This is a genomic window from Vitiosangium sp. GDMCC 1.1324 (assembly GCF_003044305.1).
Classification (GTDB): Bacteria; Myxococcota; Myxococcia; order Myxococcales; family Myxococcaceae; genus Archangium.
On sequence record NZ_PZOX01000022.1, the window covers coordinates 114,786 to 172,456 of the forward strand.

Annotated in this window: 38 protein-coding genes and 1 pseudogene (2 of these 39 cut by a window edge); 16 read left to right on the plus strand and 23 right to left on the minus strand. The window is 68.5% G+C overall.

Features of this window, described 5'->3' with window-relative positions; all coding sequences use genetic code 11:
• Positions 1–1,325, minus strand: the 5' portion of a protein-coding gene (uvrB, locus tag DAT35_RS44375) for an excinuclease ABC subunit UvrB (RefSeq protein WP_108075383.1). It extends 841 nt beyond the left edge of the window; only the first 1,325 of its 2,166 coding nucleotides appear in the window; its start codon is at positions 1,323–1,325; its stop codon lies off the left edge, out of view.
• Between the two features lie 80 nt (positions 1,326–1,405).
• Entirely contained in the window at positions 1,406–3,082 is a 1,677-nt protein-coding gene (locus DAT35_RS44380) for a M20/M25/M40 family metallo-hydrolase (protein ID WP_108075384.1), read from the minus strand.
• A 157-nt stretch (positions 3,083–3,239) separates the two neighbouring features.
• Here DAT35_RS44380 and DAT35_RS44385 point away from each other — a divergent pair, with 157 nt between their 5' ends.
• The 3 genes from DAT35_RS44385 to DAT35_RS44395 are packed head-to-tail and all read left to right on the plus strand — an operon-like array spanning position 3,240 to position 8,577.
• The gene (locus DAT35_RS44385; protein WP_108075385.1) at positions 3,240–4,415 is read left to right on the plus strand and encodes a TolC family protein; all 1,176 of its coding nucleotides are present in this window, start codon (positions 3,240–3,242) and stop codon (positions 4,413–4,415) included.
• Positions 4,412–5,524, plus strand: coding sequence for an efflux RND transporter periplasmic adaptor subunit (locus DAT35_RS44390; RefSeq protein ID WP_158502139.1), 1,113 nt, complete (start codon positions 4,412–4,414; stop codon positions 5,522–5,524). Before DAT35_RS44385 ends, DAT35_RS44390 begins: the two co-directional genes overlap by 4 nt.
• Positions 5,521–8,577 (plus strand): efflux RND transporter permease subunit, encoded by a 3,057-nt coding sequence (locus DAT35_RS44395; RefSeq protein ID WP_108075387.1) that lies wholly within the window; start codon positions 5,521–5,523, stop codon positions 8,575–8,577. Before DAT35_RS44390 ends, DAT35_RS44395 begins: the two co-directional genes overlap by 4 nt.
• A gap of 64 nt (positions 8,578–8,641) precedes the next feature.
• On the opposite strand, the gene cysS is transcribed toward DAT35_RS44395, so the two are convergent.
• A complete protein-coding gene (gene cysS / locus DAT35_RS44400) occupies positions 8,642–10,129 on the minus strand; it encodes a cysteine--tRNA ligase (protein WP_108075388.1) in 1,488 nt (495 codons plus the stop codon).
• Between the two features lie 203 nt (positions 10,130–10,332).
• Between cysS and DAT35_RS44405 the strand changes: the two genes are divergently transcribed.
• A complete protein-coding gene (locus tag DAT35_RS44405) occupies positions 10,333–11,691 on the plus strand; it encodes an FHA domain-containing protein (RefSeq protein ID WP_108075389.1) in 1,359 nt (452 codons plus the stop codon).
• Between the two features lie 13 nt (positions 11,692–11,704).
• On the opposite strand, the gene DAT35_RS44410 is transcribed toward DAT35_RS44405, so the two are convergent.
• The 3 genes from DAT35_RS44410 to DAT35_RS44420 are packed head-to-tail and all read right to left on the minus strand — an operon-like array spanning position 11,705 to position 15,463.
• Complete coding sequence (locus tag DAT35_RS44410) at positions 11,705–14,230, minus strand: carboxypeptidase-like regulatory domain-containing protein (protein WP_108075390.1); 2,526 nt, start codon at positions 14,228–14,230, stop codon at positions 11,705–11,707.
• A 30-nt stretch (positions 14,231–14,260) separates the two neighbouring features.
• Positions 14,261–14,908: a hypothetical protein gene (locus tag DAT35_RS44415; protein ID WP_108075391.1), complete on the minus strand. Its 648-nt coding sequence runs from the start codon at positions 14,906–14,908 to the stop codon at positions 14,261–14,263.
• A 60-nt stretch (positions 14,909–14,968) separates the two neighbouring features.
• Positions 14,969–15,463: a CarD family transcriptional regulator gene (locus tag DAT35_RS44420; RefSeq protein ID WP_013939202.1), complete on the minus strand. Its 495-nt coding sequence runs from the start codon at positions 15,461–15,463 to the stop codon at positions 14,969–14,971.
• 275 nt (positions 15,464–15,738) lie between these two features.
• Between DAT35_RS44420 and DAT35_RS44425 the strand changes: the two genes are divergently transcribed.
• On the plus strand, positions 15,739–18,150 hold the full coding sequence (locus DAT35_RS44425) for a DNA internalization-related competence protein ComEC/Rec2 (protein ID WP_199243193.1): 2,412 nt from the start codon (positions 15,739–15,741) through the stop codon (positions 18,148–18,150).
• Positions 18,151–18,154: 4 nt separating this feature from the next.
• Entirely contained in the window at positions 18,155–18,409 is a 255-nt protein-coding gene (locus DAT35_RS44430) for a hypothetical protein (protein WP_108075393.1), read from the plus strand.
• A 3-nt stretch (positions 18,410–18,412) separates the two neighbouring features.
• Here the strand turns inward: DAT35_RS44430 and DAT35_RS44435 are convergent, their stop codons facing one another.
• Together DAT35_RS44435 and DAT35_RS44440 are read right to left on the minus strand one after the other, a co-directional pair.
• Positions 18,413–19,612, minus strand: coding sequence for a carbohydrate-binding family 9-like protein (locus DAT35_RS44435; RefSeq protein WP_108075394.1), 1,200 nt, complete (start codon positions 19,610–19,612; stop codon positions 18,413–18,415).
• Positions 19,613–19,869: 257 nt separating this feature from the next.
• A complete protein-coding gene (locus DAT35_RS44440) occupies positions 19,870–20,733 on the minus strand; it encodes a ketopantoate reductase family protein (RefSeq protein WP_108075395.1) in 864 nt (287 codons plus the stop codon).
• Positions 20,734–21,163: 430 nt separating this feature from the next.
• On the opposite strand from DAT35_RS44440, the gene DAT35_RS44450 reads away from it, so the two are divergent.
• A complete protein-coding gene (locus tag DAT35_RS44450) occupies positions 21,164–21,790 on the plus strand; it encodes a hypothetical protein (RefSeq protein WP_108075396.1) in 627 nt (208 codons plus the stop codon).
• Here DAT35_RS44450 and DAT35_RS44455 read toward each other — a convergent pair.
• Positions 21,745–23,880: a prolyl oligopeptidase family protein gene (locus DAT35_RS44455; RefSeq protein ID WP_233262071.1), complete on the minus strand. Its 2,136-nt coding sequence runs from the start codon at positions 23,878–23,880 to the stop codon at positions 21,745–21,747. The two genes, DAT35_RS44450 and DAT35_RS44455, sit on opposite strands and share 46 nt — an antisense overlap.
• Positions 23,881–24,084: 204 nt before the next feature.
• Here DAT35_RS44455 and DAT35_RS44460 point away from each other — a divergent pair, with 204 nt between their 5' ends.
• The gene (locus DAT35_RS44460) at positions 24,085–24,936 is read left to right on the plus strand and encodes an FHA domain-containing protein (RefSeq protein WP_233262072.1); all 852 of its coding nucleotides are present in this window, start codon (positions 24,085–24,087) and stop codon (positions 24,934–24,936) included.
• A 3-nt stretch (positions 24,937–24,939) separates the two neighbouring features.
• Here the strand turns inward: DAT35_RS44460 and DAT35_RS44465 are convergent, their stop codons facing one another.
• Both DAT35_RS44465 and DAT35_RS44470 read right to left on the minus strand, forming a co-directional pair.
• Positions 24,940–25,302 carry a PH domain-containing protein gene (locus DAT35_RS44465; protein WP_369946337.1) on the minus strand — a complete coding sequence of 121 codons (363 nt, stop codon included), beginning with the start codon at positions 25,300–25,302 and terminating at the stop codon, positions 24,940–24,942.
• A 189-nt stretch (positions 25,303–25,491) separates the two neighbouring features.
• Positions 25,492–26,802 carry an adenylosuccinate synthase gene (locus DAT35_RS44470; protein ID WP_108075399.1) on the minus strand — a complete coding sequence of 437 codons (1,311 nt, stop codon included), beginning with the start codon at positions 26,800–26,802 and terminating at the stop codon, positions 25,492–25,494.
• 210 nt (positions 26,803–27,012) lie between these two features.
• Here DAT35_RS44470 and DAT35_RS44475 point away from each other — a divergent pair, with 210 nt between their 5' ends.
• Positions 27,013–28,377 (plus strand): hypothetical protein, encoded by a 1,365-nt coding sequence (locus DAT35_RS44475; RefSeq protein WP_108075400.1) that lies wholly within the window; start codon positions 27,013–27,015, stop codon positions 28,375–28,377.
• Positions 28,378–28,410: 33 nt separating this feature from the next.
• On the opposite strand, the gene DAT35_RS44480 is transcribed toward DAT35_RS44475, so the two are convergent.
• On the minus strand, positions 28,411–32,061 hold the full coding sequence (locus DAT35_RS44480) for a UvrD-helicase domain-containing protein (protein WP_108075401.1): 3,651 nt from the start codon (positions 32,059–32,061) through the stop codon (positions 28,411–28,413).
• The gene (locus DAT35_RS44485; RefSeq protein WP_108075402.1) at positions 32,054–35,305 is read right to left on the minus strand and encodes a PD-(D/E)XK nuclease family protein; all 3,252 of its coding nucleotides are present in this window, start codon (positions 35,303–35,305) and stop codon (positions 32,054–32,056) included. The genes DAT35_RS44480 and DAT35_RS44485 overlap by 8 nt, the downstream gene beginning before the upstream one ends.
• Before the next feature lie 52 nt (positions 35,306–35,357).
• Here DAT35_RS44485 and DAT35_RS44490 point away from each other — a divergent pair, with 52 nt between their 5' ends.
• A complete protein-coding gene (locus DAT35_RS44490) occupies positions 35,358–36,257 on the plus strand; it encodes a phosphatase PAP2 family protein (protein ID WP_369946333.1) in 900 nt (299 codons plus the stop codon).
• Between the two features lies 1 nt (position 36,258).
• On the opposite strand, the gene DAT35_RS44495 is transcribed toward DAT35_RS44490, so the two are convergent.
• Together DAT35_RS44495 and DAT35_RS44500 are read right to left on the minus strand one after the other, a co-directional pair.
• Positions 36,259–37,167, minus strand: coding sequence for a metallophosphoesterase (locus tag DAT35_RS44495; protein WP_108075404.1), 909 nt, complete (start codon positions 37,165–37,167; stop codon positions 36,259–36,261).
• Between the two features lie 120 nt (positions 37,168–37,287).
• On the minus strand, positions 37,288–40,254 hold the full coding sequence (locus DAT35_RS44500) for a choice-of-anchor D domain-containing protein (RefSeq protein ID WP_108075405.1): 2,967 nt from the start codon (positions 40,252–40,254) through the stop codon (positions 37,288–37,290).
• 481 nt (positions 40,255–40,735) lie between these two features.
• Here DAT35_RS44500 and uvrA point away from each other — a divergent pair, with 481 nt between their 5' ends.
• Positions 40,736–43,621 (plus strand): excinuclease ABC subunit UvrA, encoded by a 2,886-nt coding sequence (gene uvrA, locus DAT35_RS44505; protein WP_108075406.1) that lies wholly within the window; start codon positions 40,736–40,738, stop codon positions 43,619–43,621.
• A 37-nt stretch (positions 43,622–43,658) separates the two neighbouring features.
• Here the strand turns inward: uvrA and DAT35_RS58495 are convergent, their stop codons facing one another.
• Together DAT35_RS58495 and DAT35_RS58500 are read right to left on the minus strand one after the other, a co-directional pair.
• Entirely contained in the window at positions 43,659–44,327 is a 669-nt protein-coding gene (locus DAT35_RS58495; protein WP_146210129.1) for a hypothetical protein, read from the minus strand.
• Between the two features lie 3 nt (positions 44,328–44,330).
• Positions 44,331–44,987 carry a hypothetical protein gene (locus tag DAT35_RS58500; protein WP_146210130.1) on the minus strand — a complete coding sequence of 219 codons (657 nt, stop codon included), beginning with the start codon at positions 44,985–44,987 and terminating at the stop codon, positions 44,331–44,333.
• A gap of 528 nt (positions 44,988–45,515) precedes the next feature.
• On the opposite strand from DAT35_RS58500, the pseudogene DAT35_RS61400 reads away from it, so the two are divergent.
• From DAT35_RS61400 to DAT35_RS44520, 3 genes and pseudogenes are all read left to right on the plus strand, one after another.
• Positions 45,516–45,658: pseudogene (locus tag DAT35_RS61400) on the plus strand (alpha-ketoglutarate-dependent dioxygenase AlkB); the annotation flags it as partial.
• A gap of 118 nt (positions 45,659–45,776) precedes the next feature.
• Entirely contained in the window at positions 45,777–45,998 is a 222-nt protein-coding gene (locus DAT35_RS60205; RefSeq protein WP_199243187.1) for a hypothetical protein, read from the plus strand.
• 403 nt (positions 45,999–46,401) lie between these two features.
• On the plus strand, positions 46,402–47,859 hold the full coding sequence (locus tag DAT35_RS44520; protein WP_108075408.1) for an FAD-binding protein: 1,458 nt from the start codon (positions 46,402–46,404) through the stop codon (positions 47,857–47,859).
• Between the two features lie 436 nt (positions 47,860–48,295).
• On the opposite strand, the gene DAT35_RS44525 is transcribed toward DAT35_RS44520, so the two are convergent.
• Positions 48,296–48,787: a VOC family protein gene (locus DAT35_RS44525; protein ID WP_233262073.1), complete on the minus strand. Its 492-nt coding sequence runs from the start codon at positions 48,785–48,787 to the stop codon at positions 48,296–48,298.
• Positions 48,788–49,193: 406 nt separating this feature from the next.
• Here DAT35_RS44525 and DAT35_RS44530 point away from each other — a divergent pair, with 406 nt between their 5' ends.
• Entirely contained in the window at positions 49,194–49,766 is a 573-nt protein-coding gene (locus DAT35_RS44530; RefSeq protein ID WP_108075410.1) for a CAP family protein, read from the plus strand.
• 237 nt (positions 49,767–50,003) lie between these two features.
• Here DAT35_RS44530 and DAT35_RS44535 read toward each other — a convergent pair whose 3' ends face one another.
• From DAT35_RS44535 to DAT35_RS44555, 4 genes are all read right to left on the minus strand, one after another.
• Positions 50,004–51,020: a methyltransferase gene (locus DAT35_RS44535; protein ID WP_108075411.1), complete on the minus strand. Its 1,017-nt coding sequence runs from the start codon at positions 51,018–51,020 to the stop codon at positions 50,004–50,006.
• A 331-nt stretch (positions 51,021–51,351) separates the two neighbouring features.
• Positions 51,352–53,097, minus strand: a complete 1,746-nt coding sequence (locus DAT35_RS44540) for a discoidin domain-containing protein (protein ID WP_158502140.1) — start codon at positions 53,095–53,097, stop codon at positions 51,352–51,354.
• 465 nt (positions 53,098–53,562) lie between these two features.
• Positions 53,563–54,528, minus strand: coding sequence for a right-handed parallel beta-helix repeat-containing protein (locus tag DAT35_RS44550; RefSeq protein ID WP_108075414.1), 966 nt, complete (start codon positions 54,526–54,528; stop codon positions 53,563–53,565).
• 81 nt (positions 54,529–54,609) lie between these two features.
• Positions 54,610–56,424: a penicillin-binding transpeptidase domain-containing protein gene (locus DAT35_RS44555; RefSeq protein WP_199243194.1), complete on the minus strand. Its 1,815-nt coding sequence runs from the start codon at positions 56,422–56,424 to the stop codon at positions 54,610–54,612.
• Between the two features lie 163 nt (positions 56,425–56,587).
• On the opposite strand from DAT35_RS44555, the gene DAT35_RS44560 reads away from it, so the two are divergent.
• Complete coding sequence (locus tag DAT35_RS44560; protein WP_108075476.1) at positions 56,588–57,496, plus strand: cyclase family protein; 909 nt, start codon at positions 56,588–56,590, stop codon at positions 57,494–57,496.
• Between the two features lie 10 nt (positions 57,497–57,506).
• Here the strand turns inward: DAT35_RS44560 and DAT35_RS44565 are convergent, their stop codons facing one another.
• Positions 57,507–57,671, minus strand: the end of a protein-coding gene (locus DAT35_RS44565; protein ID WP_158502141.1) for an FAD-binding protein. The gene runs 1,275 nt beyond the window's last position; 165 of the gene's 1,440 nt are visible here — the last part of the coding sequence; the start codon falls outside the window, past its right edge — the gene reads right to left on this strand; the stop codon is at positions 57,507–57,509.

The following is a 57,671-nucleotide window of genomic DNA, read 5'->3' on the forward strand; positions in this document are numbered from 1 at the left end:
ACGCGCTTGCGCACCTCCTCCAGCACATCGTCCACCTGGTTGCGCGCCGGCCGCACCTCCACCTCGGGGTCCGTCAGGCCCGTGGGGCGGATGATCTGCTCCACCACCACGCCCTTGGACTTCTGCAGCTCGTACTCGGCGGGAGTGGCGGAGACGAAGATGGCCTGCTGCACCATGTCCTCGAACTCGGTGAACTTGAGCGGGCGGTTGTCCAGGGCGCTGGGCAGACGGAAGCCGTGCCCCACCAGCGTCTCCTTGCGCGAACGGTCACCGCGATACATGGCCCCCACCTGGGGCACCGTCTGGTGACTCTCGTCGATGAGCACCAGCATGTTGCGCGGGAAGTAGTCCAGCAGGCACGGCGGGGCCTCGCCGGGCATCCGGCCCGAGAAGTGCCGCGAGTAGTTCTCGATGCCGTTGCAGTAACCCACCTGCTCGATCATCTCGAGGTCGTACAGCGTGCGCTGCTCCAGCCGCTGGGCCTCGAGCAGCTTGCCCTCGTTCTTGAACTGCTGGAGGCGCTCGGTCAGCTCGTCGCGGATGGTCTCCAGGGCCCGCTTGCGCGTGTCCACCTCGGTGACGTAGTGGCTCGCGGGGAAGATGACGACCTTCTCCAGTGCGCCCAGCGTCGTGCCGCGCAGCGGATCGAACTCGGTGATCTTCTCCACCTCGTCGCCGAAGAAGCTCACGCGCACGGCGCGCTCCTCCTCGTAGGCGGGGAACACTTCCACGGTGTCGCCTCGGGCCCGAAAGGTGCCGCGGTGGAAGTCGAGGTCGTTGCGATCGTACTGGCTCTCCACCAGCTTGCGGATGAAGCTGTCTCGGCCCAGCTCGGCGCCCACGTCCACGCGCACGGCCATGTCCACGTACGAGCGCGCTGTACCGAGGCCGTAGATGCAGGACACGCTGGCCACGATGAGCACGTCATCACGCGTGCGCAGCGAGTGCGTGGCCGAGTGACGCATCCGCTCGATCTCATCGTTCACCGAGGAGTCCTTCTCGATGAACGTGTCCGTCGTGGGGATGTAGGCCTCGGGCTGGTAGTAGTCGAAGTAGGAGACGAAGTACTCGACGGCGTTGTTTGGGAAGAGCGACTTGTACTCACCGTAGAGCTGGGCGGCGAGCGTCTTGTTGTGCGCGATGAGCAGCGTGGGCCGCTTCACGTTGGCGATGATGTTCGCCATGGTGAACGTCTTGCCCGAACCCGTGACGCCGAGCAGCGTCTGGTACCGGTCTCCCCGCAGCAGTCCCTCGGTGAGCTCACCGATGGCGCGCGGTTGGTCGCCCTGGGGCTTGTAGTCGCTGACGATCTGGAACTCAGGCATGGCCCAGGGATTTAACACCTGGAGTACGGGGATGCCGGGTTCAAAATCATCCGCCTGCCCGGGAAATGACGGAGCGCGCGCTACCTCGCCCCCTCGGACTTCAGGGCCTCGAGCGCCCGGAGGCGGGGGGCCTCGAATTCGTCCCCCTTGTTCCAGCGGGGCAGCTCCTGGGTCCGGGCCACGTTGGCGCCGAGCAGGAAGAAGAGCCGCACGTCCTCCACCGCGCCGGAGAAGTCCCAGTCCGGGCCCAGCTCGTCCGAGGGCTGATGGTAGTGCTGGGCCTCCCACCGCTCCCGGCGCTCCTTGCCCCAACCCGGCGGCCGGCCAATGAAGTCCATGCCACTGCTGAAGTAGGCGGCGGGGATGCCGAGCTTCGCGAAGTTGAACTGGTCCGAGCGGTAGAAGAACCCCCGGTCCGGCAACTGGTCCGCCCTCACCATGCGCCCCTGCGCCTGCACCAGCGCGGTCAGCGGCTTGTCCAGCGAGGACTTGCCCAACCCGATGACCGTCACGTCCCGCGTGCGCCCGTGGATGTTGAGCCCGTCGATGTTGATGTTGGCCGCCACGCGCCCCGGATGTACCGGCAGGTGCTCGGCCAGGTATTGCGAACCCAACAGCCCCTGCTCCTCGGCCGCCACCGCCGCGAAGAGGATGGAGCGCGGCGGCGCCTTCGGCAGCGCGGCGAAGGCCTTCGCCACGTCGAGCATCGCCGCTACACCGGACGCGTTGTCCACCGCTCCGTTGTAGATGGCATCCTCGCCCGGCTTCGCGTCCGCCTTCATACCCAGGTGATCATGGTGCGCCGTGTAGAGCACCACCTCGCGGGACAGCCTCGGGTCGCTCCCCGGCAACAGGCCCAGCACGTTCGCCGTGGGCCGGCGGCGCACCTGGTTGGCGAAGCGTGTGGACACCTTCACGCCCAGTTCCACCGGCTGGAAGTCGCGCTTCTGTGCCGCCGCTCGCAACGTGTCCAGGTCCGCTCCCGTGAGCCGCAGCACCCGGCGCGTGGCCTCTTCCGTCGTCCAGCCCTTCACCTGCAGGCGCGGCACCTCGCCCGAGGCCGGCAGCTCGAGCTGCTCGCCCGACCAGGACGTCTGCACCACCTGCCACGGGTAGCCCGCGCTCTGCGTGGTGTGGATGATGATCGCCCCCGCCGCTCCCTCCTTCGCGGCCTGGTCGTACTTGTAGTCCCACCGGCCGTACCAGAGCCGTGCCTTGCCTCCGAAGAGCGCCGGGTCGTCCTCCGGATCGTTGTTCAGGATGAGGAGCGTCTTGCCCCTCAGGTCTACTCCCTTGAAGTCGTCCCACCCGTACTCGGGCGCCTGGATGCCGTAGCCCACGAAGACCAGCTCCGAGTCCTGGAGCCGGGCCTCCGGAGTCTGCACGCCCGAGTACGCGATGAAGTCGTCATGGTACTGGAGCTGCGTGCGGCCCGAGGCGCTGACGAAGGACAGCGTCTCCGGGTGGCCCGTCATGCCCACCAGCTCGAAGGGCTGCAGGTAGCTCCCGTCCGGCAACACGGGCCTCAGGCCGAGGAGCTGGAACTGCGTCGCGATGTACTGCTGGGCCAGTGCATCGCCACGGGTGCCAGGACCCCGGCCCTCCAGCAGATCCGAGGACAGGAAGCCGATATGGGCCCGGAGGTCCCCGGCGTCGATGGTCCGGGAAGCGGTCTTTTCCATCGGCGTCGTGAGCTGCGCCCGGGCGGCGAGCGGCAGGACTAGCAAGGGAGCGAGGAATACCAACGATCGCTTCATGTCGGGTGAGCCCTAACATGACCTGCCCGGTATCGCAGGGGGGATCTTCACTCGGAAGGTTGGACGGTAGACCCTCGAGCTGGAGAAGGCCGAGAAAAGACAGAGAAGGGCCGAGGCGAGCACGCGTCCTCCTCGACGAAGGAGTAGGGTTTTCGGGATGATCGCGGTCGCTACCCTCGTCACGGTCGTGATTGCCACCAACGGGACGCCTCTCACCTTCGAGCAGGCACTCTCGCTCGCGGACCGGCAGAGCCCCGAGCTCATCGCCGATCAACTCGGCACGGCCATCTCGAAAGCGGAGGTCCAGACCGCGGGCGCCCTGCCCAACCCCCTGGCCACCGTGAGCTATGGCCCGGATGAGCCCTACCTCTTCGGCGGCATCGAGCAGCGGCTCCCGATCTTCGGCCAGCGAGGCACGGCCATCGCCGCCGCCGAGGCGGACGTGCGCGCCTCCGAGGCGAAGGTGACCTGGACGAGGCAGCGCGTGCGGGCGCAGGTCCGGCGCCTCTATTTCGCGCTCGCGGCGGCCCAGGCCCAGGCCCAGGTTGGTGTGCGGCTGGCCGAGCTCGCGAAGCTGGTGGCGGACGGGACGAAACAGCGCTTCGACGTGGGGACCGCCTCCGAGCTGGATGCACGACAGGCGGCGCTCGAGCACGAGCGCGCCACGCAGGAGGCCGTCGACCGGGAGACGCAGGTACGGGAGGCCCAGGTCGCGCTGGCCCAGCACCTCGGCCTCGCGAGGGGGACGGACCTGGTCGCAGCGGACCCGCTCACGATCCAGCCCCCCTCCCCTTCCCTGCTCGCCGAGACGCCACCCGCGTCCCACCCGGAAGCCGTCACGGCGCGGCTCGAGCGTGAAGCGGCCCTGGCGCGTGCAACACGTGAGCGGGTCGCCGTCGTGCCGGTCCCCGGCGTGGCCGTCGAGCTCCAGCAGCCGACGTCCAGCTTTCCGAGGGTGGGCGTCCGCGTGACCGTCAACACGGACCTGCCACTCCTGTCGTGGAACCGCGGCCCCATCCACCGCGCCGAGGCGGAAGCGGCCCAGTTCGCTGCGCAGGAGCAGGCGACGGTGGCCCGGGTGGAGTCCGCTCGGGCGGCGGCGCGGGCCCGACTGGAGGCGGCACAGCGCAAGGCCCTGCTCTACCGCGATCGGCTGCTGCCCGAGGCGCGCCGGGTGGAGGAGCTCGCGCGGTTCGCGTACTCGGTGGGCAAGACGCCCCTCGCGTCCGTGCTGCAGGCACAATCCGGGCTCGCCAACGATGAATCGCAAGCCATCGCCGCGATCCTCCAGTTCCAAGAGGCCATCGCGGACCTGGAGGAGTTGTCGCCGTGAGCCGTCATTTCGCCCTCGCTGTCCTCGCCGTCACGCTCTGCCACGCCCTGCTCGCCTGCCAGAAGCCCGCCGAGGAGACCCAGCCACCACCGCTCCCCGTGAAGGTGACGCCGGTCGTGAAGAGGGATCTCACGCCGAAGGTGGAGATCACCGGCACGCTGGAAGCCGTGCCGGGGAATGACGTGAAGCTCGCGCCGCTCGCCCAGGGCCGGCTCGTGAGCGTCCCGGTCGCGGAAGGAGATGCGGTGAAGGAGGGACAGGTGGTCGCGGCGATCGACCCCGCGCCACTCCGGGATGCGCTCGCGCAGGCCCAGGCGGCGGTCACCGATGCCGAGGCGGCGGTCCGTAACGACGCGGAGAAGCTCCACCGCGCCGAAATGCTCGTCAACGCGGGGGTGAGTGCCCGGCAGGATGCGGACGACGCACGAGCCCAGCTCGCGGCATCACAGGCAAAGCTCAAGACGGCGCAGGCGAGCGAGTCCATCGCCCGGCGGGAGGTGGCGCGCGCGGAGCTCCGAGCTCCGTTCAACGGCGTCGTCGCGCACGTCTTCGCCGCGCCGGGCGAGAGCGTGGATCCATCGAAGCCGGTCGTGGAGGTGGCGAGAATCGAGCAGCTGGAGCTGCGGGCGAACATCCCAGCCGCTTCGCTCGCGCGCCTGTCCAAGGGTCAGCGCGCGGAGCTCCTCGTCGAAGGCGCGGACCCGGTGCCCGGTGAGGTGTTCGCGTTGTCCCCCTCGGTGGATCCAGTCACGGGCGCTGGCGTCGTGCGGATCCGGGTCACGAACCCGGGCACACTTCGCCTCGGGCAGCTCGCGCTGGCCAGAGTGGCCCTGGCGGTGCACCCAGGCGTTCCGGCCGTTCCGGCGTCGGCGCTCATCCGGTCGGATGTGACGGAGAATGGCAAAGCCACTTCGCGGGCTGCCGTCACCACCGTCACGAAGGAAGGCAAGACGGAGAACGTCCCGGTCGAGCTCGGCGCCAGCGATGGCGAGTTCGTGGAGCTCCGCGCGGGGCCGCCGGTCGGCCAGCTCGTGGTCGCGGGAGGTGGCTATGCCATTCCCGACGGCACGACCGTCAGCTTCGACGGTGGGACGGAGCCAACCCCATGAGAGCAGCGGAGTTCGCGCTCCGCCACGGGCGCGGCATCGTCTTCCTGTGCGTCTTCGCCTGCCTGGTGGGCGCGTACGTCACCGGCTCCATTCCCAAGGGTGTGTACCCGGAGCTGACCTTCGCGCGTGAGCAGGTGGTGGCCGCGCTTCCGGGCGCTTCCGCGCAGATCGTCGAGACGAACGTCACCCGCAGGCTCGAGGAGGCGCTCATCTCCGTCCCAGGTGTGGAGCGGGTCCGGAGCCGGACCATCCGCGGCGCGGCGGAGGTCTCGCTCTTCTTCGCCGAAGGCACGGACATGGCACAGGCGCATCCGCTCGTGCTCTCGCGGCTCGCCGAGGCGCGCTCGACGCTGCCGCCGGACGCCGAGGTCATCGCCGAGCGCGTGCTGCCCTCCGGGTTTCCCATCCTCTCGTTCAACGTGGAGGGCCCCTACCCGCCCCAACGCCTCTATGAGATCGCCCAGTATTCGTTGCGCCCCGCGCTCTCCGGGCTCCCCGGCGTCGGGCTCGTCACGGTGCAATCGTCGGACATCCCGGAGACCCAGGTGCTGCTGGAGCCGGCGCGGCTCGAGGCGGCGCATCTCAGCCTCCAGACGGTGGGCCAGAAAATCGCGGCGGCCAACACGGTGCGGACGGTGGCGCGGCTCGAGGATGGGCATGAGCTGGTGCTCGGCACGGTCACCGGCGCGCTCCTGAACCCGGAGGACATCGCCAACGTCGTCGTCGGGGGCACGGAGACGGCGCCCTTGCGCGTCTCCGACCTGGGCACCGTGCGCGAGGGCGTGGAGCCGGCGCGCTCGAAGATCCGCGTGGATGGCAAGCCGGGCGCCATCGTGAACGTCGCGCGGAGGCTCGGCGGAGACATCCTCACCCTGAACGCCGAAGCGCTCGACACGGTCGAACGGCTCAAGCCCTCGCTGCCCCCGGGTGTCGAGGTGAAGCCCGTCTACGAGCAGGCCGAATTCGTGCACGAGGCGGTGAACAGCGTCCGCGACTCGGTGCTGTTCGGAGCCCTGCTCGTCGTCGTCATTCTCGCGCTGTTCCTCAAGAACTGGCGTGCCACCCTGCTCGCCGCACTCGCGCTGCCGCTCACCCTGGGCATCTCACTGCTCGCGTTGAAGGCGCTCGGCCAGACCCTGAACCTGATGACACTGGGCGGGCTCGCGGTCGCCATCGGGCTCATCATCGATGACGCGGTGGTGGTCATCGAGGCAGTGCACAAGCACCAGGAAGCGGGGATGCCGCCGGACGAGTCCGCACGGCGCGGAACCGATGAGCTCTTCTGGCCCATCGTCGGCACCACCCTGACGACGGTGGTCGTCTTCCTTCCGCTCGGGCTGCTCTCCGGAGTCCCCGGGCAGTTCTTCGTGGCGCTCTCCATCGCCCTTGCCTCCGCGGTGCTCATCTCGCTCGTCATCGCGCTCACGGTGCTGCCGGTGCTCGCCGCGCGCTTCCTCCGGCCGATCCAGCGGAAGACCGAGCCTCCCGCGTTCGTGCGCCGCTACGAGCGGCTGCTCGAGTTCGTGCTCCGGCACCGCGCGCTCGCGCTCGGGATCACCGCGCTGACCGTGGTGGTCGGAGCGTTTCTGCTCACGCAGGTGGAGACGGGCTTCCTGCCGGAGTCCGACGAGGGCTCGTTCGTGCTCGACTACTTCGCTCCGGTGGGCGCGTCGCTGGATGAGGCGGACCGGCTCGCCTCCCAGATCGAGCACATCATCACCGAGAGTCCAGAAGTCCAGAGCTTCTCGAGGCGCCTCGGCGCGGAGCTCGGACCCGCCACCGCGACGCTCAGCTCGAGAGGCGACATCGCGGTGAGGCTCAAGCGCCAGCGCAGCCGCGACATCGAAGAGGTCATGGATGAGCAGCGCGAGAAGATCGCCGCACAGGTTCCCGGGGTCCGTGTGGAGTTCATCCAGGTGCTCGCTGACGTGCTTGGAGATCTCGAAGGTGCGCCGGAGCCCATCGAGGTGAAGATCTACGGTCCGGACCCCGCCGTGCTCCTGTCGCTCGCGGCGGATGCGAGCGAACGGCTCTCGAAGGTGAACGGGCTCGTGGACATGTTCAACGGCGACCCGGGCTGCGCCCCCGAGCGCTCGCTGCACGTCTCGCCACTCGCCTCGGGCCGGGCCGGGCTCACGACGTCGGATGTGGCGGATCAACTCGGCGGTGGCTTCCTCGGCGACGTCCCCACGCAGCTCCGCAAACCGGACCACCTCCAGAACCTGCGCGTCCGCTTCGCCGTCCCAGACAATCCGCCGCTCGGCGCCTTCGACAACGCGCGCGTGGTGGCGCCCGCGGGGGCTGGCGTCCCCGTGGCCGCGCTCGGCCGGTTCGAGGACAGCTGTCTTCCCGCCGAGCTCCTGCGCGACAACCAGCGCAACATGGTGCACATCACGGGGCGCATCTCCGGCGCGAGCCTGGGTCAGGTGGCCACGGACGTGCGCGGCGTGCTCGCCTCGTTCCAGGTGCCCACCGGCTACAGCGTCGAGCTCGCGGGGCAGGCGAACCGCCAGTCCGAGACGTTCCGCTCGCTGCTTCTCGTGCTCATCATCGCGCTCGTCGCGGTCATGGCGGTGCTGCTCTTCCAGCTCCGCTCCTTCACCCGGTCGCTCGCGGTGCTCGCGGCCACGCCCATCGCGCTCGCGGGCGGTGTGGCGACGCTCTTCGTCACCAGAGTGCCGCTGAACCTCTCGTCGCTGATGGGCGCCATCCTGCTGGTCGGGCTCGTGGTGAAGAACGGCATCCTGATGCTGGACCACGTGATCGCCGCAGAGGAGCGCGGCGTCACCGGGGTGGACGCCATCCACGAAGCCGCACGCGAGCGCCTCCGGCCGATCCTCATGACCACCGTGGCTACCCTGGTGGCGCTCATCCCGCTCGCGCTCGGGCTGGGCGCGGGCTCCGAGATGCACCGGCCGCTCGCGATCTTCGTGCTCGGGGGTCTCGCGTTCTCCACGAGCGCCACGCTGCTGCTGCTTCCCCTGCTCCTCTCGGGAGGGAGGCATCGGCCCCCGCCGCCAGCGGCACCGGCCAACCCGCTCCCTCAAGGCTGAACGCTCGACGCGCCCTCACGGCACCTCGAGTGTTCCCCTCATCTGCGCTTCACGCCGAGGGCGCTCAGGCGCCCGGAGCCTTCGCATCTGGCGGCGGAGCCACCTTCCACACCGTGCCTCCCGCCGTGTCCATGCTCTCCACCCCGAGCCCCTTGAGCTCCTCGCGCAGCCGATCCGCCTCTGCGAAGTTCTTCGCCTTGCGTGCATCCGCTCGGGCCTGGAGCAACTGCTCCACCTTCGCCACGTCGATGCCCCGCTCCTTCACGGCGCGATCCCGCCGGCGCAGCAGCCACTGCGAGGGCTCGTCCTCGAACAGGCCCAGCACCCCCGACACCTTGCGCACGTCCGCGCGCAGCGCCTGGAGCGTCCGCCCCACCTGTGCCTTGTCCTTCACCGGCGGCTTATCCGTCAGCTCGTTCATCAGCCCGAACAGGCCCGACAGCGCCCCCAGCGCTCCCGCCGAGTTGAAGTCGTCATCCATCTGCGACTCGAACTCGGAGAGGAACTTCGCCGGCTCGCCGTACAGCGCGCCCTTGCCGAAGTCCTTCCCGCCCACGCGCTCGTCCACCTTGCGCAGCGTTTCGTAGAAGTACTCCATGCGCTGCTCCGCGTCCGCCAGCCCCTTGTCCGAGAAGCCCAGCGGGTGCCGGTAGTGCGTCGACAGGAAGAAGAAGCGCAGCGCCTCCGCGTCCACCTTCTCCAGCGCGTCCCTCAGCCGCACCACGTTCCCGAGCGACTTGGACATCTTCGCCCCCTCGAGATCGAGGAAGCCGCAGTGCATCCAGTAGCGCGCGAACGTCTTCCCGCTCGCCGCCTCGCTCTGGGCGATCTCGTTCTCGTGGTGCGGGAAGATGAGGTCCAACGCCCCGCCGTGGATGTCGAAGGTCTCTCCGAGGAACTTCGCGCTCATGGCCGAGCACTCGATGTGCCAGCCCGGCCGCCCCTTGCCCCAGGGGCTGTCCCACGAGGGCTCACCCGGCTTGGCCGCCTTCCACAGCGCGAAGTCCAGCGGCTCGTGCTTCTGCTCGCCCGGCTGCACCCGCTCGCCCGCGCACAGGTCGTCCAGGTTGCGCTTGGACAGCTTCGCGTACTCCGGGTACTGCCTCACCGAGAAGTACACGTCCCCCTTCGACTCGTACGCCACCCCCTTGGCCACCAGCGTCTCGGTGATGCGGATGATCTCCGGGATGTTGCCGCTCACCTTCGGAGACACGTCCGGCTCGACCAGGTGCAGCGCCCGCGCGTCCTCCTCGAAGATCTTCACGAAGCGCGCCGCCAACTCCACCGGCTGCTCGCCCGTCTCGTGGGCGGCCTTGATGATCTTGTCGTCCACATCCGTGTAGTTGCGCACGTACTTCACGTCGAACCCGCGATAGCGCAGGTAGCGCACCACCACGTCGAACGAGGTGAACGTCCGTGCGTTGCCGATGTGGACGTAGCTGTAGACCGTCGGGCCGCAGACGTAGACCCCCAGCTTGCCCGGCACTGCCGGTTGCAGGGTCTCTTTCTGCATCGTCATCGTGTTGAAGAGGCGAATCGATGCTGCGGCCACGTGCTCGAACCTCCGCGGGTCGGATCCGGGGTTGGAAAGCCGGACTCTAGGACTTCCCCACGCATCGGACCACAAATGCCTGACAATGTGAGACAACTCTGACGTCCCGTTGGCACTCCGAGCCGCCGAAAAACGACTATCCTCCGCCTCGCCTGCCCGCCCCCCATCTCCGTCGGCCGACGAATCTGGGAGAATGCCCCCTCATGAGTCCTCCCAATCCCAAGCGCCCGCCCCGCTCGCCCCGCCCTCCGGGGGACACGGCGTCGCGCCCGGAGCCGGAGGTGGAACTCCCCTTCGACGATGACGAGGTGGCCCCGCTCCAGGCGGATGACCCCCGCCCCCAGCGCGTTCCCCAGTACCCCGCCGGCCCTCGCCGCCGCCCCCGCCGGGGCCCCGGTGGCTCCCCGCGCGAACCGCGTGATCGCGAGCTGCCCGCCCGCTTCGACTCTGGCGAGTACGAGGACCCCGGCCACTCCCCCGCCTTCCTCTACGTCGAGCGCGGCCCCGGTGCCGGCCAGCTGCTCCCCATCAAGCAGGGCGTGCTCGTGCTCGGCCGCGCCTCCACGTCCGATCTGCGGCTGCAGCACCCCTCCATCAGCCGCCGCCACGCCCAGCTCACCCGCCGCGGCGACCGCCTCAGCCTGAAGGACCTCGGTAGTCAGAACGGCACCTACATCAACCGCGCCCGCCTCACCTCCGAGCTCGACATCCGCTCCGGAGATGAGATCGCCCTGGGCAACGCGCTCCTCCGGGTACGAGGGCCCGGTGCCGCGCCCACGCGCCCTCGCTCCGCCGCCAGCCAGACCGTGGCGTCGCTCCGGGTGGGCATGAGCACCCGGCGGATCGTGCTGCTCGCCGCCGCCACCGGCTCCCTGGTGGCCGTGTTCCTCACGCTCGCCGCGGTGCGGCTCATCCGCCCCCGGACCGAGCCGAGCCATCCCGTGGAGGATGTCGAGGTCCTCACCGTGGCCGAGGCGCCTCCAGAGGTCTCCCCCGGCGCGACGAGCGACGAGGTCGTGCGCGCCGAGTCCCCGTCCGGCGTGGAGAAGGCCCCTGCGCCCGGGCCGACCGCACCCGCGACTCCGGGGAGCAAGGTGCGGAGCGCCTCTGGAACGCATGCGCTCAGTGCCCAGGCCATCGCCGGGTCTGGAAGTCCGAAGCGCCAGGAGGCCGGTGTCCGGGCGAAGGTGGGCGCTGGCTCCGGGAAGGCCGCGGCCACGAAGCCCGCTCCGGCCGAGGACGCCCAGGTTCCGGATGCGGAGGCCGAAGCCGAGGCCCTCGCCCGCTATGAGTCCGGGAATGTCGAGTCGGCGCTCGCCGTGGCCCGGCGTGCGCACCTGGAGAACCTGAGCGCCACGCTCGCGCGCTTCCAGAACGAGTGGAGCGCTGGCAATGCCGCCCTGGCCGCCCGGGACTCGGCGTCCGCCATCCAGCACCTCACGGTGGCGCTCGAGCTCGACCAGCAGCTCTCCAAGGGCTGGGGCACCTTCGCGCCGCGGATCCGCAAGGCCCTGGAGCAGGCGTATCTGCAGGCCGACGGCAAGCAGCAGAGCGCGCGCTAGGCGGGGAGAACCCTCAAGGGACGCCCCACATCAACCGGCCCCTTTCGCCCGTGTCCCCCACATCCTGCCATCGGGGACTCAACCGCAGGGAGCGCTGGGCTCCAGCGGATAGCTCCACCTCCTCCGCATGCAGCAGGAGCCGGCCGCGGCGCTCGCGCCACGCCAGCAGCGTGTAGGGCCCTGGCGCCAACCACCGGAAGGTGAAGGTGTCCGGGTGTCCATACTCGTGGTCGTACGGGTGGCTCCGCAGGAGCAGCACGCGCAGCGCGGCCACCGAGCCGGGCCGCGGCCAGCGTCCTGGCACCAGTCGCACCACATCCTTCTCCTCGTCTGCGTCCTCCTCGGGGACCTGGACGTCCAGCACACCTCCCCGCGACTCCGACTCGAAGTTCAGCTCCACCACCCCGCTCTCCGGCACCTCCACGTCACGAGGCAGGTAGACGGTGGCCTCGGGATAGGAGGGGGACTCGGCCCGCGCCACGTAGCGCCCCGGCTCGATGCCCCGCCGCGAGTACCACCCATCCCTCACGTCGATGGCGTGCACCAGGTCGCCCCCTGGCGTGTACAGCACCACCTTGCCGTAGCGCACGGGCTGCGAGGCGGCATGAACCTGGCCCTGGAGCAGGGCGCCCGCGCGCAGCGTCACCGTCACCTCCCGTTGCCCGGGCTCCAGCGGCACGTACGCCGCCAGGTACTCCTCGTGCTGCACCTCGAGCACCAGCGGCCGGGACTCCACCGAGGGCAGGAGCAGCGACCCGTCCCGCCCCGTGGCCTCCTCCACTCCCATGAAGAAGCGCCGTCCCTCCTCCTCCCTCCACAGCCGCACCCCAGCCCTGGCCACCGGGCCCCCGCCCTCCGCATCCACCACCCGAACCCGCACCGGCCGGCCCTCCTGCAGCACCACGTCACCCAACTCCACGTCCCGCCCCGGCTCCATCACCGCCCGGCGCACGGTGGACGCCAGGCCCGGTGCGCCGAAGGTGAGCTCGAGCGGACCGGTATTCGCCACCGGTACGGCGAAGGTGCCGTCCTCGCTTCGGAGAGACAGGTTGTTGAGGGTGAAGGTGGTGAGCGGCTCGCCGCCCTGGCGTATCACGCGGCCCCGGAGGAGACCCCGGTAGGCCAGCACCAGCCGCACCGGCGCGCGGCTCCCTACCGCCACACGCACGCCCTGCTCGTGCCCCTCGCCCGCGAGCTGGCCGCCCATGGCCGCGGCGTCCAGCACGTACCCGGGTTTGACGGCGGACAGCCGGTAGGGCTGCGCCAGCAGATGGCGCAGCACGAAGCGCCCATCCTGCCCCGAGAGCACCGGCCGCCCCTCCTTGCCTTGCCACTCGTTGCGCAGCCGCTGCGAGTACCAGCGGACCAGCGGCGACTCGCTTCGGACCTGTGCCCGCCAGGAGCCCAACACCTCGTCCGGCACGGCGAGCACCGCGGCGCCCGCCACCGGCAGCCCCTTCCCATCCACCACCACGCCCTCGAGCCGCTGACCCTCCTCGAACCGCAGCCGTACCAGGCGCCGCTCCCGCTCGCGCAGCTCCACCCGTTGCCACGCCATGCGGAAGGGCTCTCCGGGCGGGGATGAGGCGCTGACCCTGTAGCGACCTCCTCTCACGCCCCCGAGTACCGCCCGCCCCCGCTCGTCTGTCCTCGTCGGGATGTCGCGAGGGCCAAAGCCCAACCTCCCCTCGTCCACCACCAGCAGACATTCGGCGCCAGCCACTGGCCGGTCCTGCTCATCCACCACCTGCACCTCCACGGCGGCGCTGGTGGGCAGCACCACCTTCAGCTCGCGCGCGGGGGCCGTCACCTCCAGCTCGCGGTAGAGGTAGTCCCGGTGGCTGGCGATGAGCCGCCAGGGGCCTGGGCCCGGCGCGTCCAGCACGAAGAGCCCGGACTCGTCGCTGTTCTCCTCGGCCACGGTGCCGAAATCCTCATCATCGTCTCCGTCTTCGTTCGGTTCCTGGGAGATCAACCGGAGCCGAGACCGGGGCACGGGCTGGCCCACCTCGTTCACCACCTGGCCCTCGACGAGCAGGGCCGGGGTGAGCACCGCGTCCAACGAGCCCGAGGTGGCCACCGCATGCGCGGAGACGCGATGGGAGAGATAGTGCGGCTTGCGGAAGGAGACGTCGTAGAGGCCGGGAGGCAGGGGGCCGAGCTGGTAGCGGCCCTCGGCATCCGTGGTGGCAGAGACGGGCCTGTCCAGCGAGCTCAAGGCGTTGGCGCGCAGCAGGACGTTCACGGCCTCCAGTGGCTGCCCCTGCTCATCCGTGACGAGGCCACCCAGCCAGAGTGAGCCTCCATCCGCCTGGGTCGCGGAGGAAACAGCGCCGGCCCCGGCCGGAGCATCCCCTGCCTTCCCCTCCAGGGTGGAACCGGTTGCGGCGGAGCGCCGCACGAAGCGGGCCCCGAAGCCGCTGGCGTCGGAACCGTTCGACCACCACCAACCCGCCAGCCCCAAGAGAACGAGGACGAAGCAAGCCAGCAGGCCAGACAGCCAGAGGGAGCGGGGTGCACGAGGAGGAGGGGAGGACATGGATGGCTTCGAGCAGCGGAAAAGGCGTGTTCAGCGACGCGGTCTTCGGAGGCCTCGGATCAGCAGCGCGGCGTTCGCCAGGATGAAGGCCGTCAGCAGCAGCGCCACGAACAGCACGCCCTTGTCCCCTCCGGGCCGCTCCCCTTCCACGACGATCCACAGCCGCCCGTCCCTGGGCTGCACCTCGCCCATGTCCCGGAGCAGCTTGAAGCCCTCCCGGTAGCGCTCCGCGTCCTCCTCCACCAGCAGCCGTCCCCTCACGCCGAACGGACGCTGATCCGGTTGCCGCGGGGGCCTCCCCGGAGACCACTCCTCTCCCGGCAGCGCCCCGCGGCGCACCAGGAAGGGCGACTCTCGCAGCCCCACCACCACATAGAGGGCCTCGCCCTCGCGCCCGTAGGCTCCTCGTGAAGTGGGGATTCCGTGCAACTGCACGTAGCGGTTGGATTCCAGCAGCTCGTACCGGTAGGCCCCCTCCGCCCCCAGCGTCAGCGGCGTCCCCGGCGAGAAGAAGTACGCCAGGTCCTTCCACAACATCCCCAACAGCACCCCGCCCACCACCATGGCCAGCACGGCCACGGGGGCCTTCACTCCCACGCCGCGCCGGTGGATCCGCGCCTCCAACTGCGCGATGCGCTCGTCCCGCTCCTGCTGCAGCTCCTCCGACTCGCTGGACATGAAAAAACCCCGGTCCCCACTTTCTGGGAACCGGGGCTTTCTACCTCCACCCGATGGGGATCAGGCGAGGTTGAAGATCTTCTTGAGGTCCGACTCGATCTCTTCCTCGGAGCAGTCCTTGGCCAGCGACAGCTCCTTGATGAGCAGCGAGCGCGCGGTATCCAGCATCTTGCGCTCACCGAACGACAGATCCTTGTCTCCCTTCAGCAGATAGAGGTCGCGCAGAACCTCGGCGATCTCGAACACGGAGCCCGTCTTGATCTTCTCCATGTACTCCCGGTACCGCCGATTCCACGTCGTGGAGTCGACCGAGATGTCCTTCTCCTTCAGGATGGAGTAGACCTGCTTGACGTCCTCCTCACTGATGATCTCCCGGAGGCCGACCGAGCCCACCTTGTTGATTGGGATCATGATCCGCATCCCATTCTCCAGGATGCGCAGCACATAGAAGGACTGGCGCTGCCCGGCGACCTCGGTGTGCTCAATCCCCATCACCTCGCCCACACCCTGCCCGGGGTACACCGCCTTATCGCCGGTCTTGAAGCTCGTCTGCACTCGTTACCGCCTCCTTGGGATGGCTTGGCTCGACTCGACACCCGGCCTCGGAAAGCGGACCACGAGTACCACAATCCACTCCTTCCAGCAACATTGAAGCCTTGACCCGCCCGGAAATTCCAGACTAGCCTGCATGCCTTTGTGTGTGTGCGCTCGCTCGGTAGGGCGGTGCACCACGACGGGACGGATCGGGTTGGTGGAGGGGGTGGAGGGTGGGCCGTTACTCGTGGCGCGATCTGACCGCGCGTCCTTTGTTCTTCCCCGCTTTGAGCTTGATGCTCGGCGCGGGATTGGCACTCCAAACGAACGTCGTCGGCGGATTATTCCAGCTTATGGCGGCGTGTGCCGTGGGTGTTGCCGCCCTGGGGCTTGCCCGCCTGCCTGGTTCTCATCTGGGCGTGCTGCTGTGTCTGGGGCTGAGCGGCGCGGGGCTGGCCAGCCTGGAGGCCGGAGCGGATGTACCGGACACCCTCCCTCTCGAGGAGGGAGGCACGGCGGTGCTGGAGGGCGAGGTGGAACGCGTGGATCGCTTCGAGGACTCCACCCGACTCCTGATGGCGGTGGCCCGCGTGGGCCGTGGAGCTGGAAGCCCCGCTCGCTTCCACACGAGTCTCTACGCCCATGGAGAGTCCCCCTCGCTGCTGCCCGGACAACGCATCCGCGTGGAGGCCCGGCTCAAGCCGCTCGAGTCCGCTTCGAATCCCGGAGAAAAGGACTTCTCCGCAACCCGGCGGCGGCAGGGGCTCGCCTTCACGGGCAGCTTCCAGACCTCCCGGATGCTGGTGCTGTCCCCACCCCCTCGCTGGCGCCAGGAGCTGGTGCGCACACAGGAAGGGCTCTCCGAGGCGGTGCGCGCCGTCGCCCCCTCGGCCGATGCGGCGGCTCTCTTTCTCACACTGGCCGCCGGACAGCGCGCCGCGCTCGATGATGACCTGGAGGAGGACTTCTCCCGGAGTGGACTCGCGCACGTACTCAGCGTGAGTGGTCTGCACGTGGCGGCGCTCGCGCTCATGACGTTGGCCCTGATGCGCCGGCTGATCGTCCGGGCCGGGGCGCGGCTGCAAAGCCTGCGGCGCGTGGATGCCCGGCGCCTGGCGGCCCCCGCCTCCGTGCCCTTTGTCTGGGCCTATGTCGTGTTCACCGGCAACCAGCCGCCCGCGGTGCGCTCGGCGGTGATGGCCACCATGGTGTTGATGGGGCTCGCCCTCTGGCGGCGGGCCGATGGGCTCAACAGCCTCGCCGCCGCCGCCGCGATCCTCGTCGCCTGGGCACCTTCCAGTGTCGTGGATCTGTCGCTGCAGCTCTCCTTCCTCGCCGTCTTCAGCCTGCTGCTGCTCACCCCCACCCTGCGCGAGGCGATTCCCCTCCCGCCTCCCGACCCGCGCGAGTCCCACCGGCTCAAGCGTCTGTTCGCGAACACCCGGGAGACGGTGCTGGAGACGTTCTGCGCGAGCGCCGCGGTGACGATGGCCAGCCTGCCCCTGGTGGCGGGCACCTTCGGCCGGGCGAGCCTCGCGGGGCTCGTCTCCAACATCGTCTGCATGCCCCTGTGCGGACTGCTCACCGGCTTCGCCGCGGGCGGCGCGGCCCTCTATGTCGTGGCGCCCGTGCTGGCCACTCCGCTGCTCTGGGGCGGAGCGTGGGCCTCGCAGGTGCTCCTGTGGCTCACCCGCTTCTTCGCGCACGTGCCGCTGGCCACGATGGACCTGCCCTCCTTCGGCCTCACGGCCTCCCTGCTCTACGCGGCGGGGCTCGCGTGCTGGGCCCTGGGCGAGCGGCACTGGCGCCTCGGGGGGCTGCTGGCTCCCGTGGGCCTGGCGCTCGTCTTCCTCGTGCCACGGCTCGTCCCCGAGCCCGGCCTGCGCATCACCTTCCTCTCCGTGGGCCAGGGGGACTCGGTGGTGCTGAGCTCGCGGGGGCACCATGTCCTCATCGATGGCGGCGGCGTCCCTGGCGGCGCGGACCCGGGGCTCCGGGTCGTCGTCCCCTTCCTGCGTGCCTCACGCATCGAACGGCTGGACCTGGCCGTCCTCTCCCATCCCCACCCGGACCACGCGCTCGGGCTCATCTCCGCGCTGGGGCAGGTGCCCACCTCGCGGCTCTGGCTCTCCGCGGGCAGCGCGGACGGGCCCCTGTCCCAACAGCTCATCGCCGCGGCCACCGGAGCGCAGGTGGAGGAAGTGCAGCTCGGACATCCCTCCTACCCGCTGGGTGACGCGACCCTGGAGGTGCTCGGGCCCCCCGTGGATCGCGAGCTGATGGAGGGCGTGAACGACAAGAGCGTGGTGCTGCTCGTGCGCCACGGTGATGTCACCGTGCTCCTGCCCGGCGATGTGGAGGAAGAGGGCGAAGCCGCGCTCCTCGCGAGTGGACGGCTCGGGCCGGTGTCGGTGATGAAGGCACCGCACCACGGCTCGCGCACCTCGTCCACGGAGGAGCTCCTCGAGCGGCTCCGCCCCCGCTTCGTCGTCTTCTGCGTGGGCCGCCGCAACCGCTTCGGCTTCCCCCATCCGGAGGTGGAAGCGCGCTACCGCACCTTCGGCACCGAGTGTCTCCGCACGGACGTGCACGGTGCTGTCACCCTGGAGAGTGATGGGCACGACGTCCGCCTGAGGACCTTCCTGCCATCCGAGCCCCCGGTGTCCACCGCTCTGGTTGCCCCGGTCGCCACCCATCACCAGCCTTGAGGTGATGATCTCCGACGACCTGGACCTGCGACAGCTCACCGTCGACTTGAAGCACATGCTCGCCCCGGGTGAGCCCGTGGGCTACCTGCGCGGCAAGGCGCTCATGCGCAACCTGCTCGTGGAAACGAAGGGCTTCTCCGAGCTGGAAGCCGAGGAGCTCATCGACACGCTCGAGCTGCGCGGCTTCCTGCGCTTCCTGGGAGACCCCACCGAGCGCTCCATCGCGGACGCCCAGTGGGAGATCTCCCCCCACACGTAGCGGCTATCCGAAGACGAGCCAGCCGAAGCGCGGCAGCGCGTGGAAGTCCCCGATGAAGAGCGGCGAGAAGGCCTGGCCTTCCACCCGCTGCCGATCCAGGTGCTCGAGCCGGTAGAGGTTGAAGCGCCAGCGCTCCCCCTTCTTCGGCGGGAGGTTCGGCACCTCGGCGAGCCGGGCGAAGGGAATCTTCATCTCCACCCGCCAGCCCTCGTCGCGGTCCCGCGGATCATCCAGCGTGCCGCGCACCTTCACCGCCGTCGTCATCCCCGAGTCCCAGCTCAGATCCATCCCCTGCCGGCGCGCGGGGAAGTAGGCATCGAAGATGACGTTGTGCGGAGACACCTCCAGCTCGTTGTAGGTGCGTCCGTCCGCGTTGGCGTCCAGGAAGATCTCCACCACCTCCTGCTCGTAGATGGACTCGTCGCGGTTGCGGAACGTGCCCCAGATGTCCGGGTCCTCGACGTCGAACGCGACGTAGAGGTTCTGGTCGTCATAGGCCAGACGCGCCTCGGTGCGCAGCGAGGCCTGACGCCCATCGAAGCTGCCGCGCAGCACCACCGGCGTGGCGTCCTTCCACACCGCGTCATCGAGCTCACCGTCGATGACCGGAGCCTTGGCCGCGCGGCGAAGCGTGTACTCGGGCAATGACGGGAGGGCACCGCCGAGCTGGGGACCCAGCATCCGGTTGTCCCCCCTGTGCGCATTCGGGTCATCCACCGGGAGACGTGCGTCCCCCTGCCAGAAGCCGAGTAGCACCTGGCCGGGCGACGGAGGCATCGGCACCGAGTGCACGTCCTCCACCACCTTGCCCACGGGCCAGGAGCCCAGCGGGGCCGCGCCTCCCGCGAAGGCATGGTCCGCGTTGACCATCATCTGACCGGTGGCGGGGTCCACCACGTGCACGAAGAACTCCCAGCCCTGAGGCACGGAGCGCACGGCCTCGAAGTAGTGCGCGAGCTGCACCGGCTGGCCGGGCGCCGCCACCGGCGGGGAGACGCGCGTCCCGAGGTAGCGCACCGCGCCCCCCGCGAACGTGGCTCCGCTGCGGAAGGTGAGGTCCGCCGGCGCGGCCTCGAGCACGCGGGCCTGGGTGGGAGGAGGCAGGGCCTTGTTGCGAGGCTTCGGGCCCGCCTGCTCGTCGCGGCAGGCGGTGGCGAACAGCGCGAGCATCAGCAGCGTCAGGAGGCGGGAGGCAGGGCGCATCGAGGCCGCGAATCCTAGCGAAGTGCCCACGAAGTGTTTGGACATAGTGAAGAAACGGGTGCGAGCTGGACGTACCGGGCAGCGCGACGGCGCATGGGCGGAAGAGCGCCCATGTTGAGCCAGGAGGAGCGGTGAGTGGAACCCGTGCCGGGGGTAAAGGGGCGCGCGAAAAGCCCTGCCTGCTGAGCGGCGAGGCAGGGAGGCCTGGGCGTTCTGACAACCACTGCTGCGGGCTCAAGGGTTGTCTTCTTCTGACCTCACGGCCGCAGCGACTGAAGCATCGCGGTCCGCGTGGGCGCGGCAGCCACCATGCCGTCGAGCAGCGTGCGCGCCTCACCGGGTCCCTGCCCGCCGACGATGGCCATCACGGGGTGCCGACTCATCAACCACATCGCGACCGTGACGAGCGGCGCCAGTAGCTTGCTGAAGACCCCCACATTCGAAGGCGTCAACGGATGACCGAGCGAGCGAACGAGTGAGAACCCTTCGGCCATGCCGGACGCGATCTCGCGCGATTCCTTCCACGAGAGCCCAGACCCGCGATTGTGAACACGGTTCCCGACAATCATCAGCGGCACCACCAGGGCGGCGTGGGTGCGCAGCCAACTGTGCATATCGGCCTGCGTGTCCGTGGGGATGCCGGCCTTGGAGAATGTCTCGGCCCACGCGGGATCCGTGACGATGGTGATCTGCAGGGCGGCGAACGACCGGGGGACGACTTGAGCCTTGAGCCTCCCCTCCTTGAGCTCGGCGAGGATGGCTGGAAAACCAAAGACGAAACGGTTGGCCCCCACCACGTCGCGCAACCGGTCGAATGGCGCGAAGGTGTTGAACATGAACATCACCTGCTTCGCGGCGCTTTGTTGCAACGTGGGCAGCACCGCATCGACCTGGGATTCGAGAACGGTGACCAGCACCAGATCCCATGGGGTGGTGGTGTCGAGCGCGGCGCTCACTTCGACCGGTGCGCGTCGATCATCCGTGGTGACGATGGCGCGATCCTTCTCGAGCCGCGCGAGGCGTGCACCGCGCGCGACGACCGTCACGTCGTGCCCCGCTCGAGCGAGATGAAAAGCGAAAGTGCTGCCGATGGAGCCAGGACCCACGATGGCGATTTTCATGGGGCCGCCTATAACCAGGGCCTGCTCACCTCGCCATCCGGGTACGCAGGCAGAGGGTCGCTCCGGGACCCAGGCAGACGCGAGCACCTGGCCCGCGTCCGGAGTTCGCCCGCGAGAGGGCTACGGCGCGAGGATCTTCACCGACGACATCTGATCGTTGGCGTCTTGCGAGAGCAGCGGCGTACCCGCCATCCGCGTAGAAGATGGCCCCGGGAGCGCTCGATGTGCTCACGTTGTCGAACGCGGCTGCGCTGTCATGGGCCCGGACTCCCGTCGCCCTCGAGGCATACGTGGAGTCGATGGCCGTGAGGATGGGGGTCGTCGAGCGGGTGAGTCCGTGTCTGACGCATCAGCAGCGACTCGCATCGATATGCAGGGCTCGCCGGTACGTTCCAAGAGCATCCCGCTTCACCCACGTCAGGAGGAATGGATGCACGCCTCGCGCCCGCTGTCAGAGGAACCACCAGCCCAGGCCCTGCTGCCGGTGGTGCTTCTCGGCCTGTTGCTCCTGGGGCTGACTGGCTGTGCCACCACCGAAAGACAGCAGCTGCTCGAGCGCAGCGCCGCCTACGTCTCCTACCGGCTCCCCTCCGAGCAGATTCTGGAGGTAGCCCATGAGGTCCTCAAGGAACGGGGGTATCTCATCCTGCCGAGTACGGACCCCAACTATGTGCGTACCTCCTGGCTGACGAAGTTCGACGAGACCCTCGACGTCGGGGCAGTCCGGGAGCGGCACTTCGTCATGGGGAAGCAGCTCGACAACGGTCGCTTCGTACTGACCGCGTACCGTCTCTCCTACACCACCATCGGCCGGACCTCGCCCCACCCAAGCTCCCCCAAGGCGAATGAAACAACGGGCGTACAGGCGATGATCAAGGGCGACCCGCTCTCTTATGCCCGTCCGGTGCTCGTCCGGGACCTGGAACTGGAATGGGAGATCCTCTCCCGGGTTTCCCCCTCCGTCGCCCACGAGCTGGAATCCCAGGTGGACCAGTACCTCGCCGAGGAACATCACGACTCTTCGAAGGCCGGTGCGACGTCGAGCGCCCAGCAGTAGAAGCTCAGTTCGTCGACGTCTTGTTCGACGAGCGCCGTCAGCGTGGTGCCGCCGCCGTGTCCCGAGTCCCGGAGCGGCAGCAGGAAATAGGGTCCGCCTTGCGTGGCTTCAGCCTGGAGCCTGGCGACCATCTTGAGCGGATCGTGCGGCGGCGCGGTCCGGTCGTTCAACGCCGACACGAAGGTCAGCATGGGGTAACGGCGATCGGCGCAGACGTTGTGATAGGGCGAATATCCGGCGAGATACGCACCCTCGACGGGATCTTCGGGTGAGCCGTATTCGACGGTCGCCGAGCTCAGATAGCCGAACTTCGGAAAGCGCAGCATGTCGAGGGTGGGCACGCGGCAGTACACGGCTCCGAAGGCCTCGGGCGCTTGCATGGCGGTGACAGCGACGAGCAGACCACCGTTGCTGTTGCCACGCGAGGCGAGCCTGGAGGGCATCGTGTAGCCCTCCGAGACGAGCCAACGCGCCGCCGCGATGTAGTCGTCAAAGGCATTCTGCCGCCGCGTCTTGCATGCCGCCTCGTGCCAGGCGCGGCCGTATTCGCCGCCGCCTCGCACGTTGGCGAAGGCGAGCACGCCGCCCAGCTTCAGCCAGGCCGCATGGAGCGCCGTGAAGCGTGGCTCCACCGAGACATTGAAGCCACCGTAGCCGCTCAGACGCACGGGCTGGCGCCCGTCGCGAGGCAGGTCTTTCCGGTGGATGATGAACATCGACACCCGCGTACCATCGAGCGACTCGTACCAGACCTGGTCCGTCACATACTCGGACGCGTCGAGCCCGACGTCGGGTACGTGGTACGGCGACAAGCGATCCGCCGCGTAGTCATACCGATAGACCGAGGGCGCCTGCACGTACGACATGAAGCTCACCCACACCTCGCCGCCGCTCCAGGTGCCGCTGATGCCGCTGACGATGCCTTCACCCTCGTTGCGATTCACCGAGCCGAGGGCTGGCAGCACGAGGTCGCGGAGGTAGGTGCCGTCCTCGGCGTGGATGCGCACGCGATGCGACGCCGCGTGCGAGTAGACGGCATAGAGCCGGCCGCCGACGCCAGCGACCGTCTGCAACGTGTCCGAGCTCTCGGGGATGAGCGTCCGCCACTCGGTCGGCGCCGTCAGCGGCGCGACGCAGAGACGGCCGCGTGGAGCGTCGAGGTCGGTATGGATGAGCAGCGAATCGCCGATCACCTGCACCTGGTTGAGGGACCGCATGGCGGGAGCCACCGGCACGAGCGCGTCATCGGCGAGGCGCAGGAGATAGACGACGTTGGCGTGCACATAATCCCATTTGTAGAGCACGGCGAAGCGGCGGCACTCGCTGAGCTTCACGGAGCACCAGTACTCTTTCGCCTGGTCGTCGCCGAAGATCCGGCGGGCCGGCGTGCCCGATCCGAGCCGGTGCTCGTAAATGGCGTTCCAGTGCGCCTCGTCGCCCGCGGGTACCTCGCCCGGTTCGGGACACGCCGCATAGAAAAACCCTGACGCGTCGGGCCGCCAGGCCACCGACGAATGGCTCGTACCGCGGGGCCGGTCGGGAAGCAGCCGCCCTGTCTCGACGTCGACCACGTGGATGAGCGCGCCGTGGGTCCCTCCAACGGCCTTCCCGAACGCGACCAGCGCACCGTCGGGTGACGGCACGGCGAAAACCAGTGCCTCGCCGCTCGCCCACGTGTTGGGGTCGAGCACCGTCTCGAGCGGCGCGCCCTTGCCACGCCGGAGCATGAACTTGAGCTTGTCGTCGCTGGCGTCCGCCGACCAGAGAAACTCGCGTCCGTGCGGCCCGGCGGGAATCGGCGGCGAGAGCCGCGCATAGCGCGCCGAGCGGGTGACCGCAGACCGCAGCCCATCGCGTCCTGGCACCGCGCGCAGCACCGAGTGCGTAACGGCTTCCTGCGCCGCGATCCACGCCTGGGTCTCCGCGGCGTCGAGCCGCTCCAGCCATGCGTAAGGATCGTCAAACCGCCTGCCGTGCACCGTGTAGCCGCTCTCCGGATCGCGCGGCGCCGTGGGAAAATCCAGGGCCCGGTTCAGGTCTTTCATCAGGAGATCCTCTGCCAGCACACCGAAGAAGCCCAGCACGTTCATCCCATCCGCGGGGGACGTGCGCTTCTCTCCCCAATGGCTCGCGGACGCGGCAGACCCGCTCGAGAGTTCGTCTCCCGTCCATGCTCGTGGACTGCGGGCTGGAGATGAGACGGCCAGGGGGAAGCAACCCCCCGCGATTCCGCTCCTCCCTCGCGGCACCCGGCTTGCTGCCTCGCCCGGGCCATGCACTTCGAATTCGAGCACATGGGCATCACCTCCCCCTTCGAGCTACCCGAGGGCATTCACCTGCTGGGCGGAAGCGCCGAGGACCAGGTGCGGCTGGAGGGGCTCCCCCCGGGCCTGTTGACGCTGCGCATCGAGAGCCAACGGCTGATGGTGGAGGCCACCCGCACCTTCACGGTGGGAGGGGTGCTGGTCCCGCCGGGAGTCCCGCGCCTCGTGCTGCCCGGCGAGGTGCTGGGACTGCCCGAGGGCATGAGCCTGAAGGTGCTGGACCCCAGCGGAGACAGCGAGCGGCAGGTGGGCACCGTGGCCGTGCTCAAGCACCTCCTCATGGACACGGAGGAGCCACCTCCTTCGAGGGCCGCCACGCTGCTCTGCCTCACCGGAGCGGATGTGGGCCGGAGCTTCGCCCTCGCCGAGGCGAGCACCGACATCGGCCGGAACCACGAGGTGTCCGTGCGCCTGCGGGACCTCGCCGTGTCGCGCCGCCACGCGCGCATCCGCTACCAGGAGGGCACCTTCCTCCTGGAGGACCTGAACAGCCCCAATGGCGTCTACCTCAACGGCCAGCGCGTCGAGAGGCCCTCGCCCATCCATGAGGGCGACGTCATCGAGTTGGGCCGGACGCTGCTGCGCTTCCAGGCCCCCATGGCGGAACCCCCTCCTCCCCAGCAGGAGAACCCCACCCCTCCGCTCGAGCCCGAGCCCGGCTCCGTTCAGGCCGAAGCGCCCGCCGAAAACGAAACACCCGCGGCCCCCTCCGGCGAGGACATGCCGGAGCGCCCGCGGGTGCGCTGGGAATGGTGGCTCATCGGCATCGGGGCGACGCTGGCCCTGGTGGGGCTGCTCGCCACCTATGCCCTGGCGGCCTGAGCCTCAGGCGCGCAGCGGCGTGAGGCCGGAGCGCTCGATGAGGAGCCGCGCCAGGTGGCGGTGATGCGCGAAGAGGCTGGTGAAGTGCACGAGGCCCCGGCTGCCGCGCACCGCGTACACCGTCACCGGCCCGGGCAGCACATCCACCTTGCGAATGTCCGCGAAGTTGAAGCGCCGCGTGCGCACCAGACCCCGGTACGTCATGCCTCCCGCGTCCACGACGATCCGTGTGCGGCCGTAGTACGTCACCGACACTCCGAAGAAGAGGACGAAGAAGAGCGCCGACAGGAACGTCTGGATCGGTACCCCGTCGAAGCGCAGGAGGTACACCAGAACGCCCAGCCAGAGCAGTGTCGCGCCACCCATGATGGCCGCGAGCACCGCGTGTGGGCGGAACACCTGCTTGCCAGCCTGCGGATCGCCCCGGGTCATATCCGAGAAGCTAAGGCGGGGGGCTGACATGCGCCACCGGCTCCCTCGCTTTCCAGGCAAGGGAGTCCACGGGGCGACTTCCAGGGAACTCCGACTGTCCGGAGCTTCTCAGCTCCGCACAGCTCAGCTGCGGAAGGGGTTCTGCAGCAGCACCGTCTCGCCGCGATCCGCGCCCACGGAGATGCAGACGACGGGCACGCCGCCGATCTCCTCCACGCGGCGCACGTAGCGCTTGGCGTTCTCCGGCAGCTCGTCAAAGGTGCGCACCCCGGCGAGCTTGTCGTCCCAGCCCGGCAGCGTCTCGTAGATGGGCTTGACGCGCGCCAGGTCCTCGTAGTCCCCGGGCAGCTCGGTGATGCGCTTGCCGTCCAGCTCGTAGGCGTTGCAGATCTGCAGCGTCTTCAGGCCGGAGAGCACGTCCAGCTTCGTGAGCGACAGGCCCCACAGGCCGTTGACGCGCACCGCGTAGCGCAGCACCACGCCATCCAGCCAGCCGCAGCGGCGCGGACGGCCCGTGGTGGCGCCGAACTCGTCACCCACCTTGCGCAGCCGATCGCCCGTCTCGTCCGTCAGCTCCGTGGGGAACGGGCCACCGCCCACGCGCGTGGTGTAGGCCTTGCTGATGCCCATCACCTTGTCGATGGCCGTCGGGCCCAGGCCCGAGCCCACCGCCGCGTTGCCCGCCACGCAGTTGGAGCTGGTGACGAACGGGTAGGTGCCATGGTCCACGTCCAGCAGCGTGCCCTGGGCGCCCTCGAAGAGGATTCGCGCGCCGCGCTGCACCTGGCCCGCGAGGTAGAGCGACACGTCGCTCACGTAGGGCCGCAGCCGCTCGCCCAGCGCGGAGAACTCCTCCTGGTACTTCTGCGCGTCCAGCTCGGGCAGCGGCTCGTTGGCCGCGCGGCACAGCTCGCGCAGCTCGTCGCGCACTCCCGGGAGCCGCTCGTCGATGCGCTTGCGCAGCCGCTCGGGGTGGAGCAGATCCCTCACGCGGATGCCCCGGCGCGCCACCTTGTCCTCGTAGGCCGGACCGATGCCGCGCCCCGTGGTGCCGATGGCGCTCACGCCCCGCGCCTTCTCCCGGTACGTGTCCAGCAGCTTGTGCCACGGGAAGATGACGTGGGCGTTGTCCGAGATGAGGAAGTGCGAGTCGTCCTTCAGGAAGCCGCGCTCCTTGAGGGCGTCGATCTCCTTCACCAGCACCGCGGGGTCCAACACCACCCCGTTGCCGATGACACAGGTCTTCCCCTGATGGAGGATGCCCGACGGAATCAGGTGCAGCACCGTCTTCTGGCCCGCGACGACCAGGGTGTGGCCGGCGTTGTTACCCCCCTGGAAGCGCACGACCACCTGGGCGTGCTCGGTGAGCAGGTCCACGACCTTGCCCTTCCCCTCATCTCCCCACTGCGCTCCGACGACGACGACGTTCGGCATAGTTGGGGCCCGCTTAGCATGCTTCCCCACGGGCCGTCACCGGCCTGAAATGGGAAGTGCGACCCTTCCCGCCCCAGGCTGGTGCTCGAGCCACCAGGCGACTCAGGAAGGGCTGGCAGCCAACCAAGGCCCGGGGTCAGAATCGAGTCACGCAGGAGCGGGTGGCCCTCGTTTCCGCCAGTGCCCGCCCCTCGCACGGAGAGCCCTCCCATGTCCCGCAACGTGCTGGCCGATGCCGTTTCCTTCTACGACGAGTTGCTCCAGGGCGAGGTCCTGCAACGGACGCATGAGACGCTCCTGCGGCTCTCCGAGGAGCGCAACCTGTATTACGCCCCCGAACACCCGCTGTACCGGGTGCTGCGCCCCCGCTTCATCACCCCGGAGCAGCAGGCGGACATCCAGCGCGCCTCCGTGGCCGTGAGCCGGGCGCTCGACGTGGTGTACCGGCGCGCCTGCAAGGACGAGTCATTCCGCCGCGAGTTGCGCCTCCAGGAGTGGGAGGAGTTCCTGATGCCCGTGGACGCGGACACTCCGCAGCCGAATGTCGTCGGGCGCTTGGACGGCTTCGTCGGTCCGGACGGAGTCATCCGCTTCATTGAGTATAACGTCGACCCGGGCGGCCCCATCCACATGAGCAACATGAGCGATGCCTTCGCCGCCACTCCAGCGCTGGAGGCCTTCGCGCGCCGGTATGACATCTCCCGTCCGAAACCCGCGCCCAACCTCATCCAGGTCTTGAAGGCCCAACACCAGCGCCTGGGCCGCGACGGCGTGCCGCAGCTCGCCTTCTTCGGGCCCCCCAGCGAGGACGACTCCATCGAGGAGGGGCTGTACCGCGACTACATCCACGCTCAGGGTCTCCCCATCCGGATCGTCACCTCCGAGGACGCGTGGACACTCCGGGATGGCCGGCTCTTCGTGGACGACTTCCGGGTGGACGTCGTCACCTTCATCTCGGTGGGCGGGTTCGGCGGGCTCATCGTGGGCTGCGGCCCCGAACACCCGGTCATGCAGGCGCTCTCCTCGGGCGCGGCGTACTTCATGAACGGGCTGTTCCGCAGCTGCGTCCTGCGCAGCAAGGTGCTGTTCGCCATGCTCAGCGACCTGGCGCACTCGGACATGTTCGAGCCGGACATCCGCTCGGCGCTCGTCCGCCACATCCCCTGGACCCGCGTCGTGCGGGAGGGCAAGACCCGGCATGGCGATCGGGAAGTCGATCTGCTCCCCTTCATCGCCGAGCACCGCGAGCAGCTGGTCCTCAAGCCGGCGAGCGAGTTCGGCGGCACCGGGGTGACGCTGGGCTGGCAGACCGACGCCGAGACGTGGAACGCCACCCTGAAGCAGGCCCGGGAGGAGACCTGGGTCGTCCAGGCGCGCGTCCATACGACGAAGGAGAAATACCCCGTCTACGACGGAGGGCGGATCCGCTACGAGGAGCTCTACTCGGACCTGAACCCGTTCGTGTGGAACGAAGAGTGGCAGGAGGGCTACTTCGTCCGCCTCTCAGCCGGCTCCATCGTGAACCTGGCGCAGGGCGGCACCATGACGCCGCTCGTGGTGGTCAAGGAGCGCTGACGCCCGGCGGACACGGGCATGCCACGAGCCGTCCTAGTGACGGGTCTCGGGGTGACACTGGCCCGCGTAGCCGCAGGCCATCGCCTGACACACCGAGGGCTCCCTGCCAGCCCAACGGCCGCGAACGTCCGACTCCACCAGCGCCCGCGCCGCATCCCTCAGCCGCTCGGCGATGGCCGCCATGTCCACGGCGGGCGCGGGGAACTCCGGCTCCGGTACGTCCTCTCCCAGGAAGGCCACGCCCACCTGCACGGGGACGTCCTCGCGCACCAGCCCCCGCGAGGCCAGCAGCACGGCCGCCAGTGAGTCGGCATGCGCCTCCGCCCCTCGCGGAGAGCGTCTGCCCGGCTTGAAGACCACCACCCGCGCCTCGCCCGCTGGCGTCTCCCAGAGGAGGTCCACCTCGCCCTCGAGGGCCGCCGACGCGTCCCCCGGCAATGTCAGCACGAAGGGCAACGCGCGGTGCACCCTCGGCGCGGGAGCCGAGGCCAACTGGCGGGCGAACGCGGTGCCCAGGAAGCGTTCCACGGCTGCGACTGTCTCCTCCACTCCGTCCTCCGCCATGTCCCAACCCACCTCGCGCACGAGCGCCTCCAGGCGGGCGCGACGCTCGGTGGCGGGAGTCCCGGCGAGGCGGAAGTCCACCACCCGCAGGAGGGCCAGTATCCGGGTCGAAACGCTCGGAGCCGATGCGCTCCAGGCGTCTCGCTCGATGTACGGCGAGGACTCGCGCGGCGGCGTCTCCCAGGGCGCTCCTTCCGCTCGCAGCCCGAGCTGGTGCACGTAATGGTAGCGCCTCGGGCACACGAGGAAGTCCTGCACGGCCTCGGTTCCCACCGACACCATCTCGGGCGCGGCCAGCGCCGAGCCCTCGTGCACCCGTTGCAGCGCCGCCTCGACGCGGGCCTCCTGCTCGGACGGATCCACCTCCTCCAACTCGTCCGCCTCCGGGGGCGCGGGCAACGTCTCCACGTCCAGGTCCTCGACGAGCCCGCGCAGCCGCGCGTCCTCCTGCAACCGCTCGTCGAGCAGGCACCACCACGAGTCGGATGCGCCGCGCTCCTCACCTCCGGAGAGGATGAGCCTGTCCCTGGCGCGAGTGAGCGCGACGTACAGCAGGCGCCGGTACTCGGCGGTCTCGCGCCGCTTCAGCTCGTCCTTCACCTCGTCGAAACGCGGGGAACGGTACTTGTCCAGGCTGTCCGGCAACCACGGCCGCAAGCAGAGTCCGTGGCCACGCTCGAAGAGGGCCCGCCCGCTGCTGAAGCGCCGCAAGCCTCCGAGCGAGGGCACCATCACTACCGGCCACTCCAGGCCCTTGGCCCGGTGGATGGTGAGCAGTTGCACCGCGCGAGGGTCTCCCGCCTCGAGCAGGTCCGCCTGCGCCTCGGTGGGCTCCTCGTTGGCCAGCCGCTGCAGCTCACGGGCGAACGTGACACAGCCGCCCGTGCCGCGCTCGTCGCGCCGGCCCGCCAGAGCGAGCAGCTTCTCCACGTTGGCGCTCGCCTGCTCCGCGTACGGAGTGCCCGCCAGCGCCTCGCGGTAGCCCGTCACGTCCAGCGCCGCCTGCAGGAGGGCACGCACCCCGAGCCTGTCCCGCTCGCGCCGCAGCGAAGGCAGCGCCACAAGGAAGCGCTCCAGCCGCGCCCGCTCCCCCTCGGGCAGCTTCTCCAGGGCGGAGGAGCCCGCGCGCTCCACGGCGGGCAGGGTCAGGCCCTCGGGCCCGGCCAGGCGGAAGAGTGACGCATCCGACAGCCCTACCAACGGAGAGCGCAGCACCGCCGCGAAGGCGAGCGAGTCCTCGGGGTCCGCCAGCAACGACAGCAGCGAGGCCAGGTCCAGCACCTCCTGCGCGCCATAGAAGCCGCGGCCACGGAGCACCCGGTGGGGAATCCCGTGACGGATGAGCGCCTGCCGGTACACCTCCAGGTGCGTGAAGGTACGGAAGAGCATGGCCACGTCCCCGCCACGCACGGGGCGCAATTCCTCGCTCTCGTTGCTCACCGCCACGAGGGGCTCCGCCCCTGGGGCCAGCATCACCTTCAGCCGCTTCGCCACCGACTCCGCGTCCGCCGCGCGCAGCTCCCCCGTGGAGAGCTCCTCGTCGTCCAGTTGGAGCCGCTCCACCACCGGGGCGGGTACCGGAGCCGGACGCACCGGCATCAGGTCATCCCCCTGCGGCTCATAGACGACTTCGTACGGACGCGCTCCGCCCTCGCCCGCCACCAGCACCCCCGCGAAGGCCTGGTTGAAGAAGTCGAGCAGCGGCGGCACCGAGCGCCGGTTGTGCTTGAGATAATCGCGGACACCGCCCTCGGCTTCGATCTTCTTCGCCAGCACCTCGAAGACGGAGACGTCCGCGCCGCGGAACTCGTAGATGGACTGCTTGCGGTCACCCACCGCGCACAGGAAGGCGGGCTCCAGCGGGAGCGCGGCCACCAGGTCCTCGTCCGGGCGCAGCGGGCGCGGGCCTTCCTCTCGCTTCTCGGCCAGCAGCAGCACCAGCTCGAGCTGCAAGCGGTTGGTGTCCTGGAACTCGTCCACCAGCAGCGCCCCCAGGCGCTCCTGCACCTGACGGCGGAAGTCCGGTAGGTCTCTCAGCAGATCGCGCGTCTTCACCAGCAGCGCGGTGAAGTCCAGTGCGTTGCGCCGGACGAACTCCTCCTCGTGGCGCGTCTCCACCTGCGTGAGCAGAGAGCGGAACGCGGCCTCGAAGGGCGCGGTGCGCCACCCGGCATACGCGTCCTCCAGCCGCATCACCGAGCCGTCGCTCTTCCCGAAGATGCTCCAGTACAACTCCTTCATCGAGTTGCCCGGCTCCTTCTTCAGCCGGCGCACGTCCCGCCCGTCATCGAGGAAGGCCGCCTTGAGCGCTGGCAACCGCTCGGGCTCGAAGCAGTTCTCCGGCGTGAGGCCGTCCAGCGCACGCTCGAGCGCCTCGCGCAGGGTGCGCCACTCGCCCTTGGCATCCAGCTCGGCCACGGTGGCGCACAGCTCACGGCACCGCTCGACGAGCGCCTCCAGTCCGCCACGCGCCTCGTCCGCGTTGGAGATGCGGGCATCCGCCGCGCGCAGTCCTTCCTCGCGCAGCTTGCCGTAGATGGCGGCCAGCGAGGACACCAGGCCCTCGGTGAAGTCCGAGCCCGAGAAGGTCAGCTCCTGGCACAGCTCGCGCACATTGGCGTCACCGGCCTCGAGCGCATCCAGCACCACGCGCTCGCACACGTCCACCACGAGCGTGCGGGCTTCCAGCTCGTCGAGCACCTCGAAGGACGAGTCCACGCCCGAGCCCGGCGGCGCGCGGCGCAGCAACTGGCCGCACATCGAGTGGAAGGTGCCCACCGAGGCCGAGCCCAATTCCTCGCGCAGGGACCTCCACGTGTCCTGCGAGGGGAAGGGACGGCCCAGCCGTTCGAGCGAGGCCCGCAGGTCCTTCTCCTCGGCCTTCGGCCCATCGTGGACGAGCGTATCCAGGCGCGCCCGGACACGCGCGCGCATCTCCGCGGCGGCCTTGTCGGTGAACGTCACCATGCACAGCCGCGAGGGACGCAGGGGCTTGGCGCCCTCGCGCGCACCGACCAGCAGGTGCAGCGTCATCGTCACCAGGCTGTACGTCTTGCCCGCGCCGGCACCCGCCATCAGGGCGAGGTTCTTCTCCAACGCCAGGGGAGAGGCCTCACTCATGAGCACCCTCCTCTTCCACGAGCCGCCGCTCGGTGATGCGGCACACAGCGCGGTAGCCACAGCTCCCGCAGTCCTTCGGTCTCACGGCGAACTGCCCCGCCCTCACGGTGCGCACCAGCGACTCCACCGCGTTGGCCAGATTGGGCTTCGCCTCCGCCGCCATCCGCGCCCGCACCTCCGGCTCGGTGGACAGCAGTTCCTCCAGCTCGACCGCGTCCTTCTCCAGCACCTGCGAGAGGTAGATGACCTCTCCCGTCCGCAGCGAGAACCACGCGGCCTGGCTCGTGTTGCGATGGCCGCTCGCCCGCGCCGCGTACAGGTACAGCGGGAGCTGGAAGTCCGAGTCCAGCAGCTTCTTCTTCAGCTCCGACTTCGACAGCTTGCCGGACTTGTAGTCGATGACGCCCACCTCTCCACCCGCCATGTCCAGCCGGTCGATGGTGCCCTCGAAGTGGATGACCTCCTCGCCCACCTGGAGCGTCACCTCGTTCCACCCCTCCGCCGGATTGCGAGGCCCGAAGCGCAGCTCGAAGCCCGCGGGCTCGAAGCGATCGAAGGGCAGGCCCCGCCGCTCGTCCATGAGGATGCGGCGCACCATGTTCTTCGCCCGCTCGCGCGCCAGGCGCCACAGCGCCGGGTGGCCCACGTAGTGCCGCTGCTCGAAGTGCGCCCGCACCTCGTCGAGCACCGCATCCAACAGTTCCTCCGGAAGCTCGTCGAGGCCCCGGCCCAGCAGCTTGCGCTCCTTGAGCCGCTTGAAGAACTCCTCCAGCACTCGGTGCCAGAAGATGCCTTGTCCCCGGCGATCGAAATCCTCTCCCGGCTGCTCCGGCTCGGGCACCTTCAGCCCGTAGGACACGAACCCCTGGAAGCCGCAGTTGCCGAAGCGGGCGAGCGCCGAGGCCGACAGCGGACGCTCGGCATCGAAGCGGAACGCCTCCCGGATCGCCTCGCTCAGGGCCGGATCGTCCACCGCGCCCGTGTAGCGCCCGGCTCCCTTGCGCGTGTCGCCGAAGAAGTGCAGGCGTTCAATCTCCACGTGCACCATCTCCCTCGCCGAGGCGAGCCACGGTGCGCTCTCGAAGCGATGCCGGAGCACGTTCCGGGCGGGATCCGGCGCGGAGACGCGCAGCCGCTCGAGCGCGAGCGACTCCAGCACCACCCGCTGGCGCAGCTCCGCCTCCGTGAGCACCTCGTCGAGCGGCGCGATGGCCGGCAGTGAGCGCGCCGCCCACGTGGCTCCCGTCAGCCGCCGCACCTCCTCCAGGAAGGCCGAGGGCGCCTGCTCCTGCCCCCCCGGTCCCTCCACCGAGAAAGACAGACTCACCGTCTCCTCGGCCGAGGCCAGGACGCTGGCGAACAGGAGCCTGTCCTCGGTGAGGCGCCACGGCGCGCGGTCCTCGAACTCGCCGCCCGTGAGGCGGAAGACGTCCCGGCCCAGGTGCTTGTTGAGGGAGATGCGCTCGGCGTCCCCCAGCAACGGGTTGGGCTCCTCGCGGCCCGGGAAGCGGCCCTCAGCCAGGCCCCCGATGAAGACATGCGCGAAGGTGCGGCCCTCCAGCTCGTGCACGTCCAGTACCTCCACGGCGCCCGTCACGGGCCCGCGCGGAGGCAGGTGCACATCCCGCATCGCGTCCTGCAGCCAGCGGCCGAAGGTGCGCCGCCGCAACCGGGGCCCACCGCCCACCGCCGCGAGCGTCCGCTCCAGCTCCCGCACCCGCGCCGCGAGCGCCACCCGTGCCGCATCGTCCCGAGCCCGCGCATCCAGCCCGAGTGCCCCGAGCCCCTCATCCGCGGGCGCATCCCACGCGCCCTCCGAGTCCATCAACCCCAGCCGCCGCACCACCTGCCACCACGCCGCGAGCAGCTCCGAGGCCCGCCCCTGCTCCGGAATGCGGCGGCAGGACTCGAGCAGGAAGAGACACCGCTCGCGCAGCACCCGGGCCTCGTGCGCGCGCCGCTGCTCCTTCGGACGCACCTGGTCCGGCAGGGGCTCCAGCCGCTTCGCCAGGGACTCCAGGCGCAGGTCATACGCGCCCTTCCCTCTCGCCGCGCCCAGCCGGTCATCCCGGACAGCCGCGAGCGAGAGAAGCGTCGCCGGAGCCTCGGGAGCACCCCGGGAGAGCGTGGGCGCATAGCGGCTGGAGACCAGCTCCGCCACGCGCTCGGCGGGGAAGCCATCCTCCACCAACAGGGGCAGGTCCAACGCCAGACGCACCGGACCGGCCAGCGCGAGCGGCTCGCCCCAGGGCAGACGCACGGGGACACCCAGCTCGCCGAGCGCATCCGCCAACCAACGGGCCTCGGGCCCCAGGTCGCGCCACGCCACGGCGATGCTCCCGGGAGCAACCCCGTCCGACACCAGCCGGCGCACGTCCCGGGCGATGAGCCGGGCCTCGTCGCGGGCCGCCCCGGCGCTCCACATCCGCAGGCCCTCCACCGCGCCACTCAGCACGTCCTTCTGCGCCCGGGGCGAGAAGAGGTGCCGGCCGAGCTCCACCATCGGGCGGGACTCGAAAGTAACGTCGGCCTTGAAGAGGTCCACGTGGGGCAGCGCCTCGCCGCGGTTCTCGAAGGCACGGAAGAGGGCCGCCAGGGCCGCGTCCGCGACCGGCGAACCACCCACCGGAGTCTCCACGCGCAGGCTCACCCGGCGCGCGTCGCAGGCGGCCGCCAGCGCCAGCAACAGCTCCAGCCCCGAGGGCCGCACATCGTAGATGCCGTGCAGCACGAGCGTGCCCACGTCCTCCCAGGCCGCGGGCCAGGCGTTGCGCTCCAGCGCCTCGCGAGCTCCGCGTACCACGTCCTCGCGATCCGCCAGCCCCAGCTCGGCCATCTTCTGCTCGTAGGCGTGGTGCAGGAGGGCCAGCGTCCGGACGCGGTTGCGCCGCTCGGGAGGGAGCACCTCCAGCGCATCCTGGAGCTCGCGCGGCGAGAGCCGGCCGGCCTTGAGGTCCAACAGCACCTCGAGCGCGGCGCGGGCGAAGGCGGGCTCCTGGACGAAGTCGCCGAAGGGCGTGGCGCCCAGTCCCTGCGCGAGCGAGCCCACCACGGTGCGCGCCACCAGAGGCGGGCACGGGCGCCGGCCCAGCTCGCGCGCTCCGCCGAGTGCCTCCAGGAAGCCGTCCCAGGTGAGGAAGGCGTCTCCGCGCACGACTCCGGCCGCGCTCCGAGCCGCGCGCAAGGCGGCTTGACGGCGACCGGGATCGGGGAAGACCTGGAGGGTACGGCGGGGAGAGGACATACGAAGCGGCGGAGTGTAGAACGGTACGGGGGGCGCATTTATGCTCGCCTCCGTGCCAACTTCCCTCTGTTTTCTAGCGCTCGCATCCCTGGTTGCCTCCACCCCCGTGCCGGCCGAGGCCCTGCCTGCCTCCCAGAAGGCCTCGGACGCGCCCACGCTCCATGAGTTGAACTTCAGTTGGACGCGCGATGGGCTCATCACCGGCATCGGTGGACTGCTGTGGCTCAGCAGTGAGACCGTCTTCAAGGACGAGCTCGCCCCGAAGACCTGCCGCTGGTGCGACCGCGCGGAGGATGGCACGGACACCCTCAACGGGCTGGACCGGTGGGGCCGAGGCCTCGCGGCGGAGACTCCCGAAGGCCGCAAGCGCTGGGACACGTGGAGCAACGTCGCCGACTTCGCGGTGCTGCCCGTGGGCCTGCTCGGAGGGCAGTACCTGCTGGCCTCGGGGAGCGGGGCACCGGCGCGCTACTTCGCGGAGGACGCCACCATCATCGTGGAGTCGTTCGTGGTGAGCCAGGTGGTGAACCAGGCGGTGAAGTTCGCCGCGGGCCGCGAGCGCCCCTTCGTCCACGTGCTGCCCGAGGACCAGAAGCCGCTCACGGATCATCCCACCGACAACAACCTGTCGTTCTACAGCGGACACACGGCCATGGCCTTCTCGCTCGTGACAGCGGCGGGCACGGTGTCGGAGCTGCGCGGGTACAAGAACCGCTGGCTCATCTGGGCGGTGGGCCTGCCCGTGGCGGCGTCGGTGGGGCTGATGCGCATGGGCGCGGACAAGCACTACCTCACGGACGTGCTGGTGGGCGCGGCGGCGGGCTCCCTCTTCGGCGTGGGCATGCCCCTGCTGCTCCACAAGCGGGAGGATCCCACACAGACACAAGGCACGGGCGTGTCCATGCAGATGTCGGGCGGGCTCGGCGGCGTGATGCTGTCCGGACAATTCTGAGTCAGTACCCTGTCTCCAGGGGCGCGGGCTCCGGTGGCGAGGGCAGCGAGCCCAGGCCCCACGACTCTCCCGCCCGCCACGACGCCTGGCCGGAGGTTCCCCACCCGGCGCACACCACCTCGCGGCCCTGGAACTCCATCCAGAACACCGACTCCTCGGGCCTCGTCGCCTGGTCCAGGCACGCCACGCGCGTCAACGGCTTTCCCCCGTGCCCCCCGAGCGTCACCGCGAAGGCCCGGTGCGAGTGCCCGCACAGCACCCACTTCGGATGCACCGTCTCCACCAACCGCCGGGTGATGGGATTCCCAATCCAGTACGACGGCAGCGTCCGGCCCGGCGGTGGCACCTCGCGCTCCTGCGCCCGCTGGGGCAGGCCTCGCGGCCACTCGTGCACCAGCAGCAGGTCCATGTCCCGCAACGCCGACACCTTCTCCACCTCGGGCGCGCGGAAGTACCCGGCCTGCTTCGCCGTGTCGAGCGAGCGCGGCCGCTTCAGCGGCTGCTCGTAGAAGCGCGGCGCGTGGATGCCCGACAGGTACCCCACCCGCAGCCCATGCAGCTCCTTCAGGCCCGCCCTCCCCAGGTAGTGCACGTTCGGCGCGAGCTGGAAGCCGTCCGGCGTGTCGTGCAGCGCCTCGAAGTCCTCGTTGTTGCCGGCGATGAAGTACAGCGGCCGCTTCATCGTCCGCACACCATCCGCGTACTCAGCGAACTCGGCGGGCATGGTGCGCTTGGCCGCCTTGCGCCGGTGGTCGTCCGCATGCCGGAAGGCCTCCACGTCCCCTACCGCCAGCACCATGCCCACCGGACGGCCCCGCGCCTCCGCCAGCGCGTCGAGCCACGCCTCCACCCGGTGGAAGCGGCCATGGATGTCTCCCACACCGGCGACCAGGAGGGATTCTGGAGCCATCGTGCCCACCACCCTGCCCCGCCCCGCGCGCTCTGTCGAGTGGGATACCCATGCAGTGTGTCAAAAATGAAAAGGGACGCCCCCTGGGAGCGTCCCCTCTTGTCCGTCACGGCGCCGGTCCTAGCAGCTCACCGGATAGGTGATCTCCACCGCCGCCCCGGGGGCGGGGGCCGCACCCGTGTTGAAAATGACGGTGTTGCTGACGGGGTCGTACGTCCACCCGGTCGTCACCTCCACGCCGTCCACCTTCACCTCGATGCGCGTCGGGTCCGAGGGCTTCTCGCTGAGCGGGAAGGCCCGGTTGAGACCGAAGGCGCTCTCCGAGAGCCGCTCCAGCGAGTCGGCCCAGTTGGGCGTGCAGATGCTCTCCACCACGCCGCCCGTGTTCTGGGCCAGCTGGATGTAGCGGCTGCCCGAGCTGCTGGCCCGGGGACAAGTGCTCAGGTCGTTCGGGCCGACGATGGCGGAGAAGATGACCTTGGAGTGGTCCTCCCCCTTCAGGCCCAGCAGGAACGTCTCGTAGAAGGACTCCGGCTGGGGCGAGAAGTCCTCCTCGTCGGAGATGGCGATGACGGCCAGCTTGGCGTCCTCGCGCAAGAAACCGGCGTTGCCATCCATGGGCAGCGGCGTACGCGGGTCGTCCACGTTGAACACCAGGGGATCCGACAGGGCGCGGTACATGGCCTCCAGGCCCTGCTCGTTCCAGTGACACACACCCACGTTCGTGTTGTACGCGAAGACCGATTCGGCCGACGGCGTGGCGGGAGTGATGATGCGGGGCGAGGAGTTGTCCGCCGGGAAGAAGCGGCCGCTCTCACCGCCCTCGGCACCACCCGGGCACACCGCCCAACCCCCCGAGGAGCGCTCGATGCCGGTGGTGGTGACGGCGATGTGGTAGTCCACGCCCGCCGCGGCCGCGTGGGTGAGGAAGGAGGAGAAGTTCGAGCCCAGGTTCTGCTGCTCGTCCATCATCGAGCCCGAGTTGTCCACCACGAACAGCACGTCCACCTTGGCCTGGGACTGCTGGACGAACTCATCCGTCTGGTCGTTCTTGAGCACGCCCTTGCCCAGCAGGCCCACGGTGTAGGGTGAGCCCGTGCCCAGGTCGAACCGGAGCGCGGCGGCGTCCTCTCCATCGCTCTGCGGCTCGTACTTCACCTTGAGGTGGTACTGGCTGCCCGCGGCGAGCGTCGCCGGGAACATGAAGGGGTGCGTCACCGTGAAGTCGGTCGCGTCGCCCTCGAGGCCCAGGCCCATGAGGACGGTGGGCCCGGGGCACTTGTTGTAGACGACCAGGTCGCGCTCACGAGGGCCGCAGGACAGCCGCGTGGTGCCGAAGTCCAGGTTGGTGGGCTGTACCGAGAAGCAGCCCTGCACACCCCGGCCGTGCAGTGACACCACCGGATGGCCGGCGGTGGGGTGGTTGACCCAGCCCTCCGCGATGCCGGAGAACTCGCCCTCCGCGCCCGGCTTGAAGCGCACGAGCAGCACCGCGCGCTGACCTGGCTGCAACACCTTGTTGCCCGTCTTGTCCGCCGTGAAGGCCGCATCCGAGCCCTCGGCGAGCTGCATCCCGGCCATATAGCACTCGGTGGTACCGACGTTGCGGATCGACGCGCCGAGCGTCACCTCGGAGCCCACCGGCACGCTGCCGAACTCCAGCGTCGCCGGCTCCACCTTGTACTGGCAGGGCGTGAACACCTTGCCCGAGCCCACCACCTTCACCACCTCGGTGGAGGTGCTGCGCCCGTTGAGGATCTTCACGGCGAGCTCCGCCTCACCCGCGCCCGCGCCCGCGCGGGGCATGAAGGTGATGGGCACGGCGGCGGACTGGCCCGCGGGAATGGGCAGGCTGGCGGGCGCCGTGGTCAGCATGAAGTAGCCGCCCTTCTTCGTGGTGAGCTTCAGGTCGCTCAGCAGCACGTCCACGCGGCAGCGGTTGATGACCTGCACGTCCCGGGTGGCGTTCATGCCCTCGGCCACCACGCCGAAGTCGAGCGGATCCGGCTGCAACACCACGCACGAGGCACCGCCCTCACCCGCGAGCGACACCTTGGGCCCCGGATTCGTGGTCCCCACGGGCCGCACGTCCAGCTCCAGCCGTGCCTCGCGCACAGGGCCGTTGACGGTGGGCGAGAAGGCCACCCGGATCTCCACCACCGCGCCCGAGGCGAGCAGATTGCCCGGCAGCGTCGGCGCGCTCACCACGCGGAAGAAGTTGCCCCCGTTGTCGAGCAGCTTCACCCCACCGTAGGCCATGGGCTCGGAGCCCAGGTTGCGCACGGTGATGCGCTCCTCGGCGGTGGCTCCCAGCGCCACGCGGCCGAAGTCCACCCGCAGCGGCGTCACCTCCAGCTTCGTGGCGATGCCCGTGCCCTGCAGCGACACCACGATGGGCTCGCACGAGGGACATTCCACGCGCACGCGCGCCTGGGCCGTGGCCGCGCCCAGCCGATCCGGCGAGAAGGACAGCGACAGCCGGCGCTCCTGGCCCGGTGCGAGTACGAAGGACGCCCCCGAATCGCTCGAGCCGAACTCGTCCGCGTCCACCCCGTCGAAGTCCAGACGCACCGGACTCTCCACCTGCGCGGTGTTGCGCACCAGGAGCTCCCGCACCTCCACGCGGCCCAGCTCCACGTTGCCGAAGTCGAGCGAGCGCACCGGTACCTCCAGCAACACCTTCACGCCCTGCCCCGTAACGCCCACCGGCGTCACGCCATCCTTGTCCGCGTTGTCGGCGTCGGTGAGCACCTGCAGCATGCCCTCCACCGCGCCCTCCACGTCCGGAGTGAAGCGCACCTCCACCTCTTGCTCACCGCCCGCCTTGAGCTCGAAGGCCTGGAAGGGCACCACCTCCACATTGGGCAGCGTGGCCGTGGCCCCATGGACGGTGAACGGCGCGCGGCCCCGGTTCGACAGCCGCACCTTCATCGTCTTGGTGACGCCTACCGCGGAGAGGCCGAACTCCAGTTTCTCGGGCGATGCTCCCAGGCCCGACTGGGCCCGTTGTGCTGACGACCGCTCGCAGCCCACCCCGACCAGGGCCAACACGCACGCCGCCACGCACACCCAGCGCAAACCAACCATTGCAGCCTCCCCAGCTCGGCGGGGTACGCCTCTTCCGCACGATCAACCAGCGCCACACCTGGGGTGAGGGCTCCTGCAACCTCGGGGCCTGGAGAAACGAAAGCCACACGGACGCGACTTGTCGCGGAGGTACGGGGAAAACCATTGGACTCGGCGAGGAAGCGTCCTGCCCAGCGCTGCCCCTCTCTTGTAAAGATTTCCCAAGTGCCCTCCAGCCGACGGGTAAAAACCGGAACGCATCGAGGCAAGGAAGGGAATCACAACCACCTCGGGATTCCTCGCGCAGGGAGAAGATCTGGAAGCCGGAAGAAGGAGGCGGGGAACCAGGCCCGCGCTCCACAGCACGCCTCCCCTGCCCGCCTGCTTGCCTCGGCCCGGGGAGGGATTCGCCTTGAAAATCCGTTCTTCCAGAACCATTCAACTCCCCGCGCGCCCACATTCCCCCTACCTGCGCGCCCTTTCAGTGGTAGATCGCCCCGCCATGTCCGAACCCGACGTCATCTCCATCCGCGGAGCCAAGGAGCACAACCTCAAGAACATCTCCCTGGAGATTCCGAAGAAGAAGCTGGTGGTGTTCACCGGCGTCTCCGGCTCCGGGAAGAGTTCGCTGGCGTTCGACACCCTCTACGCCGAGGGCCAACGCCGCTACGTGGAGAGCCTCTCGGCGTACGCGAGGCAATTCCTCGGGCAGATGGAGAAGCCCAAGTACGACACCATCCGCGGCCTGTCGCCCACCATCTCCATCGAGCAGAAGGCGGCCAGCAACAACCCGCGCTCGACGGTGGGCACCGTCACCGAGGTCCATGACTACCTGCGCGTGCTCTTCGCCTCCGTGGGCGTGCAGCACTGCCCCAACTGCGGCAAGCGCGTGGGCAAGCAGAGCGCCCAGCAGATCGTCGACACGCTGATGGAGTCGCCCTCGGGTACCAAGGTGATGGTGCTGGCGCCCGTGGTCACCAACCGCAAGGGCGAGCACAAGGACATCCTCACCGAGGCGCAGAAGCGCGGCTTCTCCCGGGCGCGCGTGGACGGCAAGGTGAAGAGCCTCGAGGAGCGCATCGAGCTGGACAAGAAGTCCAAGCACGACATCGCGCTCATCATCGATCGGCTGGTGCTCAAGCCGGAGATCCGCACGCGGCTCACGGACGCGGTGGAGACGGCGCTGCGCGAGGGCAAGGGCATGCTCATCCTCACGGATGAGACGGGCAGCCCGGCGAGCGACCGCATCATGAGCGAGCTCAATGCCTGCCATGCATGCGGACTGTCCTTCGGCGAGCTGTCCCCGTCCTCGTTCTCCTTCAACAACCCGCTGGGCATGTGCACGGACTGCAACGGCCTGGGCACCAAAGCGGAGATGGATCCGGAGCGCATCGTTCCGGACGCCTCGCGCAGCCTGCGCGAGGGCGCGGTGGAGCCGTGGGCCAGCGGCATGAACAAGGGCGAGGGCTGGACGGCGGACTTCGTGGACAGCCTGGCCGAGGCCTTCGACATCGACCTGGACACGCCCTTCGGGAAGCTGCCGGCGAAGGCGAAGAAGGTCCTCATGTACGGCGCCGAGGGCAAGCGCTTCACCGTGAAGTGGGGTGACGGCGGCCGCTACGAGATGGAGTGGGAGGGCCTGGTCAACAAGCTGATGCGCGGCTTCAAGACGACCACGTCCGAGGCGATGCGCACCTACTACCAGAAGTTCTTCAGCGACAAGCCGTGTCCCACGTGCGAGGGCGCGCGCCTGAAGCCGGAGAGCCGAGCGGTGAAGGTGCACGGGCGCTCCATCGTGGAGCTGAGCCGGCAGACCATCGGGGACGCGCTGCGCTGGCTCAACGGGATGCAGCTCACACAGACGGAGCGGAAGATCGCCACCGAGCTGCTCAAGGAGATCCGCAGCCGCCTGGGCTTCCTGGAGGACGTGGGGCTCGCGTACCTGACGCTGGACCGCACGGCGTCCACGCTGTCCGGTGGAGAGAGCCAGCGCATCCGCCTGGCCTCGCAGATGGGCAGCGAGCTGACGGGCGTCATCTACATCCTCGACGAGCCCTCCATCGGCCTGCACCAGCGAGACAACGGCAAGCTCCTGGGCACGCTCAAGCGTCTGCGGGACCTGGGCAACTCCGTGGTCGTGGTGGAGCACGACGAGGAGACGATGGAGGAGGCGGACTGGCTCGTCGACTTCGGGCCGGGCGCGGGCGAGCTGGGCGGACAGATCGTCGCCGAGGGCACTCCGGCGCAGGTGATGGAGAACGAGAAGAGCTCCACCGGCGCGTACCTCTCCGGCCGCAAGGAGATTGAGATTCCCGAGCAGCGCCGGGCGCTTGGCAAGGCGAAGGTGGTCATCCAGGGGGCGAAGGAGAACAACCTCAAGGATGTGACGGCGGAGATTCCCCTCGGGGTGTTCGTGGCCGTCACCGGCGTGTCCGGGGCGGGCAAGTCCACGCTCATCAATGAGATCCTCTACCCAGCCGCGGCCCGCCACCTGTACGAGAGCCGCGAGGTGCCCGGAAAGCACAAGGCCATCACGGGGCTCGAGCACCTGGACAAGGTCATCGACATCGACCAGCGCCCCATCGGACGGACGCCTCGGAGCAACCCGGCCACGTACACGAAGCTGTTCGACTCCATCCGTGACGTGTTCGCGATGACGCCGGAGGCGAGGGCCTTCGGGTACACGCCGGGACGCTTCTCCTTCAACATCAAGGGCGGACGCTGCGAGGCGTGCGAGGGCGATGGCGTGAAGTTGGTGGAGATGCACTTCCTGGCGGACGTGTACGTGCCGTGCGAGGTGTGCAACGGCAAGCGCTTCAACGAGGCCACGCTGCGGGTGCGCTACAAGGGGAAGAACATCGCCGAAGTGCTCGAGATGAGCGTGCGCGAGGCGATGCAACACTTCAGCGCGCACAAGGACATCATGCGCGTGCTCCAGACGCTGGAGGACGTGGGACTGGGCTACATCCGGCTGGGGCAGAGCTCACCGACGCTGTCGGGCGGCGAGGCGCAGCGCATCAAGCTGGCGCGCGAGCTGGCGCGAGTGGCCACGGGCCGCACGCTGTACATTCTCGATGAGCCCACCACGGGCCTGCACTTCGAGGACATCCGCAAGCTGTTGCACGTGCTCAACCGGCTGGTGGAAGCGGGCAACACGGTGCTGGTCATCGAGCACAACCTGGATGTCATCAAGAGCGCGGACTGGGTGATCGACCTGGGGCCCGAGGGAGGCGCGGGCGGAGGCCAGCTGCTGGCCACGGGCACTCCCGAGCAGGTGGCCGAGGTGAAGGAGAGCCACACCGGGCGCTACCTCAAGCACGTGCTCACGAAGTCGAGGAAGCACCGCGTGGGCCGCCGGCCCTCCGACAAGGCCGCCCCCGCGGCCTGAGTTCAGCACCATGACGAAAGACGGGAGTGATGCCACATCACTCCCGATCATCCAAACAAGCCAAAGCTGGACCAACCTCTGCTTGATCAGCCATAGCCACCTGATGCGGAATTCGCGCGGGGGGAAATCGAACAAGAGGCCAGTCTCCGCGTTCGACGCCCACCCGGATGGAGCGCAGAGCTGCAGGCATGGCCCAGATATCTGGCTGCGGTCCGTCGAGAGTTCCGCTTCGGGTAATACACACTGATTGATTCCGCATCCATCCGCGAAAGCGGCTCCACCATTTTCGGGTAGAGGCGGACGGCCCCTTCAGGTTGGTGCGCCCATACCAACTGATTCCTGACAGCGGGATGACATCCGCCCTCAATCCCCGCCACCCTCGTGTATAGATTTCCAGCAAGAGCGTCGACGGCCATCCAGGACCGAAATAAGGCACGGAGTAATCCATGCCAGGCCTGAGTTCCTCCCAGCCAGCAAATGGCTCCTCGATGATCGAATCCCGCTCGCCCGGTCTGAGCAGTGGCAGGGGTCCACCTGGCACATGCCACAACATCGTCTTCCCAAGCAGTTCGTCTAACTGCCATACGGCCCGCCAACGTCCTGGCCCTTCGGGCATGAGGAAGGCAATCTCCGAATCCTCGTTCAGCCGGTCGCGTAGGAACAGCACGTCCGTATCTTCCGCGTACAGTCCAAGCCACCCTGCCATGGCTCATCGCTCCTCTTTCATCAACTCCTCGGGCACTGACGGAAGTTGAAACTGATCAGGGACATCCGCGAAACTCGTCTGCTGCACGAAGGGCCCCACATCCATCCGTCCCTCGAACTCCTCGGGGATGGCGCGATAAACAGCCACGCCATGCCGTGCGGCCTCCCAAGTCACCTCCTCTGAGATGCTAGCCTCCGCCGTCGTTATCAGCAATAGCGCCGGTCGCGGAGGACCCTCGGCCACCAAGGAGAAGCTCCCCTGACGCCTCCGGCCGAGTACCTCAATATAGCCCCTGATCTGCCCCTGACCCGTCGACAAAGTGATGGGTCTCGATCGAGCCTTCACCTCAATCATGTCCAGGAAATCGCCGTCAATGACGACCTTCAGAAATGCCCCCTGAGGATCGAAGGACACCCTTCCTGTCAAGTGCAGGCGACCTGCCGGCAACACACCATCGGGAATGACTGAATCGTGATGAAGGCGAACAGACGTAGGAAATGAACGAGTGTTCTCGAGTACTTCGATGGACCGCAGAACCACTCCTTGAAACGCTCTGCCAATCTGGCGATTGCGTTCGATGACCGAACCGCTGGCACCAATTCCCTTTTCCCGAGCAAGTTGCACCAGACGCGCCGCCGTGAGTTGCTTCCACCTCTGCACATGTGACGTCCCGGAGTTCCCGGGCCCGACCGGAGCGCTCGCCAACAAGAACCGCTGATTGGAGGGCTGTGCGTCCGTTGAGATGGCGCGCTCTGTCCGGGCTACTGGCGCCAGTTGGTCGGACACGTGCATTTGCCCTGCGGCACATGCCAGCAGCAAGCACGGAAGAAAGAACCAACTCGCCTTCACGAGTGAAGGAGCGCGAATCTGTCTCATCCGGGCATTCATACTGCTCGTAGCTCGGATTCATCGCGCACAGCCATGCACATGCGTTTCCTGCATGACAGTAACGCGAGTGCGGACTGGGTGATCGACCTGGGACCCGAGGGAGGTGCGGGCGGTGAGTAGAACGAGGCGGCGGCTTCGATTCCCGCCGCCTCCACTTTCAGAAGCCCAGCAATCTACAAACCGGCGCCACACGTCCGCACCCAACTGCTTCCTCATGTGTTCCTTCATCGAGTCCCCAGCAACGCGTGGAGGTCTCCCATCAGCTCAACGCACCCAACGCCCAGAGCCAGACGGGTACCCCGCCGCATCAACCTCACCTTCCGCTACGTGCGGACGAGCACGTGACGCCCTTCGCGGAGCTATCCCCGGAGGCCCGCGAGGACGTGCGGCCCTACATGGAGCAGCTCGCCCGGGGCAGCGCCTTCTTCCGCGCGGAGCTGGAACCCGCGCAGCCCAGGCGGAACCCAACAGCTCGAAGTAGGGCGGCCCCACCACCGGCTCATCGATCTGTTCAATTGGATCTCCACCGAGGATGCGAAAGGACACGCCACCCGGATCCTGGTGGCGGGGCTCGGATCGGCCGCGCTCTTCCGGACCGCGCTGTTCACCGTGCGGATGGGGGAGCAGGACATCGGCATCGGCATCGGCCCCAGCGCCCTGCTCACGGCCATTCTCAAGTCCGTGGACAGCCCCATCGATCGCGGGCGCGCCTTGAAGCGACTCGACGAGAACGTCATGAAGGGTATCTCCTTCGCGAAACACTATAGCGTCTCAGGAAAGTAATGTCCTCCGTGGGAGCGGTAGCTCGGGGCCGTGCCAGAGGGTCCTCATGCCACAAACGGAAATGACGACACTCCGATGCGGACATTACTTTCCTGAGAGCCTATAAAGTCGAACGACGCCCCAGACACTGTCTCGGAGCCCGGATTTGCTCAATGGCGTTCTCCTCAGCCTGTCCCATCAGAACCAACTGATGCAGCAGATCCGCAACGACCTGGCGCTCCGCATCGGACTTCGCCAGCGTCATTGCAATATCAAACGCCTCTCGTTCAGAACGGGTTGGAACGCGGCGATTCACTCACGATGCCCCGTCGAAACCAGGTCGTCCCCTCGGAACTTCTCATTCTCATTCTGACGGGCGCCCCTGTAGTGTCTCGACTCCCTCTAGCCGGGAGACGAGTCACAGATGTCAAGCCACGCCATTCCCCGTCGTACGCTCCTCCAAGGAGCGCTGGTCGCGACAGCCGCCGCTTTCAACCCCGTGAGCCGAAGCTGGGCCGCCAGCCCGGAGCCCGGCACCGTCAGCCTCCCACCGCTGGATGGGCAACTCCTGATGGACGCGGCGGCGCGTACACGGGCCGCGGACGACTTTGGCCATTCGGTCCACCGCACGCCGTGGGCAGTGCTCGTGCCCGGCTCGGTGAAGGACATCGTGAAGCTGGTCCGCTTCGCGCGGGCTCAGCGCCTGAAGGTGGCCGCCGCGCGGGGCCTCGGCGAGAGCCACAGCACCTACGGTCAGGCCCAGGTGGACGCCGGTGTGATCATCGACATGTCCGCGCTCTCGACCATCCATGAGGTGGACGAGACGAGCGCGTGGGTGGATGCGGGCGTCCGGTGGATCCAGCTGTTGCAGGCCACGACGCCGCTCGGCAAGAGCCCCCCGACGCTGACCGACTACATCGACCTGAGTATCGGCGGGACGCTGTCGGTGGGAGGCATTGGCGGGCAGGTGTTCCGCTGGGGCCTGCAGGTGGACAATGTCCTGGAACTGGAGGTGGTCACCGGCACCGGGGAGCTCGTGCGGTGCTCGCCCTCGCGCAAGCGGCCGCTGTTCGATGCCGTCCGTGGGGGGCTGGGGCAGTTCGGCATCATCGTGAAGGCCCGGATCCGGCTGGTGCCGGTGCCGCCCCGCGCTCGCACGTACACCGCGCTGTACAAGGAGCTCTCCCTCTTCCTGAAGGACCAGAAGCAGCTCGCCGAGGATGGCCGCTTCGACTACGTGGAGGGCTTCGTCGTGAGCGCGGACGGCGGCCGGGCCTTCCAGCTCGAGGCGGTGAAGTACTTCGCCGAGGGCGCCGAGCCCCAGGATGCGACGCTGCTCGCCGGCCTGTCCTTCCAGCCCGCCACGCTGCAGGTGAAGGACAGCAGCTACTTCGACTTCGTCAACCGCCTGGCCCCGGTGGTGGCGTTCCTCCAGAGCAGCGGCGCCTGGCAGCTCCCGCACCCGTGGATCGACATGCTCGTTCCCGAGAAGGCCGCAGAGGCTTTCGTGGAGAAGGTGCTCGCCGAGACCCCTGACGCCGACATGGGGCAGGGGCCCATCCTGCTCTACGCCGTCCGTCCCCCCGTTGTCACCGCGCCGTTCGCGCGCGTGCCTGCCGGAAAGACGGCCTTCCTCTTCTCGCTGCTGCGCACGGCCGTCCCTCCCACCCCGGAGAACGTGGCGGCGCTCACCGCGAAGAATCAGGAGATCTTCCAGCAGCTCGTCGCCGTGGGAGGGAAGCGCTACGGCGCCGGCTCGATACCGATGAGCGCCGCCGACTGGCGTGAGCACTTCCAGCCCTTCTGGGAGCGATTCCAGCGCGCCAAGCGTTCATTCGACCCGGACAACATCCTCACGCCGGGCCAGGGCATCTTCTCATAGCCCGACTGGATGGAGCATCGGCCTTCGACGCCAAGGCGGTGCTCCACCACCCTCTTGCGGTGCGGGAGAGCCACACGTAAAAGAACCAACTCGCCTTCACGAGTGAAGGAGCGCGAATCTGTCTCATCCGGGCATTCATACTGCTCGTAGCTCGGATTCATCGCGCACAGCCATGCACATGCGTTTCCCGCATGACAGTAACGGTTCTCCAGAATGGCGCGTACCCCGCTCCTGGCTGACATCGGCCGCAAGCTCTCCGATGAGCTGTCTCGGGCGGAGCTCTCGACCACGCTGGGCCTGACGGAGGACCCCTCCCGCGCCGAATCCGCGGCCCGGAAGTTGGATCTGCTCCGCACGGAAGAAGAAACCTGGGTCGCCAAGGCCTTGGGGCGCCCTCCACATCGTGTCTCTTTTGTAATGGGCCGCGAGCGCGTCCTCAGCGCTTCGGCTTCGGGACGTGCTGATCAATCAGGATGGGGTTGCCATCGGGGTCTATGAACATGAGGCTCGCGGGGCCAGTGGAGGACTCGTCCGCGGCGGAGACGAGGGTGATGCCGCGGGCCTGGAGGGTCCGCTGGAGCTCGCGGACGTCGTCGAAGTCGGCGAGTGGATTGGCATTGCGGTCCCAGCCGGGATTGAAAGTCAGAATGTTCTTGTCGAACATGCCTTGGAAGAGGCCGATGGTGCTGGTCTCGTTCTGCATGATGAGCCAGTTCTGGGCCTGGTCACCGCCGATGGCACGGAAGCCGAGCTTCTCGTAGAACGCGCGGGAGACGGCGATGTCCTTGACTGTGAGGCTGACGGAAAAGTTGCCGAGGTGCATGGGGGCGGCTCCTGTGGGCGGGGCGGTGGCGGGTTGGCGAGGAGGCGCCGCCGCACAGCCGCTCAGGGTGAGGACAACCAGTACGCTGCTGAGGATGCGAAGCATGGGGTACTCCAGGGCTGCCGAATGCGGCCGCCGCTCGGTAGGGTACCTGATTTCAGCAGGGCCAGGCAGAGGGTTCTCCTGGGCGCGGGGGCGCCCTTCTACGGCAAGCCGGCTCTGCGGAGCGCGAGACGCGTCCACGTGACGCCTGCGCGGAAGGCGCTGCGCAATCTGCACGCCCGCGCACTGCCCCGGGCGTGAGTCCCTTTCAGTCCATCTCGCACCTGCTGCTCAGGGTGCTATTTCACCTGGGCGACGGCAGCTCTGAATCCCTTCTCGAATTCATCGCCCTTGTTACAGAGCATTCCTATGTCTATGTGCTTGTCCTCACCCTCCATGGTCTGGGCCAGAGTGTGGTAGGTGGGTGGGTTGGAGTCGCCGTCCATCTACCCGCCAGGAACTACAGACCATGCCTGCCCATCGTGTCGTGCTCACTTTGATCACCCTGCTGGTGCTCATCGCTCCCAGCGCACTCGCGCGTGCACCCATGCCCATTCCGGATGCGGCCAGCGTCAAAGCCTTCGAGGAGCAGATCCTCGCCATACACAATAAGCTCCGCGCGAAGCATGGCGTTCCTCCCATGAAGTGGGATGGCGCGATCGCGAACTACGCGAAGAGCCGCGCGAACCTCGTCTCGCAGAGAGACGGTCTCTCCCATGGCCACGCAGGGCTCGAGGGTTATGGTGAGAACCTCTATTGGGGCGCGACGTCAGAGGCGTTGCCCAGTGGAGAGAAGGCCGCCGCCGCCGCCATCGAATCCTGGTACAACGAGATTAAAGATTACAATTTCGCGAACCCGGGTTTCTCTGGAACCACCGGCCACTTCACGCAGGTGGTCTGGAAGGACAGCACCAGGCTCGGCTGTGCCATCGTCCAGGGGAAGGGCGCCAGGTGGCTCGAAACGTATGTCGTCTGTAACTATCTGGTTCCAGGAAACATGATGGGGCAGTTCCCGGCCAACGTTCTTCCCCCGAAGCGCTGACCTCGGTCGTCGCCCCACTGCCCTGCGTGGCTACATCCACCACGCAGGACTCTCCCTTCGCGGACCTACCTGAAGGGGATTAGCTGCCTGTCGTGTCCCGGTGCACGCGGCGCGGCGACACGTCCACCCACGCCGCCGCCCTCCACCAGGACGGCGAAGCCGATGCCGTTGCGATAGCCGATGAACCAGTCTTGTGGCTTCGGCTCTGCCACCGCTTGGGGGAGGCGTGACGCACCATCAGCGCTTGCGTGCCTCGATGAGGCTCACGCCGCTCGGGGAGGGAGTGATGCGCTCCAGCGCCCAGCCGGTGCTGGCGAGCAACGCCTCGTACTCGCGGGCCGTGCGCTCGCGTCCATCCGAGACCACGAACATGTTGAGGTCGATGAGGGCCGTGCGCGAAGGCTCCCCATCCGGCATCACCATCTCCACCACGATCAGCCGGGCTCCCGGCAGTGCGGCGCGATGAATCTGCCGGAGGATGGAGGTGGACGAGGCGTCGTCCCAGTCATGAAGGATGTGCTTGAGGAGGTAGGCCTCCGCCGTGGGGATGACGGGCTCGAAGAAGCTCCCCGCCACCAGCTCCATCCTCTGGCCCAACCCCTCCGCCTCCACATGGGCCCGAGCTCCGTCGATGACGTGCGGTAGATCGAAGAGGATGCCTCGGCAGGAGGGGTGGGCACGGAGCACGGCGGCGAGCAACACGCCCTGGCTCCCCCCCACATCGGCCACGCGGGCATAGGGTGAGAAGTTGTGGAGACGTGCCACTTCCGCGGCAACGAAGCTGGAGAAGCTGCCCATCGCACGGTCGAAGTGCGCGGCCTCCTCCGGGTTCTTCTGGTAGTGCTCCCAGAGGTCGGTCCCCAGCACCTTGCGGACCGGGGAGCGACCCGTCTGCACGGCAGTGACGAGGTCTCCCCAGGGCAGCCAATGGCCGGGGGCGGTCTGCATGATGGCCATGTCACGCATCGACCCGGGCACCTCCGAACGGAGGCAGGCCCCCAGCGGGGTGAGCGTGAACGTGCGGGGAGGCACCTGTGTGAAGAGGCCCGCGACCACCCCCGCGCGCATCAGGCGGTACAACCCATCCGGGTGGGCTCCGACCTGCGGCGCCAGCGCCTCGCTCGAGAGAGGACCGCTTGCGAGCAGGTCCGCGAGGCGAAGTCGCGCGACCACACCGATGACCTGGGAGATCCAGTAGCTGGAGATGTGCTCCAGGAGTTGCTGCGAGAGATTCGGCGGAGGTGTCTGGTCCATGGAGGGTGGGACCATATCGAATCGCGTGATGCGCGCCGAAAGCAGATTTTGGCCGTGCAGCCCCCTTCAGGCACACGCCGGCCCATGCGGCCCATCCGGCAAGTTCGCGTATGCCAAGACCCGCCGCATGCCTCCACCCGGATGGCGCCCGAAGGGACAGCCTCGAACTCCGCTCGCCCACGCTGCACACGCTGACTCAGTAGTCGGACGGAATGCTCGGAACCCGAATGTCGCTTCGCTTTCCCCGGAGACTGCTTGAAATGAGAGATCCAAGTAAATGAACCCCCGTTTCAATCAGTTCGCGACAACCCCAGCTGCATCCCTGCTCACCTCAAGGGCACTGTCCCCGGGTGATGCACTTGCCCTCCTGAATGACCTTCGCCTTGAAGTCGAGCGGCGCGCCCTGCAACAGGGCAGGACCCTTCCACACCTCTCCTTGGGAGACGTCATAAGCCGGATCCAACCCCCGCCAATTGAAGCCAATCACGCCCAGCACGGACGGATCCGCGAGCGCGGCCTGCCGGAGCGAGGTCAGGTTCGTGGCCAACCAGCTCCTCCCCTGCGCGTTGTCGGTGGAGGTCTTCAACGCGGTCTCCGCGACCAGGAAGTACTTCTTGTTCGGAACAAGGGCTTTGAGCCGCTCGAAGCGATTCAGGATGGTACCGATACCCGCTGGGTCCGAGGCGATGCCACAGAGGCTCGGAGACACGGAGGTCGCGGACCCATAGGAGACCGGATAGCAGTTGAACGCCACCCAGTCCGCAGCACCGGCTCCCTTGGGCGTCACCTGCCCCGTCATCGGGACCGCAACCCAGGAATACAAGAGGGCGAACGCTGGAGTGTGGCCCGTGCTGGGGAACAGCGCACTCGCGGCCTGGACAAGCACCTGCTTGGCGGCGGCCAGATTCGCATCGGTCACACCCGCCTGGATGTCTGGCTCGTCGATGGGGAACACCGCCGCGATCTTCCGATACTCACTGGGAGAGAGCTGCGAGATGAGATATTGATACCTCTGGCTGGCGGTTGGCAGTTGCGGCTGATCGGTTGGCGTGCAGGATCCATCAAAGTAGACAAGCTTTGTGGTAGCTCCACACGTGGCGGATCCGTAAAGAATGCCAAACCCGTCCAGCATGACCTTGCTGACGTCCGATCGGCCCAGCATCGCTTTCAGGCTGGTTCGATCCAGAAAGGGAGATGCCCACACGAAGTTGGTGTGGTCGAGGGTGTCGTTGATCGAGTCCACGAACCCCGGCTGCCACGTGCCGAAGTACCCGAACAGTTTCGGTGCAGGGGGCGGCGGTGGAGCAGCTCTCACGCCTGTGACGTAGATCGACTGGAGCAGTTGTCCGCTGGAAGTGGCTCCTTCGCGAAGATCGAACCGATACCTTCCCTCGCGGATCCAGCCGACATACGTGGACCCAAGCGCCGTATCGAACACCCACCCGCCCAGCTCCGGAGCCCCGGCAGGCGCCTCCGCAACCCAGACCCGGCCGTAGGCGCCAGCGGAGATCCCCGCCTGCAGCAGGACCTGGCTGCTGCAGAAGGTGCCGTTGTACGGCACGGCGCATTGCGTGGGGCTCGCGCTCAGGGAACCCACGGGGACGTTCCGATAGGCCCTCACCTCGAACCAGGCCACCCATGAAGGATCGTATGTCGTCACGATCCGGACCCAGCGAACGGGGGTGGGGTTGGTGACATTCACCACCAGGGTCAGGCCCTCGTAGGTATAGCCGCTGAAGCTGCCGAGATTGACGGCCACCCAGCTGTTTGTGTAGCCGACGAGCTGATGCGTCGTAGCGCCGCTGGGGTACTGCGACACGACGAGCTCGAGTCTGCTCAGGGAGATCTCACTGCCCAGATCGAGCTGAAGGAACGGTTGTGCTGTACCCGTCGTGCCGGCATTCCACATCGTGGACGGGTTCCCATCGACCGCATTCTGCGGGGCATACCCGGGATAGGAACTCGACGCGGCGACGCCGTAGACGGGCAGGGGGGAGTCCGCCCTGGCGGCAGTGGAGAGCAGACAGACCAGAAGACATATCATCCGCCAGCGTGGCATGAAGTGAAGCGATTTCATGATTTCACCATTGTCATCGAATACGAGCGCCCATGAGGCGCGGGCAGCGCGGAAGTATCCGCCGCGGCGCCCTGATCGCATAGGGCAGGCGACGAGGCGAGCGAAAGACCGAGGGACAGTCCGGAAGCTCTCAATGAGGCCGCCCATCGCGCCACAGGTCTTTTCCCAGGAGCCAAACACTTGAGAAAAAACGCAGGCGCGCCCACTTGGCTGCGGCTATCACCCAGGAGCCGCCCTTCTGGCGTAGAAGCCAGCCCTGTCGTCGCGTCCGGCTATTGAATATCAGACAATCATGCGCCGCGAGCTCCTCCAGCGTCTCGGGTTCGCCGCGCGCCTCGAGGTAGGAGGGCGCGGCGCAGACGACCGCCCGGTGTTGAGACACGAGCTGGGAAACCAGGAGTGCCTCCGACGCCACGCTGGACAAACCGGTCTGGGTGCCAGACTGGTTTGGAAACCCTTCGGGCGTCAGGGCCAGGGACGGCAGACGAGCTGGCCGCTGTTCACTGTGTTACCGCTGTTGACGAAGCCCGTCCCGATACTGTCCGTGTTGATGCCATTGCAGTAGAGGCCGTAGCCCGAGGTGTTGTTGGAGACGAACTGGTTGCCGATGTACTGCCCGCCCACCGAACCCTTCTCGTTGTAGACGGAGCCTCCCCAGCGGCTGTAGGCGACGTAGTTGTTCTTCGCCAGGAAGTTGTCCGAGCCCGAGACGATGTCCAGGCCCCACTCGCCTGCATTGGTGACAGTGGCGTTCTCCACGGCGCAGTTGTCACAGTTCACCAAGTAGATGGCGCTGGCCCCCGAGTTCACGACGTAGGTGCCGTAGATCTTCACGCCTTGAGAGTTGTAACCAGCGATCTCCCCGTCGCCCCCTGGACCATTGGCCCGGCCTCGCGCCTCGCCCCAGAGGATCTCCACGTTGGTTGCATCGGTGATCCACAGGTTGGGGTCGGCGCTGCCGTTGGACAGATTGCCGTTCTCGGACATGAACGTGTCCCAGACGTGTGCATTCGTCGAGCCATTGAGGCCGATGCTGATGAGGGTGCGCTTGATGCGCAGGCCCCAGATGATCTGCTCGTTCTCGTAATAGGAAAGGACGCCGTACACAGGGAGCGTCCCGGCCGCCCCCTCGATGGCGAAGTTCTTGAGCGTCGTGTGGTTAGAGGGGCGGAGGATGGTCTCTGCGCTCGACACGATGCGGACCAGGTCGCGCGTGGAGCCCGTCCCCTCCAGCTGCTTGCCCGCAGGGACCACCAGGGTCGAGGTGAGGTTGTAAGTGCCAGGAGACAGGCAGAGGGTCGTCACCGTCGTGCTGTTCAGCAGCCCTTGAAGGTTCTGCCCGGGCACCGCCGTGTAATCACAGGCCAGTGCCGCCCCCGCCGCCAGAGTGCTCGCCAGCACCACCAGTACGCCAAAGTGCTTCAAGTTCATCCTTTCGTGACGCAGGCCATGCCTGCGGGTGCGGCACGATAGGACAAGTCGTCACCGTTCAAGCGCTATTGGCCGCGAGCGTCACAAGGCCGCGGCGAATCTCGCGGCAATGGGCGCGGCGACACGTCCGCCCACGCCGCCGCCCTCCACCAGGACGGCGAAGCCAATGCCGTTGCGATAGCCGATGAACCAGGCATGCGTGGGCAATGGGGTGCCGCTTCCGAACTCGGCGGTGCCCGTCTTGCCGGCAAGTCCCGCCACGCCCGCGGCCGCCCGGCCCGTCCCGCCGGTGACGACGGCGCGCATCAGCACATGCAAAGGCATACGGGCGCCGGGCGCGAGCGAGGCATTCGGGCGTTCCTCGAGATCGGCCAGGAGGTAGGGCGCGCGCCACCGGCCCGATTCGGCCGCCGCGGCGACCGAGGCCATGTGCAGCGGCGTGGCCAGCACGCGTCCCTGCCCGATGGCGGCCGCGGCCTGCTCGGCCGCGTCCCGGGGTCCGGGAAACGAGGCGCCGGGGGACGGAAGCCCCACGCGGTAGTCCACGTCGAAGCCGAAGCGGCGGGCCGCAGCCCCGAGTGAGTCCGCCCCGAGCCCGGCGGCCAGCGTCACGAAGGCGGTGTTGCACGAGTAGGCGAAGGCCTGGCGCAGGCGCGTATCCCCGAGCGCCTCGCCCTCGAAGTTGCGAAACAGCCTGCCTCCCACGGACACCCCGGCCGGACACGACACCGGAGCGTCCGCGCCCATCCCCGTGGCGAGCAGCGCTTCCGCCGTGACGACCTTGAAGGTCGAACCGGGCGGATAGCGGCCCGTGAGTGCCCGGTTCAATGGCTGCTCGAGCGGCCGGCTGGCGACGGCCAGGACGGCGCCCGTATGGGTATCCACCGCGACGAGCGCCGCCGGCCACGTCACGCCATCGAGCGCGGCCTCCGCTGCGGACTGCACCTCCGGGAGAAGCGTGGTGTACAGCGGCGTGCCCGGCATCCCCTCGAAGCGGCCGAGCACGCGCACTTCGCCAGACGGGCGGGTGAGGCGCACCTCGCCGGAGGGGCTTCCCGCGAGCCGCGTCTCATATGCCAGCTCCAGCCCGGACAGGCCCACGATGTCTCCCGGCTGATAGGCCGGGCCCAGTTGCGCGAGCAGCTCGGCTGTCACCTCGCCCACCCGCCCCAGGGTGTGTGCAGCAAAACCTTCCGCCGGGGAGAGCCGGGCGCTCTTGCGGCGGAAGAAGATGCCAGGCACGGGCGCCAGCACCGGACGCACCTGCTGGTAGCGCTCGAGCCGCACGTCGATGATGGGCACGAAGTGCTCGGGCGCCGCGCCCGGCACGTTCAGCGCCTTCTCCAGCCTCGCCGGGTCGACGCCCAATTGCGCCTGGAGCGCCGAGGCCACGGCGGCGCGATTCCGGATGCGCCGGGGCTCGACCCCGATGGTGATGACCTCGCCCTCGTGGGTGAGGGGCTGGCCTCTGGCGTCGAGGAGGGCGGCCCGCTCCGGGCGCGTCCTCGTGCGGGAGAAGCGGTCGCCCTCACGCGCCTCGGGGTGCAACACCGCCGGAGTCCAGCGTACCCACCAGCGCCCCTCGCGGCGCACGAAGCGCAGCGCGCCGTCCACCTCCCACTCGCCCTGCCCTCGCAGCACGTGGATGGCGCGGAAGGTGGCCACCGCGCCCTCCCCTTCGAGCTCAACGCGGCCGAGCTCGAAGCGGGAAGAGAGGATGCGCAGGTCCTCGCGGAAGCGCTGGTGCTGCGCCTCGAAGCTGGCCGGCGGCTCGGCCACCGCGCGCCTCAGGGCCGCGATGTCGCCCTCGGCCCATGCCCGCAGGTACGCCTGGGCCTCTTCGCGCGGGCCCTCCGCGGGCCGCACTTGTACAGACACGCAGGCCGCCAGCAGCAGGGCTGCCGCGGCGCTGACTCCAACCTTGTACCCTCGCCGTGACACAGACCGTACTGTGCAGGCAGACCCCGGCAGGTCAAGGAATCCGGCGACGCCTCCTCCCCCTCCGAGGGCCCGTTCAAACCACGTGAGTGCCCGCGCGTCTTCGCTCATGCTGCGCGGCATGGCCGAGCAATGGCGGGTGCAGTTCGATGCGAAGGTGACGTTCCAGAATGGCGGCGGGCTCACCGTGGAAGGGTTCCGCCTCGACATCCCCGGAGAGAACATCACGGACGAGGAGCTCGCCGCGGTGTTCGTGCGGCACCTCGGGCTGCTCATGGTGGGTGAGGTCCGGATCAGCCACAAGGAGCTGATCCGCGAGCCGCACAAGGGCTCTCGCGGCGTGATGGAGCCCGGGCAGCGAGCGGAGCGGCGGCGTCTGGTCGAGCTGAGCCACGTCATCCACCACGGGATGGTCACCTATCCGGGGCTTCCGGGCCCCGAGGTCTCCGACCATCTCACCCGGGAGGGCTCGAGGGCCAGGTACGCCGAGGGAACCGAGTTCCAGATCGGTCGCATCTCGATGGTCGCGAACACGGGCACGTACCTCGACACGCCGTTCCACAGGTTCGCGCAAGGCGCGGACCTCTCCGGTGTGCCGGTCGAATCGGTCGCCGACCTCGAGGGCATCGTGGTCCGGATGGAGGACAGTCAGAGCCGGGCCGTGGACCGCAACGTGCTCCTCCCCTACGACGTGAGAGGCCGCGCGGTGCTCGTGCAGACGGGCTGGGACCGCCACTGGGGTACCGGGCGCTATGGAGTCGATGCGCCGTTCCTCACCCGTGGAGCGGCGGAGTGGCTGGTCGAACAGGGCGCGGCGCTCGTGGGGATCGACTCGGTCAACATCGACGATACCGGCGACGGTACACGGCCGGCGCACACGCTGCTGCTCGAGGCCGGCATCCCGATCGTCGAGCACCTGCGTGGGCTCGCACAGCTCCCGCCAGACGGGTTCCGGTTCCATGCCGCTCCCCCGCTCGTCCACGGGATGGGCACCTTCCCGGTGCGCGCATACGCCGTGATAGGCGGTTGACGGCAGTCCCTCACAGCCCGAGCGCGTCGAGCATCCGGGACGTCAACACCCGGTGGGGATCCACGCGCTGCTTCAAGGCACCCAGGGCCTCGATGAACGGCGCGTGCATACGGCGCAGCAGCGCGGGCTCGCAGTGGGCCTGCTTGAGGAGCAGGACCTTGACGCCGTGCGCTTC

What these genes read in the sequence shown, in the direction of transcription:
- DAT35_RS44380 (WP_108075384.1), bottom strand. Translation starts at nt 3,082, where the DNA reads ATGAAGCGATCGTTGGTATTCCTCGCTCCCTTGCTAGTCCTGCCGCTC.
- DAT35_RS44385 (WP_108075385.1), top strand. Translation starts at nt 3,240, where the DNA reads ATGATCGCGGTCGCTACCCTCGTCACGGTCGTGATTGCCACCAACGGG.
- DAT35_RS44395 (WP_108075387.1), top strand. Translation starts at nt 5,521, where the DNA reads ATGAGAGCAGCGGAGTTCGCGCTCCGCCACGGGCGCGGCATCGTCTTC.
- DAT35_RS44405 (WP_108075389.1), top strand. Translation starts at nt 10,333, where the DNA reads ATGAGTCCTCCCAATCCCAAGCGCCCGCCCCGCTCGCCCCGCCCTCCG.
- DAT35_RS44410 (WP_108075390.1), bottom strand. Translation starts at nt 14,230, where the DNA reads ATGTCCTCCCCTCCTCCTCGTGCACCCCGCTCCCTCTGGCTGTCTGGC.
- DAT35_RS44415 (WP_108075391.1), bottom strand. Translation starts at nt 14,908, where the DNA reads ATGTCCAGCGAGTCGGAGGAGCTGCAGCAGGAGCGGGACGAGCGCATC.
- DAT35_RS44425 (WP_199243193.1), top strand. Translation starts at nt 15,739, where the DNA reads ATGCTCGGCGCGGGATTGGCACTCCAAACGAACGTCGTCGGCGGATTA.
- DAT35_RS44430 (WP_108075393.1), top strand. Translation starts at nt 18,155, where the DNA reads ATGATCTCCGACGACCTGGACCTGCGACAGCTCACCGTCGACTTGAAG.
- DAT35_RS44435 (WP_108075394.1), bottom strand. Translation starts at nt 19,612, where the DNA reads ATGCGCCCTGCCTCCCGCCTCCTGACGCTGCTGATGCTCGCGCTGTTC.
- DAT35_RS44440 (WP_108075395.1), bottom strand. Translation starts at nt 20,733, where the DNA reads ATGAAAATCGCCATCGTGGGTCCTGGCTCCATCGGCAGCACTTTCGCT.
- DAT35_RS44450 (WP_108075396.1), top strand. Translation starts at nt 21,164, where the DNA reads ATGCACGCCTCGCGCCCGCTGTCAGAGGAACCACCAGCCCAGGCCCTG.
- DAT35_RS44455 (WP_233262071.1), bottom strand. Translation starts at nt 23,880, where the DNA reads ATGAACGTGCTGGGCTTCTTCGGTGTGCTGGCAGAGGATCTCCTGATG.
- DAT35_RS44460 (WP_233262072.1), top strand. Translation starts at nt 24,085, where the DNA reads ATGGGCATCACCTCCCCCTTCGAGCTACCCGAGGGCATTCACCTGCTG.
- DAT35_RS44465 (WP_369946337.1), bottom strand. Translation starts at nt 25,302, where the DNA reads ATGGGTGGCGCGACACTGCTCTGGCTGGGCGTTCTGGTGTACCTCCTG.
- DAT35_RS44470 (WP_108075399.1), bottom strand. Translation starts at nt 26,802, where the DNA reads ATGCCGAACGTCGTCGTCGTCGGAGCGCAGTGGGGAGATGAGGGGAAG.
- DAT35_RS44475 (WP_108075400.1), top strand. Translation starts at nt 27,013, where the DNA reads ATGTCCCGCAACGTGCTGGCCGATGCCGTTTCCTTCTACGACGAGTTG.
- DAT35_RS44480 (WP_108075401.1), bottom strand. Translation starts at nt 32,061, where the DNA reads ATGAGTGAGGCCTCTCCCCTGGCGTTGGAGAAGAACCTCGCCCTGATG.
- DAT35_RS44485 (WP_108075402.1), bottom strand. Translation starts at nt 35,305, where the DNA reads ATGTCCTCTCCCCGCCGTACCCTCCAGGTCTTCCCCGATCCCGGTCGC.
- DAT35_RS44495 (WP_108075404.1), bottom strand. Translation starts at nt 37,167, where the DNA reads ATGGCTCCAGAATCCCTCCTGGTCGCCGGTGTGGGAGACATCCATGGC.
- DAT35_RS44500 (WP_108075405.1), bottom strand. Translation starts at nt 40,254, where the DNA reads ATGGTTGGTTTGCGCTGGGTGTGCGTGGCGGCGTGCGTGTTGGCCCTG.
- uvrA (WP_108075406.1), top strand. Translation starts at nt 40,736, where the DNA reads ATGTCCGAACCCGACGTCATCTCCATCCGCGGAGCCAAGGAGCACAAC.
- DAT35_RS58495 (WP_146210129.1), bottom strand. Translation starts at nt 44,327, where the DNA reads ATGGCAGGGTGGCTTGGACTGTACGCGGAAGATACGGACGTGCTGTTC.
- DAT35_RS44520 (WP_108075408.1), top strand. Translation starts at nt 46,402, where the DNA reads ATGTCAAGCCACGCCATTCCCCGTCGTACGCTCCTCCAAGGAGCGCTG.
- DAT35_RS44525 (WP_233262073.1), bottom strand. Translation starts at nt 48,787, where the DNA reads ATGCTTCGCATCCTCAGCAGCGTACTGGTTGTCCTCACCCTGAGCGGC.
- DAT35_RS44530 (WP_108075410.1), top strand. Translation starts at nt 49,194, where the DNA reads ATGCCTGCCCATCGTGTCGTGCTCACTTTGATCACCCTGCTGGTGCTC.
- DAT35_RS44535 (WP_108075411.1), bottom strand. Translation starts at nt 51,020, where the DNA reads ATGGACCAGACACCTCCGCCGAATCTCTCGCAGCAACTCCTGGAGCAC.
- DAT35_RS44540 (WP_158502140.1), bottom strand. Translation starts at nt 53,097, where the DNA reads ATGAAATCGCTTCACTTCATGCCACGCTGGCGGATGATATGTCTTCTG.
- DAT35_RS44550 (WP_108075414.1), bottom strand. Translation starts at nt 54,528, where the DNA reads ATGAACTTGAAGCACTTTGGCGTACTGGTGGTGCTGGCGAGCACTCTG.
- DAT35_RS44560 (WP_108075476.1), top strand. Translation starts at nt 56,588, where the DNA reads ATGGCCGAGCAATGGCGGGTGCAGTTCGATGCGAAGGTGACGTTCCAG.